Annotated in this window: 47 protein-coding genes, 2 tRNA genes, 1 pseudogene and 1 riboswitch (1 of these 51 running past the window's edge); of the genes and pseudogenes, 14 read left to right on the forward strand and 36 right to left on the reverse strand. The window is 58.9% G+C overall.

Annotation, left to right across the window (positions count from 1 at the left end; translation table 11 throughout):
- From sdaAA to QZL71_RS06025, 3 genes and pseudogenes are all read right to left on the reverse strand, one after another.
- A partial coding sequence (gene sdaAA / locus QZL71_RS06015) for an L-serine ammonia-lyase, iron-sulfur-dependent, subunit alpha (protein WP_294648302.1) occupies positions 1-860 on the reverse strand: 860 nt, incomplete at its 3' end.
- Between the two features lie 19 nt (positions 861-879).
- Positions 880-1549 (reverse strand): annotated as a pseudogene (gene sdaAB, locus QZL71_RS06020) (L-serine ammonia-lyase, iron-sulfur-dependent subunit beta).
- A gap of 39 nt (positions 1550-1588) precedes the next feature.
- Positions 1589-2809: a dicarboxylate/amino acid:cation symporter gene (locus tag QZL71_RS06025; RefSeq protein ID WP_097780990.1), complete on the reverse strand. Its 1221-nt coding sequence runs from the start codon at positions 2807-2809 to the stop codon at positions 1589-1591.
- A gap of 209 nt (positions 2810-3018) precedes the next feature.
- Between QZL71_RS06025 and QZL71_RS06030 the strand changes: the two genes are divergently transcribed.
- Positions 3019-3912, forward strand: a complete 894-nt coding sequence (locus QZL71_RS06030; RefSeq protein ID WP_118528432.1) for a LysR family transcriptional regulator — start codon at positions 3019-3021, stop codon at positions 3910-3912.
- A 141-nt stretch (positions 3913-4053) separates the two neighbouring features.
- Here the strand turns inward: QZL71_RS06030 and QZL71_RS06035 are convergent, their stop codons facing one another.
- The 5 genes from QZL71_RS06035 to QZL71_RS06055 all read right to left on the reverse strand — a co-directional run bounded on the left by QZL71_RS06035 (position 4054) and on the right by QZL71_RS06055 (position 10651).
- Positions 4054-5409, reverse strand: a complete 1356-nt coding sequence (locus QZL71_RS06035) for a GntP family permease (protein ID WP_097777045.1) — start codon at positions 5407-5409, stop codon at positions 4054-4056.
- A gap of 209 nt (positions 5410-5618) precedes the next feature.
- The gene (gene ilvD, locus QZL71_RS06040) at positions 5619-7406 is read right to left on the reverse strand and encodes a dihydroxy-acid dehydratase (protein WP_005939089.1); all 1788 of its coding nucleotides are present in this window, start codon (positions 7404-7406) and stop codon (positions 5619-5621) included.
- 306 nt (positions 7407-7712) lie between these two features.
- The gene (locus QZL71_RS06045) at positions 7713-8420 is read right to left on the reverse strand and encodes a FadR/GntR family transcriptional regulator (RefSeq protein WP_005939096.1); all 708 of its coding nucleotides are present in this window, start codon (positions 8418-8420) and stop codon (positions 7713-7715) included.
- 99 nt (positions 8421-8519) lie between these two features.
- On the reverse strand, positions 8520-10037 hold the full coding sequence (locus tag QZL71_RS06050; RefSeq protein ID WP_044953366.1) for an alanine/glycine:cation symporter family protein: 1518 nt from the start codon (positions 10035-10037) through the stop codon (positions 8520-8522).
- A gap of 131 nt (positions 10038-10168) precedes the next feature.
- Positions 10169-10270: riboswitch (glycine riboswitch) on the reverse strand.
- A 198-nt stretch (positions 10271-10468) separates the two neighbouring features.
- Positions 10469-10651, reverse strand: coding sequence for a hypothetical protein (locus tag QZL71_RS06055; RefSeq protein WP_044953367.1), 183 nt, complete (start codon positions 10649-10651; stop codon positions 10469-10471).
- A gap of 76 nt (positions 10652-10727) precedes the next feature.
- On the opposite strand from QZL71_RS06055, the gene QZL71_RS06060 reads away from it, so the two are divergent.
- The gene (locus tag QZL71_RS06060; protein ID WP_097774157.1) at positions 10728-11642 is read left to right on the forward strand and encodes a hypothetical protein; all 915 of its coding nucleotides are present in this window, start codon (positions 10728-10730) and stop codon (positions 11640-11642) included.
- Here QZL71_RS06060 and QZL71_RS06065 read toward each other — a convergent pair.
- Positions 11549-12985, reverse strand: coding sequence for a MocR-like pyridoxine biosynthesis transcription factor PdxR (locus QZL71_RS06065; RefSeq protein ID WP_294648284.1), 1437 nt, complete (start codon positions 12983-12985; stop codon positions 11549-11551). The two genes, QZL71_RS06060 and QZL71_RS06065, sit on opposite strands and share 94 nt — an antisense overlap.
- Before the next feature lie 214 nt (positions 12986-13199).
- On the opposite strand from QZL71_RS06065, the gene QZL71_RS06070 reads away from it, so the two are divergent.
- Entirely contained in the window at positions 13200-13853 is a 654-nt protein-coding gene (locus tag QZL71_RS06070) for an ECF transporter S component (protein WP_242960012.1), read from the forward strand.
- Between the two features lie 318 nt (positions 13854-14171).
- Here the strand turns inward: QZL71_RS06070 and QZL71_RS06075 are convergent, their stop codons facing one another.
- The 11 genes from QZL71_RS06075 to QZL71_RS06125 form a co-directional block, all read right to left on the reverse strand.
- Complete coding sequence (locus tag QZL71_RS06075) at positions 14172-15020, reverse strand: putative RNA methyltransferase (protein WP_005938310.1); 849 nt, start codon at positions 15018-15020, stop codon at positions 14172-14174.
- A complete protein-coding gene (locus QZL71_RS06080) occupies positions 15017-16933 on the reverse strand; it encodes a DEAD/DEAH box helicase (protein ID WP_097774160.1) in 1917 nt (638 codons plus the stop codon). The genes QZL71_RS06075 and QZL71_RS06080 overlap by 4 nt, the downstream gene beginning before the upstream one ends.
- Positions 16934-16946: 13 nt before the next feature.
- Positions 16947-18239 carry a DUF1015 domain-containing protein gene (locus tag QZL71_RS06085; RefSeq protein ID WP_294648285.1) on the reverse strand — a complete coding sequence of 431 codons (1293 nt, stop codon included), beginning with the start codon at positions 18237-18239 and terminating at the stop codon, positions 16947-16949.
- Between the two features lie 33 nt (positions 18240-18272).
- Complete coding sequence (locus QZL71_RS06090) at positions 18273-19352, reverse strand: putative glycoside hydrolase (protein ID WP_294648286.1); 1080 nt, start codon at positions 19350-19352, stop codon at positions 18273-18275.
- Between the two features lie 24 nt (positions 19353-19376).
- Entirely contained in the window at positions 19377-19988 is a 612-nt protein-coding gene (locus QZL71_RS06095; protein WP_005938298.1) for an Rnf-Nqr domain containing protein, read from the reverse strand.
- The gene (locus tag QZL71_RS06100; protein ID WP_120081332.1) at positions 19985-20707 is read right to left on the reverse strand and encodes an Rnf-Nqr domain containing protein; all 723 of its coding nucleotides are present in this window, start codon (positions 20705-20707) and stop codon (positions 19985-19987) included. Before QZL71_RS06100 ends, QZL71_RS06095 begins: the two co-directional genes overlap by 4 nt.
- The gene (locus QZL71_RS06105; protein WP_154256412.1) at positions 20704-21723 is read right to left on the reverse strand and encodes an RnfABCDGE type electron transport complex subunit D; all 1020 of its coding nucleotides are present in this window, start codon (positions 21721-21723) and stop codon (positions 20704-20706) included. The genes QZL71_RS06100 and QZL71_RS06105 overlap by 4 nt, the downstream gene beginning before the upstream one ends.
- A gap of 14 nt (positions 21724-21737) precedes the next feature.
- Positions 21738-22388 carry a ribulose-phosphate 3-epimerase gene (rpe, locus tag QZL71_RS06110; RefSeq protein ID WP_097774165.1) on the reverse strand — a complete coding sequence of 217 codons (651 nt, stop codon included), beginning with the start codon at positions 22386-22388 and terminating at the stop codon, positions 21738-21740.
- Between the two features lie 428 nt (positions 22389-22816).
- Positions 22817-24337, reverse strand: a complete 1521-nt coding sequence (locus tag QZL71_RS06115; protein WP_294648287.1) for a sensor histidine kinase — start codon at positions 24335-24337, stop codon at positions 22817-22819.
- Positions 24337-25035, reverse strand: a complete 699-nt coding sequence (locus QZL71_RS06120; RefSeq protein ID WP_005938284.1) for a response regulator transcription factor — start codon at positions 25033-25035, stop codon at positions 24337-24339. The genes QZL71_RS06115 and QZL71_RS06120 overlap by 1 nt, the downstream gene beginning before the upstream one ends.
- A 134-nt stretch (positions 25036-25169) precedes the next feature.
- Positions 25170-26450, reverse strand: coding sequence for an L-cysteine desulfidase family protein (locus tag QZL71_RS06125; RefSeq protein ID WP_294648288.1), 1281 nt, complete (start codon positions 26448-26450; stop codon positions 25170-25172).
- 175 nt (positions 26451-26625) lie between these two features.
- Here QZL71_RS06125 and QZL71_RS06130 point away from each other — a divergent pair, with 175 nt between their 5' ends.
- The 3 genes from QZL71_RS06130 (at position 26626) to QZL71_RS06140 (ending at position 30221) form a co-directional block, all read left to right on the forward strand.
- Positions 26626-27942: a M18 family aminopeptidase gene (locus QZL71_RS06130; protein ID WP_294648289.1), complete on the forward strand. Its 1317-nt coding sequence runs from the start codon at positions 26626-26628 to the stop codon at positions 27940-27942.
- Between the two features lie 181 nt (positions 27943-28123).
- Positions 28124-29257: a redox-regulated ATPase YchF gene (gene ychF, locus QZL71_RS06135; protein ID WP_097777075.1), complete on the forward strand. Its 1134-nt coding sequence runs from the start codon at positions 28124-28126 to the stop codon at positions 29255-29257.
- A gap of 280 nt (positions 29258-29537) precedes the next feature.
- A complete protein-coding gene (locus tag QZL71_RS06140; protein WP_097774171.1) occupies positions 29538-30221 on the forward strand; it encodes a 5'-methylthioadenosine/adenosylhomocysteine nucleosidase in 684 nt (227 codons plus the stop codon).
- Positions 30222-30365: 144 nt separating this feature from the next.
- Here QZL71_RS06140 and QZL71_RS06145 read toward each other — a convergent pair whose 3' ends face one another.
- The 3 genes from QZL71_RS06145 to malQ all read right to left on the reverse strand — a co-directional run bounded on the left by QZL71_RS06145 (position 30366) and on the right by malQ (position 33475).
- Positions 30366-30806: a hypothetical protein gene (locus QZL71_RS06145; RefSeq protein ID WP_044953312.1), complete on the reverse strand. Its 441-nt coding sequence runs from the start codon at positions 30804-30806 to the stop codon at positions 30366-30368.
- 59 nt (positions 30807-30865) lie between these two features.
- On the reverse strand, positions 30866-31654 hold the full coding sequence (locus tag QZL71_RS06150; RefSeq protein ID WP_294648290.1) for a GGDEF domain-containing protein: 789 nt from the start codon (positions 31652-31654) through the stop codon (positions 30866-30868).
- A 279-nt stretch (positions 31655-31933) separates the two neighbouring features.
- The gene (gene malQ / locus QZL71_RS06155) at positions 31934-33475 is read right to left on the reverse strand and encodes a 4-alpha-glucanotransferase (protein WP_005938260.1); all 1542 of its coding nucleotides are present in this window, start codon (positions 33473-33475) and stop codon (positions 31934-31936) included.
- A gap of 284 nt (positions 33476-33759) precedes the next feature.
- On the opposite strand from malQ, the gene QZL71_RS06160 reads away from it, so the two are divergent.
- The 5 genes from QZL71_RS06160 to QZL71_RS06180 all read left to right on the forward strand — a co-directional run bounded on the left by QZL71_RS06160 (position 33760) and on the right by QZL71_RS06180 (position 39715).
- Positions 33760-34947: an alanyl-tRNA editing protein gene (locus QZL71_RS06160; protein ID WP_294648291.1), complete on the forward strand. Its 1188-nt coding sequence runs from the start codon at positions 33760-33762 to the stop codon at positions 34945-34947.
- 169 nt (positions 34948-35116) lie between these two features.
- On the forward strand, positions 35117-35887 hold the full coding sequence (gene trmB, locus QZL71_RS06165) for a tRNA (guanosine(46)-N7)-methyltransferase TrmB (RefSeq protein WP_294648292.1): 771 nt from the start codon (positions 35117-35119) through the stop codon (positions 35885-35887).
- Positions 35880-36059: a DUF6472 family protein gene (locus tag QZL71_RS06170; RefSeq protein ID WP_005938246.1), complete on the forward strand. Its 180-nt coding sequence runs from the start codon at positions 35880-35882 to the stop codon at positions 36057-36059. The genes trmB and QZL71_RS06170 overlap by 8 nt, the downstream gene beginning before the upstream one ends.
- A 36-nt stretch (positions 36060-36095) precedes the next feature.
- Positions 36096-37199, forward strand: coding sequence for a putative ABC transporter permease (locus QZL71_RS06175; protein ID WP_294648293.1), 1104 nt, complete (start codon positions 36096-36098; stop codon positions 37197-37199).
- Between the two features lie 200 nt (positions 37200-37399).
- The gene (locus QZL71_RS06180) at positions 37400-39715 is read left to right on the forward strand and encodes a GGDEF domain-containing protein (protein WP_294648294.1); all 2316 of its coding nucleotides are present in this window, start codon (positions 37400-37402) and stop codon (positions 39713-39715) included.
- A gap of 109 nt (positions 39716-39824) precedes the next feature.
- Here the strand turns inward: QZL71_RS06180 and QZL71_RS06185 are convergent, their stop codons facing one another.
- A complete protein-coding gene (locus QZL71_RS06185; protein ID WP_005938365.1) occupies positions 39825-40745 on the reverse strand; it encodes a nucleotidyltransferase family protein in 921 nt (306 codons plus the stop codon).
- A gap of 560 nt (positions 40746-41305) precedes the next feature.
- Here QZL71_RS06185 and QZL71_RS06190 point away from each other — a divergent pair.
- The gene (locus QZL71_RS06190) at positions 41306-41827 is read left to right on the forward strand and encodes a hypothetical protein (protein WP_120081319.1); all 522 of its coding nucleotides are present in this window, start codon (positions 41306-41308) and stop codon (positions 41825-41827) included.
- A gap of 507 nt (positions 41828-42334) precedes the next feature.
- Here QZL71_RS06190 and thrS read toward each other — a convergent pair.
- The 12 genes from thrS to QZL71_RS06250 form a co-directional block, all read right to left on the reverse strand.
- A complete protein-coding gene (thrS, locus tag QZL71_RS06195; protein WP_005938348.1) occupies positions 42335-44119 on the reverse strand; it encodes a threonine--tRNA ligase in 1785 nt (594 codons plus the stop codon).
- Between the two features lie 367 nt (positions 44120-44486).
- A complete protein-coding gene (locus tag QZL71_RS06200) occupies positions 44487-45755 on the reverse strand; it encodes a chloride channel protein (protein ID WP_294648295.1) in 1269 nt (422 codons plus the stop codon).
- Between the two features lie 387 nt (positions 45756-46142).
- Positions 46143-47888, reverse strand: a complete 1746-nt coding sequence (locus QZL71_RS06205; protein ID WP_294648296.1) for an ammonium transporter — start codon at positions 47886-47888, stop codon at positions 46143-46145.
- A gap of 321 nt (positions 47889-48209) precedes the next feature.
- Positions 48210-48617, reverse strand: coding sequence for a DUF1622 domain-containing protein (locus tag QZL71_RS06210; RefSeq protein WP_005938341.1), 408 nt, complete (start codon positions 48615-48617; stop codon positions 48210-48212).
- A gap of 12 nt (positions 48618-48629) precedes the next feature.
- The gene (locus tag QZL71_RS06215; RefSeq protein ID WP_097781014.1) at positions 48630-49265 is read right to left on the reverse strand and encodes an RpiB/LacA/LacB family sugar-phosphate isomerase; all 636 of its coding nucleotides are present in this window, start codon (positions 49263-49265) and stop codon (positions 48630-48632) included.
- 45 nt (positions 49266-49310) lie between these two features.
- Entirely contained in the window at positions 49311-49655 is a 345-nt protein-coding gene (locus tag QZL71_RS06220; protein WP_294648297.1) for a cupin domain-containing protein, read from the reverse strand.
- Between the two features lie 103 nt (positions 49656-49758).
- Entirely contained in the window at positions 49759-50568 is an 810-nt protein-coding gene (locus QZL71_RS06225; RefSeq protein WP_005938335.1) for a gluconate 5-dehydrogenase, read from the reverse strand.
- Positions 50569-50885: 317 nt separating this feature from the next.
- Entirely contained in the window at positions 50886-51647 is a 762-nt protein-coding gene (locus QZL71_RS06230) for an SDR family NAD(P)-dependent oxidoreductase (protein WP_097774184.1), read from the reverse strand.
- A 156-nt stretch (positions 51648-51803) separates the two neighbouring features.
- Positions 51804-52865 (reverse strand): tryptophan--tRNA ligase, encoded by a 1062-nt coding sequence (trpS, locus tag QZL71_RS06235; RefSeq protein WP_097781017.1) that lies wholly within the window; start codon positions 52863-52865, stop codon positions 51804-51806.
- A gap of 319 nt (positions 52866-53184) precedes the next feature.
- A tRNA-Asn gene (locus tag QZL71_RS06240) sits at positions 53185-53261 on the reverse strand.
- A 41-nt stretch (positions 53262-53302) separates the two neighbouring features.
- Positions 53303-53377 (reverse strand) — tRNA-Glu (locus QZL71_RS06245).
- An 88-nt stretch (positions 53378-53465) separates the two neighbouring features.
- Positions 53466-54098, reverse strand: a complete 633-nt coding sequence (locus QZL71_RS06250; protein ID WP_097781018.1) for a hypothetical protein — start codon at positions 54096-54098, stop codon at positions 53466-53468.
- Positions 54099-54609: 511 nt separating this feature from the next.
- On the opposite strand from QZL71_RS06250, the gene pckA reads away from it, so the two are divergent.
- Positions 54610-56214, forward strand: coding sequence for a phosphoenolpyruvate carboxykinase (ATP) (gene pckA / locus QZL71_RS06255; protein WP_097774186.1), 1605 nt, complete (start codon positions 54610-54612; stop codon positions 56212-56214).
- A 148-nt stretch (positions 56215-56362) separates the two neighbouring features.
- Positions 56363-57014, forward strand: partial view of a helix-turn-helix domain-containing protein gene (locus tag QZL71_RS06260; protein WP_294648298.1) — the 5' portion only. Its footprint extends 11 nt past the window's final position; the window shows 652 of its 663 coding nt (coding positions 1-652); its start codon is at positions 56363-56365; the stop codon falls past the right edge of the window.

Raw genomic sequence — 57014 nt, forward strand, 5'->3', positions numbered from 1 at the left:
AGGCCGCAGGCGGCACAGGCGGCGGGGGTGGCGGCACAGCCGCCAAGGGCGGTCTCGCGCAGCTCGGCAGGCAGGCGCTTGCCCACGGCGTACATGGCGTCCAGCATCTGGTCGAAGGGGATCAGCTGGCGGATGCCGCTCAGGGACAGTTCTGCTGCAATGAGGGCGTTGGCCACACCGGCAGCGTTGCGGTTCTGGCAGGGGTACTCCACCAGCCCGCCTACGGGGTCGCACACAAGGCCCAGCATGTTCATCAGCACGGTGGAAGCTGCATCCAGACACTGCTGCGGGTTGCCGCCCATCAGCTCCACGGCGGCAGAAGCAGCCATGGCAGACGCAATGCCCACCTCGGCCTGACAGCCGCCCACGGCACCGGCCACGGTGGCGTTGCGCATGGCAAGATAGCCCACGGCACCGGCGTTGAACAGGGCATCCACGATGCGCTGGTCGGAGATGCGGTAGCACTCCTGCAGGGCCAGCATCATGCCCGGCACCACGCCTGCAGAGCCTGCGGTGGGTGCAGCCACGATCAGGCCCATGGAAGCGTTCACTTCCAGCACGGCCATGGCGTAGGTCATGGCCTTCTGCAGCACGTCGCCGCAGATGTTTTTCTTCTTATTATAATGTGTTTCCAGCTTTTTGGCCTCGCCGCCGATCAGGCCGCCCATGGATTTGATGGGTTTTTTCAGCGGCTGGGTGGCAGAAGCGTGCATGATCTCCCATGCCTTTTCCATGCGGTGATCCACAGCATCCCGGGGTACTTCGCCCAGAATGCATTCCCGCTGGCGCATCACTTCCGAAATGGGCAGTTGGTTTTCCTCACACAGGTCCAGCAGCTCCTTGGCGGACTTGAAATCCATGTTCATCGCTTGTCCCTCCTTACGGCTGCACGACCATTACATCGTTGATGTTCGGGTTTGCCAGCAGCAGCTGATCCACACCCTCGGGCAGGCGCTCATCCGACTCCACGATGGTGTAAGCCGTGTGCCCCTTTTCCTCGCGGAACAGACGCATGAACGCGATGTTCACGCTGCGGTCGCTGAGGATCTTGGTGATGTGGGCCACCACGCCGGGCTTGTCCTTCTGCACCACAATGAGGGCGTTGTACTCGCCGGTAAAGTCCACCTCCACGCCGTTGATCCGCACGATGCGCACCTTGCCGCCGCCCAGCGATTCACCGCGCACGGTCATCACCTGACCGGCCGCATTCTCCATGCGGATATCCACCGTGTTGGGGTGGATGTCGGTCTCCACCTCATTGGGGGTGAAGCTGTAGCCAAGGCCGCGGTCGGTGGCAATGGCAAAGGAATCCCGGATGCGGGTATCATCGGCCGAAAAGCCCATGATGCCGCCCAGCAGGGCGCGGTCGGTACCGTGGCCGTGGTAGGTCTTGGCAAAGGAGCCGTAGAGGGTAAAGTCCGCCCGCTTCAGCGGCGGGGCGATCATCTTCTGTGCCAGAAAGGCGATGATCTCCGCGCCTGCGGTGTGGGAGCTGGAAGGGGCCGATCATGTTCGGGCCCAGAACATCAAAAACACTGATAAATGCCATGGGGTGTCACTCCTGTCAGGTCAAAAACCGCGCCGCGCATCAGACGCTTGCGCTGCTCTTGTTGATGAACTTCTGGTAGATGGTCTCCACGATCACGCCGATGGCGTTGTCGCCGGAGACGTTGCAGGCAGTGCCGAAGGAATCCTGAGTGATGTACAGAGCCACCATGATGGCGCAGATGGGGCCATTGGGGTCACCGGCCTCAGCGCCAAAGATCATGTACAGGAAGGGCAGAGCGGTCATGATGGAGCCGCCGGGAGCACCGGGAGAAGCCACCATGGCAACGCCCAGCGTCATGATGAAGGGCACCACGGTAGCAAGGCTGATGGGCAGCTGGTTCATCAGGCAGACGGCAGTTGCGCAGGCGGTAATGGTGATCATGGAGCCTGCCATGTGGATGTTTGCGCACAGAGGCACCACGAAGTTGCGGATCTGCTCGCTCACGCCATCAGCCGCAGCGCACTGCAGGTTGACCGGGATGGTGGCTGCAGAGGACTGAGTGCCCAGAGCGGTGGTGTAGCCGGGGATCTGGTTGCGGATCATCTTGAAGGGGCTCTTGTGGCTCACAGCGCCTGCAACGCAGAACTGCAGGAAGATGCAGACCAGATGCATGATGATGACCACCAGGAACACCTTCCACAGGATGCCCAGAATGGCGTAGGTCTTGCCGGACTTGGTCATGTCGATGAAGGTACCGCAGACGTACAGGGGCAGCAGCGGGATGATGACGCTGTGCAGCACCTGATCGATGATGCCGGAGAAGTCCTTCATGCCATTATAAAGTGTATCACCGATGGTCTTGCCGCGCAAGGTGGACAGGCACAGGCCCAGCACGAAGGCCAGCACCACGGCAGACAGGGTGTCCAGCAGCGGAGGGATGGAGATGGAGATGTAGCTGACCAGAGAGTTGTCAGCCGTGGCGGCGATCTGTTCCAGAGCGCCTTCGCTCATGAAGCTGGGGAACAGGCTTGCAGACACCAGATAGGATGCCGAGCCTGCGATCAGGGTGGAGCCGTAGGCCAGAGCCACCGTGATGAGCAGCAGCTTGCCTGCGCCGCTCTTCAGGTCGGCAATGCCCATGGTGACGTAGGCCACGATCATCAGCGGGATGATGAACTTCAGGAACGAGCTGAAGATGCTGGATGCCGTGACGACGACCCGGCAGAACCACACCGGGAAGAACTGGCCGATGATGATGCCCAGCACGATGGCGATGAGCAGCTTCGGCAGCAGTCCGAGCTTGAATTTTTTCTTTTCCATAAGAATAAAATCCTCCTTTTCCTATCCTGACCTTTGTGCAGCACCTGACAGCGCTCTCTCCGCCGCAGCCCGCACGGCCAGCCTTTCACGAAACGTCAAATTTTCACTTGACGTGTTGACACATTTAGTTTAACATAGACATATGCATGATTCAAATTCATAAAAATAAAGTTATGGTTTAAAAATCTTAATAGCAAAGGAGCTTCGCCATGGAAGTGCGCCAGCTGAACACCCTGATCCGTGCCGCCCAGTTCCAGAGCTTTTCCAAGGCAGCGGAAAGTCTGGGCTATTCCCAGTCTGCCGTTACCGTGCAGATCAAAGCGCTGGAAGAAGAGCTGGGTGTGCGCCTGTTCGACCGCATGGGCAAGCGGGTGATCCTGACCGCACAGGGTCAGTGCTTTCTGGAATACGCCAACAGCATTCTGGATACCATCCACAACGCCCGCCGCGCCCTGAGCGAGGATGCCGAGCTGGAGGGCTGCCTGCACATCGGCACGCTGGAATCCCTCTGCTTTTTCCGTCTGCCCGGCCTGATGCATCAGTTCCGGGTGGAACACCCCAAAGTCAGCCTTCGGGTCACTACCGGCTCCCCGGAAGAGCTGATCGAAAAGATGGAGCGCGGCGAGGTGGACCTCATCTGCATTCTGGACGAGCCGCGCTACTCCAACAGCTGGCACAAGTGCAACGAGGTGCCGGAAGAGGTGGTGTTCGTGGCCTCCCCGGACATCGACCTCGGCCACCCCGGCCCGTACCGGGTGGCAGAGCTTCTGGACAAGCCCTTCTTCCTCACCGAACGCAACGCCAACTACCGCCGCACCTTTGACCGGTTTTTGGCTTCCCGCCAGATCGAGCTGACCCCCAGCCTTGAGATCAGCGATACCTCCTTTATCATCAAGATGCTGGAGCGCTCCTCCGGCATTTCCCTGCTGCCGCGCTTCGCTGTGGCCGAGCCTGCGTCCAGAGGAGATCTGCGCATTCTGGAGGTGTCAGACTTCCGGCTGACCATGTACCGCCAGATGTTCTACCACAAGGATAAATGCTGCACCCGGGAAATGGACGCCTTCATCCAGCTGGCCTCCGGGCCGGACCTGCCTCTTTTATAATACAGAAAGCTTTTATAATACAGAAAGCAGCAGACCCCCGGACGGTAAACCGCCCGGGGGTCTGCTGTGCTGAGGAGTTTTCAGGAATTTGCAAAGCATTGCGCAGACTGTGTGCAGGCACAGCCCCGCAGATGAGGATGATTAAGCAAAGAAGGAGATGATGAGTGCTACCAGGAAGCCCACACCGCCAACCAGAGTTTCCATGATGGTCCAGGTCTTGAGGGTGGTCTTTTCGTCCATGCCCACAAGGCTCTTCACCAGCCAGAAGCCAGAGTCGTTGAAGTGAGAGCACACGGTGGAGCCGCCGGCGATGGCAGCGGTGACGCAGGCCAGATACAGCGGGCTCAGTTCGCTGATGCCGGGCATGGCGGAGATGATGCCTGCTGCCATGGTCATAGCCACGGTAGAGGAACCAACGGAGATGCGCACCAGAGCAGCCACGATGAAGGCCACCAGAACCAGCGGCAGGCTGGCGTTTGCCACGGCGTTGCCGATGACATCGCCCAGACCGGAGTTCTGCAGCATGTAGCGCAGCACGCCGCCGCAGGCAGTGACCAGCAGGATCATGCCGGTGGGCTCAAGGGACTTGGTCATGATCTTTTCCAGCTGGGCATTGTTATAGCCGTGACGGGTGCCCAGCAGATACATAGCAGCGATGGTAGCCAGCAGCAGAGCCATGAAGGGCTCACCGAGGAAGGCCAGAACGGGCTGGATGCCAGCCAGAGCGGGCACCACTTTTGCCACAGAGTTTGCAATGATGAGGACCAGCGGGATCAGGATGATGCCCACGATGGTGCCGAACTTGGGCAGCTTGCTCTCGTCGATGTCTGCCTGCTGTGCAACGTGCTCGGGCACCTCGATCATATACTTCTTGCCGCAGATGGAGCCCCAGATGGGACCGGCAGCGATCATGGCGAAGATGCCGCAGAAGATGCCAATGAGGATGACCCAGCCCAGATCAACGCCCAGCATGCTGGCCACCAGAACGGGGCCCGGCGTGGGAGGGATGAAGGCGTGGCCGACAGCCAGACCGGCCAGCAGAGGGATGACATAGTACAGGACCGAGCGCTTGGTGCGCTTTGCCAGAGAGAAGGCCAGCGGGATCAGGATGATCAGACCGGCATCAAAGAACACCGGCATGGCCACCACCAGACCTGTGATACCCAGCGCCCATGCGGCTTTTTCGTCGCCGAACTTGCGCACCATGGTCACGGCCAGCGTCTGTGCGCCGCCGGATTCTTCCAGAATGGCACCGAACATGGAGCCAAGGCCCACCAGAAGAGCGATGCCCTTTAAGGTGTTGCCGATACCTTCGTTGACCGAGCCGATGATGTCAGACAGGGGCATACCGGCCATCAGGCCGATGCCCACCGCACCGATCAGGATGGAGATCATGGCGTGGACTTTAAACTTGATGATAAGGATGAGCAAAAGGATCAGGCCCGCCACCGCGGCGAACACGAGCCGCGCGGCGTCCGGGGTTGCAACAGCTGTCATAAACGTTTCCTCCATTTTTTGATATTTTGTGTGCTTTGGGTCTTATTTCAGCGCCGTCCCCGCAGACGGACACCGGATCTCGATGGTTTTTATAGACGAAGCAATATCCGCTTTTTTGTTTTTGGCGTAACTTTATCCAGACCGTCCAGCAAAACAACGCTGAACAGTTGATTTTTTGTTTTTTGGTTTTTATCGCAAACGAAGCGTTTTTACTCCATATATGCACCCTTCATGGGGCTGACGGCGTGCTGAGAGTAGAGCTTCAGCAGGCCCTTGGTGTACTTGGGAGCCTTGGGCTTCCAGTTGGCACGGCGCTGGGCAAGGATAGCCTCCATCTCTTCGGGGGTCTTTTCCTCACCGTTCACGCCCACGATGGCAAGCTGACGGTTCGGCACATCGATGCGGATGAGATCGCCCTCTTCCACCAGAGCGATGGGGCCGCCCACAGCGGCCTCCGGGCTGACATGGCCGATGACCGGGCCGCGGCTTGCGCCGGAGAAGCGGCCGTCGGTGATGAGCGCCACGCTGGAAGCCAGCTTCGGGTCGGCGCAGATGGCCTCGCCGGTGTAGAACATCTCGGGCATGCCGCTGCCGCGGGGGCCTTCGTAACGGATGAAGATGGCATCTCCGGGCTGGACCTGCTTGTTCAGAACGGCACTGATGCACTCTTCCTCGCTGTCAAAGGGCTTTGCGCGCAGGGTGGCGTGGAACATGTTCTTGGGGCAGGCGGTGTGCTTGATGACACTGCCCTCCGGGGCCAGATTGCCCTTCAGGATAGCAATGCTGCCGTCGGTGCCCTTGGCGTTGTCAAAGCTGTGGATGATGTCCTCGCGGGTGACTTTGATGCCCAGACCCTTGGTCTTTTCCTGCAGGATCTCGTCGCAGTGCTCGTAGAAGCCGTTCTTCTTCAGGTCTTCCAGGTTTTCGCCCAGCGTCTTGCCGGTGACAGTCATCACGTCCAGATGCAGCATGGACTTGATCTCTTCCATCACGCGGGGCACGCCGCCTGCATAGTAGAAGTACTGTGCGGGCCAGTCGCCGGAAGGACGGATGTTCAGCAGATAGTGTGCGCCGCGGTGCATCCGGTCAAAGGTGTCGGCATCGATCTCAAAGCCGAACTCGTGGGCAATGGCGGGCAGATGCATGGTGGCATTGGTGGAGCCGGAGATGGCGGCGTGCACCATGATGGCGTTTTCAAAGCTCTTCATGGTGACGATGTCCTTGGCCTTGATGCCCTCGGCCACCAGCTTCATCACCTGAACGCCGGCATCATAGGCAGCCTGCTTCAGCTCCGGGGCGGTGGCAGGCATCAGGGCGGTGCCCGGCAGCATCAGGCCCAGTGCCTCGGCCATGATCTGCATGGTAGAAGCGGTTCCCATGAAGGAGCAGGCACCGCAGCTGGGGCAGGCGTTGTGCTTGTAGTAGTCCAGCTGCTCGTTGGGGATCACGCCCGTCTTTTCCCATGCGTCGAACTTGCCGATCTGTTCCAGCGTCAGCAGGTCGTTGATGGCGCAGGCGGGGTCGTTGACCACGTACTTCTTGGGCAGGGTGTGGGCTTCCATCACGCCGCCGGTGACCACGATGGCGCTCATATCCTTCAGGCGGCCAATGCTCATCAGCATGGCGGGCATGGACTTGTCGCAGCTGGCGATGAATACGCCTCCGTCGTACACGGTGGCGTTGGCCTGAGCTTCCACCAGATTCACGATGGCGTCACGGTGGGGCAGCGAGTAGTTGATGCCGTCGTGGCCCTGTGCGATGCCGTCGCACATATCGGTTGCAAAATAGCGTGCAGCCTTGCCGCCGTGGGTGTTGACTGCCTGTACAGCCTCCTTCACGAACTGATCCAGATGGGCGCTGCCGGGGTGGCTGTCGCCAAAGGTGCTCTCCACCATGATCTGGGGCTTTGCAAGGTCGTCCACCTTCCAGCCCATGCCGATCTTCAGCGGATCGTTTTCCGGTGCCAGTTTACGCACTGCCTGAGAACGCAGTTCCATGATCGTACCTCCAAAATACTCTTTTTTCTGCTTTGCAAATCGTCCTTTTGACTGTCGGACATCTTACATATTCATTTTAATCGAATCCCGCCTCGTTTGCAAGTTGTCGCAGTCAGAACCCACTTTATAACAATAACCAACCTAGTTTTTCGTGCACATTGCTCTGAAATCTTGGATACATCATATAATCTAACCAGTTTTTCAACTTTTCTGTATCATTCGTCTAAAAAAGTCATCAGACAACTTCAAACGTAAAAAGTCCCCGCACAGACCTTGCACTGTGCGGGGACGTAAAATGCAGCGGCGTCAGGTTTCCCATTCGCCGTCGTAAAGCTTTCGGATGCAGTTGCGGTTGAAGTTCAGGTGCATCACCATGGCAGACCGGGCGCCAATGGAGTCATGCCGGGCAATGGCTTCGGTGATCATGCGGTGGGTCAGGATGGTCTCCTCCGTCAGCTTTTTGTGGGTAACATTCACGAACATCATGACCGCCGTATCGATAATGGGGATGAGCTGCTCCACCACCATGTTCTTGCTGCTCTCTGCGATGCAGGTATGGAATGCGATGTCGTCCTCAATGTACAGATCACCGCTGTGGATCTTGCTCTCCACCCGGTCGCACAGGCGCTGGATGCGCTCGATGTCCTCGTCGGAAGCGTTCAGCGCTGCCATCTCGGCCATGCCCGGTTCCAGCAGCAGGCGCACGTTCACCAGATCCAGTGCCAGCGCGTTCTTGTCCTGCACGCTGCGCAGGTTCAGCGGGTCCGAAAGGCCCTTGGCGGTCGTGACCACATAGGTGCCGGAGCCTCGCCGCGCCTCCACGATGCCCTTGCTGGAAAGCAGCTTCACGGCTTCGCGCACCGTGCTGCGGCCCACGCCGAACTTTTCACCCAGCTCAAATTCATTGGGCAGCTTGGCTCCCGGCTCCAGCGGGGTATCCAGAATATAGTGGTAAATTTCGTCCTCCACCTGTTCGGCAAGGAGTTTGTTTTTCAGATGGGAAAATTCGCTCATGGGTGTTCCCTCCCCTGTTTTTTAAGTTATTATAAGGCAGGGCAGCAGACAAAAGCAAGGGCTGTCCTCATTCACAGACAGCCCTTGCTTTTGGGTATTTTATTCGTTTGCGGCCTTTTCCAGCTCCGCTTCCTCTGCGGCGGCTTCGGCCTCCTCCTGCTTCTGGTACTCCAGGAAAGCCGACCACATGGGTTCAATGTCCCTGCCCTTCACCCGGCGGTCGAAGTAGTTGCGAGTGATGTCCACCACAGTGCCGGACAGCACCAGCACACCGATCAGGTTCGGGATCATCATCAAGCCGTTGAAAGTGTCGGAAAGATCCCACGCAAGGCCCAGCTTCATGGTGGCACCCACCACGGTCATGCATACAAAGACCACCTTGTAGATGCGGCTGCCGGTGGTGCCGAAGAGATACTCCACGGCCTTGGTGCCGTAGTGGCTCCAGCCCAGCGTAGTGGAGTAGGCAAACAACAGAATGGAAACAGCAATGAACTTGGGGCCAAAGCTGCCAAATGCGGCGGTGAAGGCCTGACCCACCAATGCGTTGTCCTGCACACCGGCCAGTACAGCGCCGCTCTGCAGGTCCACCACGCCGGTGGTCAGGATGACCAGAGCAGTGAGCGTGCAGACCACGATGGTATCGGCAAACACCTCAAACACGCCCCACATGCCCTGATGCACCGGCTCCTTGACGTTGGAAGCGGAGTTGACCATGACGGCAGAGCCGAGACCGGCTTCGTTGGAGAAGGCACCGCGCTTGAAGCCCCAGGTGATGGTCTGGCTGATGCCGTAGCCCAGCGCACCGCCGCCTGCCGCGTTCAGGTTGAACGCACCCTTGAAAATAGCCGCAAATGCCGCTGGGATGTTGCCCGCGTGCAGCACTACGATGATGAGCGCGCCTGCAATGTAGAACAGGGCCATGAGCGGCACCAGCTTTTCGGTAACAGCGGCAACGCGCTTCAAACCGCCAATGACGATAAGGGCCGTGACCACCATCAGGCACAGGCCGGTGACGAGGGTCGGTACGCCAAAAGCAGCGTTCATGTTGCCCGCGATGGAATTGATCTGGCTCATGTTGCCAATGCCGAAGGAAGCCAGAATGCAGAAACAGGCAAACAGCACTGCCAGCACCTTGCCCAGCTGTTTGCAGCCCTTCTTTGCGCCAAGACCATCGGTGAGGTAGTACATGGCACCGCCCGACCACTCGCCTTTTTCGTTTTTGCGGCGGTAGTACACGCCCAGCACATTCTCCGAAAAGCTGGTCATCATGCCAAGCAATGCCATGACCCACATCCAGAAGATGGCACCCGGCCCACCGGAAACGATGGCCGTTGCCACACCCACGATGTTGCCGGTGCCGATGGTGCCCGCCAGCGCCGTGCACATGCTCTGGAACTGGCTGATGGCCATATCCTCCTTGCTGGTGTGCGCGGTGATGTCCTTGTTGGTGAAGATCGCGCCGATGGTGTGCCGGAGCCAGTAGCCCATTTTGCGGAACTGGAAAAAGCCCGTGCGGGCGCTCATCCAGAAGCCGGTGCAGAACAGCAGTGCCAGACCAAATGGCCCCCACACCACGCCATTGATGGCATTGTTCACCTGCGTGATCATCTCGACCATTCTCTCTTTCCCCCTATACACAAAACAAAAGCGGACAGAACCCACCAAAGGCTCTGCCCGCAAAATTCGGAGCGCTCTCATTTTCCGCAGCCGGGGTGCGCCGCATTCCCGGCTGCGCCCCATTGCGCAAAGACGATGGCTCTGTCCTTTTGCCTGAGAGATACAGCCGCTTTCCCTGCGGCCTTACACCTTCGGCACCCACTTTACAAGCGGGCTTCTCCAGAGTGCACGGTCTTTCTCCGCCGTGCACGTCTTTTTCAGTTCTTCCGGCGCACAGTTGTGCGCGATAGAAAGACTATACCATATTCTGTCCTTGTGCGCAAGACATTTTGTATATCATACGCTGCTTTTTCATCTGTTATGCCGACAGATGAATTTTGTTTTGGTATTACTTTTATCCTTCCTTATCATAGCGCTGCCATAAATTTATTTTACTTTTCTTTTGGCTCCGCGCCTTCAAACCCCCGGGCTTTGCCATCCGGGCTGGCATCGCCGTTTTCTTTCGCGGTCTCATAAGAATCTGTGCCGTAATAGGCGCTGGCGGGGCCGATCTCCAGCCAGAAGTTCTCCCGTTCTTTCTCTGTGGTCGGTGCTGTCTCTTTTTTGTTTTTCATCTGCAAACGCCTCCTTTTCTGCATAAAGTCTTGCCTGCAGGCCAAAGCTTTATGCAAAGGAAAGGCGGTGTATCCCATGCGCAGTGGAGGTTGGAAGCCCTTTTGGGCAGCACTGTTTGCTTCGCTGCTGGTGCTGGTGCCGCTGGTGGGCGGCACGGTGCTGCTGTCCCGTCAGCAGCTGCGCACCCAGCTGCGGCAGGCTGCCCGCAGCGAGAGCGGTGTGCCCATCCAGCTGCCCAAGACCACCGACCAGCTCACTGTACTACTGTGCGTCTCCGGCGAACAGCCCGGCTTTGTGCTGGCCTACCTGAACGCCAGCCAGAACTGCGTGCATCTGCTCAGCGTGCCTGCCGTGCTCACCGTGCCTTTTGCAGAAGAAGAAACATCCCTTGCCCGCTGCTATGCCGCCGCTGGCCCGGCCCGCTGCCGCGAAGCGCTGGCACAGGTGCTGGCCCTGCCGGAGGGCACAAGGTATCTGGCCTTTTCTCCCGATGTGCTGGAGCGCATTGCCAGCCGGTACGGGCCGGTGCGGGTGGGCTTTACCGGCGCACTGACCGAGGAAGAGCTTGCCCGCTATGGCCGCAGCCGGGCCGTGCAGGGCATTTCCGCCGGGGACGCGCACGAATTCCTGTGCCAGTTGCAGGCCGACGAAGCTTTTTCACCAGTACGTACCGCAGCGGCCCGCGCTGCCGTGTGGGATGCGTTTCTCCGGCAGGATCTGGACCTGCTGCCCGCCACCCTGCCGGATGCCTTGCGTGCCAGCAGTTCGGCCCTGCTCACCGACCTGACCGCGCTGGACTATGACGCTTTGGAACGCACACTGGAATTTCTTGCCAACAACAGCGCCGCTGTGGCGGCGCAGGCCCTGCCCGGCCAGTGGAATGCCGCCAGCGGCACTTACACGGTCACGGATGCTTCCCGCGCTGCCATGCAGACCTTTTTCAATGTTTCGCCCACCGAGGCGCAGGCCTCGTCCTTCAGCGAGCCATAACCCAGCACCAGCGTGCCCGCCGCTGAGGGTGCTTCTCCGGTCAGGTCGTAATCGCTCAGCAGGCTCAGCTGCACGCCTTCGGCTTCCGCCGCGCAGCGCAGCGCAGCATCCGGCGGCGGGTCTTTGAGCTTTGCCAGCAGGTTCAGTCCGGTGTGCAGGCCCGCAAGGGTCAGCTCGCCGGGAGCAAAGGCAGCGTTCAATGCTGCCGCCAGCGCGTCCCGCCGGGCCTTGTAGGCCACCCGTTCCCGGGCCAGATGCCGGGTGAAGTAGCCCTCGGTGATAAAGCGGGCCAGCGTCTGCTGCTCAAACCGGCTCACCGTGCCGGAGTAAAGGCGGTATTTTTTCCGCCATGCAGGCAGAAGATGCTCCGGCAGCACCATATAGGCGATACGGATGCTGGGAGCCAGACTGCGGGAGCAGGTGGAAAGGTACACCACCGGGCCGTCTGCACCCGCCATGCCCTGCAGGCTGGGCAGAGGCCGGGTATCAAAACGGAACTCCGAATCGTAATCATCTTCTATAATATACCGCCCGCCCGGCCTGCGGGCTGCCCAGTGCAGAAGCTCGGCCCTGCGGCCCGCAGGCATGGTAACGCCTGTGGGGAACTGGTGGCTGGGCGTGACGTAGCACACCGCTGCATCCGACCGGTTCAGTGCTTCCACCGAAAGGCCGTCCTCGTCCACCGGCAGGCAGCAGCAGTGCACACCGTTGTTCTGCAGCACCTGCAAAGCACGGGGGTAGCCCGGCGTTTCCACCGCTGCAGGGCCGGGCAGCAGCGGTGCCAGCAGGCCCAGCAGATATTCCAATCCCGCGCCCACCACGATCTGATGCGGCCCGCACTGCACACCGCGGTATTCAGAGAGATATTCCGCCAGCGCCTGCCGCAGGGCCGGGTCGCCCTGCGCATCGCCGTGGGTGAGCAGCTGGGGCGAAGAATAGAGCAGCTCCTTTTGCAGCCGCGCCCATGTGCGGAACGGGAACAGCTCCGGGTCTACCCCGCGGGTGGAAAGGTCGTACCGCACCGGCAGCACAGGCGGTTCCGGTTTTGGCGGTGCGGGCTGTTCCGGCCCGCCGGCAGGCCGGGACGGCAGGGCCAGATATTCCTGTACATAAAAGCCGCTGCGCTCCCGCGGTTCCAGATACCCTTCCGCCGCCAGCATCTGATAGGCGGCATCCACCGTATTCACCGAGACGGACAGCTCTGCCGCCAGCCGCCGCTTGCCGGGCATCCGGGTGCCCGCCGCAAGGGTGCCGCTTCGCATCTCTCCGGCAAGGCTGCGGTACAGCTGTTCGTACAGCGGCACGCTGGAAGAAGCATCCAGCGCCGTGGTCAGATGGACCATAAATTATCCCTCCTGTCTGGGTATTGCATCAAACTGACCCCATTAAAAAACTTTATTCTGGGTATTTTCATGGTGTCAGTTCTGCGTATAATAGGAGCATACCCGCTGGACACCCAAATGTCAAGTAGGATTGTAGGTAAGTGGTTGCGAAGCAATCAAAGCCCCAGTGGGGCTTTGGCGCCGCGGGAACGGAAATTTGGAGGGAGAGTAAATCATGTCTACTACTGCAATGTGGCTGCTTCTGGCAGTCGTTGTCATCGTCATTCTGTTTGCAAGTGTGCTGTACAAGCGCACCTTCACCACCAAGGAGCTGGCCCTGACCGGTGTCATGGCCGCTTTAAGCCTTGTGGCCTATCTGTTCTTCCGTGTGCCGTTCTACGGCGGCTCTTCGTTCCATCTGGGCAACACCTTCACCGCCCTGACCGCCCTGCTGCTGGATGGTGTGTCCGGCGGTCTGGCCGGTGCCATTGGTCTGGCGCTGGCCGATATTCTGGCCGGTGACCCGGGCTACGCCGTCACCACCTTTGTACTCAAGTTCATCATCGGCATCACCTGCGGTGCCGTGGCGCACAAGGCATTCAAGCTGCGCGACCTCGACAAGCACAGCTCCGGCTATCTCGTCAAGGTGATCGTTTCTGCCGGTTCCGGCCTGCTGCTGAACGTGCTGACCGACCCGTTCCTTGGCTACTTCCGCAATGTGTACATCTTTGGTCAGGAATACACCGTGGCACAGGCGCTGACCAAAATTGCAGGCGGCGTCACCTTTGTAAACAGCGTGGCCTCCACCGTGTGTGCGGTCATCCTGTACCTCGCCCTGCGTCCGGCCCTGGAGCGTGCCGGTCTGCTGCCCAAGGGCGAAAAACACTAAGCGATCTCTCTATCCTGATACAGCACTGCTGCCCTCACCTGCCGGACTTCTCCTATCCTCCGGCGGTGGGGGCAGCAGTGTTTTTCGTGGGCGACCTATCACACGGAACTCCTCCAGTCTCGCATTCGCTCGACAGCCCCCTCGGGGACGGGGCTTTTGACAGAAACTGAAGCAAAAAAGCGCTCGTCACACAATTCTGCATGACGAGCGTTTCTGCTTTTTACCGCAATTTTCAAAAATAGTGCCTATTAAAACGGCATATTTGCGATATGCAGTTTGCGGATGTTGCTTGTGCATTAAAAACGCAAACTGCTATCATTACAGCTTTTCAAATACAAGGAACCGGAACGAGATATCGGTTTCCAGCTGGGACAGCGCAGCAAGGCGCTCCGCCCCGCCGCGCGGCGTTTTCCAGTAATAGGGTGTCATGGCGAACAGCGCTTCCAGCTGTTCGTGGGGCACCGTGACGCGGCCGGTCACTTCCCGTTCCCCAATGGCGGCAAAACCGTCATAGGCGATCTGCTGCACCGGGTTTTTATAGGGCTTTTCGTAGAGCACGGCCTTCATCTGGTACAGATGTTCGGCACCGGGCACCACATAGATCATCCGTCCGCCCGGGCGCAGCACCCGCAGGAATTCCTCCTGTGCAAAGGGCGAAAAGCAGTTCAGCAGCAGGTCGGCCCAGCCGGTGCGCACCGGCTGGCTGAAGCTGGATGCCACCGCATACTGTGCCGTGGGCAGGGCCTTGGCCGCAAGGCGCACCGCAGGCTTTGCGATATCAAAACCCGCCAGCTGCACCCGGCGGCCTTTTTCGGCAAGCGCCTGCGCGATGCAGCGGTCGTACCAGCCCTCGCCGCAGCCTGCATCCAGCAGATGCAGCGCCGCCTCCGGGCTGGCAGGCTGGCCGTACTCTGCGCACAGCTCACCCACCGCCTTGCCAAAGATGCCGTAGTATCCGGCATTCAGGAACGCGCGGCGGGCGGCCACCATCTCCTTGCTGTCGCCGGGGGCCTTGGTGCGCATGCTCTGCACCGGCAGCAGATGCCAGTAGCCCTCCTTGGCGCGGTCAAAGCAGTGGCCTTTTGTGCATTTCAGGGTGCTGTCGCCGGTCAGTTTCTCCCCGCACAGCGGGCACTGCCATGGGGCAAACGGTTCATTTTTGCTCATACTTCGTCGCTGTGGTCCTCAATGGGTGCAGTTGCACCGCCGTGGGCGTTCATATACTCCTCAAAGTTCGTGAACTTCTGCTGCGGCGGACGACGGCTGATGAGCATAAGGCCCGGGTCTTCGTCCCTTGCAGCAGCGGCACGGCCGCGGCGGCTGCTCTCCGCTCTGGGGGCACGGGCCGGTGCAGGCTGTGCATTGCGGGACGCATTCTGACGGCCGCGCTGGCCGTTGTTTGCACCGCGGCCCTGCTCTGCGCTCTGGCTCTGGGCGGCAGGCTGGCTGTTCTGGCGGGCCGGACGGTCGCTGCGGTCATTGCGACGGCTCTTCTGGCCTTGCATGCTGCTGTTCTGCTGAGCAGGCTGTGCAGCCGTACGGATGGCCGGGGCGGCGGGTGCAGCCGGAGTCTTTTTGGCCGGGCGCAGCGGAGTGGCCTCCGGGGCGCTCACAAAATGCGGGTCAAACTTGGGCTGCGCATTGCTGCCGCGGGCAGGAGCGTTCTGCTCCCGGCGCGGGCGGCTGTTATTATTGGAACGGCGGTCATTGCTGCGTCCGCCGGTAGTACGCTTGGTATCATCCATGAGTGGTTCCTCTTTTTCGGTTTTTGCGGGCTTTGCCTGCACCTTGGGTGCGGGTGCAGCTTTTTTTTCAGGTTTTGCGTTTTTTGCTTCGGCCTTTGCGGGCTTCGGCTGCTTTGCGGCAGGCTTTTCTGCCGGTTCAGCGGCGGCTGCCTTGGGCTTTTTGCCGCGCACCGGCGGCTCCGGGCGCACCGGCGCGGGCACGCCGTCCCACGGGTGGCCGCTCACCACGGGAATTTTGCGGCGGTTCAACTTTTCGATGCCTGCCAGATACTCCTGCTCCTCAGGTGCACAGAAGCTGACCGCCGTACCGTCGGCACCGGCGCGGGCCGTGCGGCCGATGCGGTGCACGTAAGTCTCCGGTACCTCGGGCAGGTCGTAGTTGAACACATGGGACAGCTCGCTGATATCGATGCCGCGGGCGGCGATATCGGTGGCTACCAGCACCTTGGTCTTACCGGCCTTGAAGTTTTCCAGCGCGGTCACGCGGGCGGTCTGGCTCTTGTTGCCATGGATGGCCGCCGCCGGGATGCCCTGCTTGGTGAGGTCTTTTGCAATTTTATCCGCGCCGTGCTTGGTGCGGCTGAACACAAGCGCGTTCACCACCGGGGGCTGCAGGTTCTTGATGAGCCACGGCAGCAGGAATTTCTTGTTGCCCTTTTCCACATGGTACAGGCTCTGCTGGATGCGGTCCACGGTGCTGGACACCGGGTCCACCTTGACGAAGGCGGGCTTGCGCAGGATGCCTGCGGCCAGCTGTTCGATCTCGGTGGGCATGGTGGCGCTGAACATCAGGTTCTGACGCTCCCCGGGCAGCTTTGCGATCACCTTCTTCACATCGTGCACAAAGCCCATATCCAGCATCCGGTCGGCTTCGTCCAGCACAAAGATCTCAAGGTTCGAGAGATCGATAAATCCCTGACCGATCAGGTCGTTGAGCCGTCCCGGGCAGGCGATCAGGATGTCCACGCCCTTTTTCAGCGCTTCCACCTGCGGTGCCTGGCCCACGCCGCCAAAAATGACGGTGCTGCGCAGCTTGAGATACTTTCCGTAGGCATCAAAGCTTTCGCCGATCTGCAAAGCAAGCTCACGGGTAGGGGTCAGGATCAGGGCGCGGATGGCACCCTTTCTGCGGGGCGCATTGGCCGTGAGTCGGTCCAGCATGGGCAGCGCAAAAGCAGCCGTCTTGCCGGTACCGGTCTGGGCGCAGCCCATCAGATCCCGGCCGGACAGCACCGGCGGGATCGCCGCCGCCTGAATGGGCGACGGGGTCTCATAGCCTGCCTCCTGCACAGCGCGCAGAAGCGGGGCGGACAGATTCAATTCTTTAAATGTCATGGTTCTCCAATAATTATTCCGTAATTTTCCGGCACTCCACATAGTACCGCTTTTCTTCTGCGTGGCCCATGCTGAAGGTCTTGCGCGGCAGCACGCCGCCCATCACAACGCCTTTGAACAGGTCACTCTTGGCAAACGGCGGCATCAGGAATGCCACAGCACCTTTTTTGCACAGGGCGCGCACAGCAGGCTCGTCGTGCACATAGTCCACGCGGGCTTCCTTGTGGTGCTCAAGATAGTATTCGATAAATTCGTCAATGGTGCCCACGGTCAGCGGTGCGGTTGGGTCCTCAAAGCTGAGCACGTTGGACATGTGCGGCCCGGCCAGCGTGAAGGGCTGCTGCTTGCTGCCGCCAAAGCTGCAGCCGGCCATATTGGAGTCGCTCCACGTGATCAGGCTCAGCAGCACCGCTGCGCAGTCCACATTGAACAGCACGCGGTGGATCGGCTCGATCTCGATCGCAGGCGAGTGCACATTGCACACCTCGGCCAGACACCAGCGGGCCGGATGGTTTGCTGCCTGCTCCGGTGTGAGTGTCTTTTTCAGCTCCTCCCAGCAGGCCTTTGCAGTGGCCAGCGAGTGGTTGCCGTCGCCCACGGCCAGCGTCAGCGGGTCGCGGCGGGTGGCATCCGGATACTTTTTGTCGAATTCTTCCTGACTGCCCAGCACAGCCAGCGCATCTTCGATCTGCGCAATGAGGGCAGGGTCTTCCACAGCCCAGCCCGCAATGTGGCCGCCGCCCAGCATCAGCTCGCCCTCGTATACCTTGGGCAGTTCGGCTTTATGCGCCGCCACCGGCTCAATGAGGGTGCAGCCGGGGTCGTCCGCCAGCATCATGATGTGGGGCGTTTCCAGCGCGGCACCGGTGCGCACCTTCATGCGGGGCGGGATGCGGCTTTCCACGGTGCTCTCGCTGGGGCGCACCGTGCATTTCTCGCCCCGGCGGTAGCTGTAGGCTTCCAGATCCACCATGCCCACAAGGCCCTGCCGCACCTTGCCGCTCTGCTCGGTGCGTTCCACGTAAACAAAGCCGTCCACCGCGCGGGTCAGCACGTTCCGGGCATAGTCATCCATGGTGGCATGGATCTTCTCAATGCGTGCATCGGCATCGCCGTCCTCCAGATAGACCTCCGGCAGGATCATGTTCAGGGTGCTGGGGCTGCCTGCCGCGGCAGCCTCGGCTTTCTGCCAGTAATCCCGGTCACTGGTGAACTGATCGCAGGCAATGCAGCCCCACTTTTCCAGTGGGATCTGCTCCGAAGGCAGAAGGATGTGGGCCGGTGCAAAGCAGGATTTGGTATTCATAGCAGATTCCTCCCTCTTATAAAACCAGAGACGTTACTGGAAAATGTCGGCGCTGTGCAGCACCAGATGCTGCACGCCCTGTCCGGCGGCAGACTGCTCCAGTGCGGTGCGGCTGTCGGCGTCCATCGCCTTGTCTGCCGTCACCAGCAGGTTGTCCATGCCCAGCGTCACAGCGGGCACATCCAGCGACACGCTGTTGGTATTGCACTGATCCAGCGTGTAGCTGAACCACAGGGTCATGCTGCCCGCAAAGCGGCTCTGCAGGGCGGCGATATCCGCCTTGAGCTGATCCGCGCGGGAAACGCCGCTGGTCTCGCCGTAGTCCTGTTTGCGGCTGAGCTTCGGGAACTGGACATTGGTCAGGACTACCTGCTCAAAGCCCATGCCCTGCACCTCGGCTACCAGATCGCCTACATATTCCACTGCCGCAGCGGAGTAGGGATTCAGCCATGCATTGCCGTCCTTCTGGGCGTCCAGCCACAGGCCGTCGCCGTAGTGGATGGCCATGCTGCGGTCGGTGCGGGAGGAGATGGGGTCCTTGAAGGCTGCAAGCTGGGCCACAGGGATCACGCCCTCTTCCCGGAAGATGGCCGCGATGCGGGCCGGGTCCACGGTGGTGTCGGCAATGCTCTGGGCGGCAGCCGGCACCTGCGAAGCGTAGCAGATGCTGCCATCCGGTGTTTTCAGGGTCACAAGGCCGTAATCCTCTCCCTGCGCCTTGAGCTGCTGCGCCGCTGCACGGATGGCCGCATCATCGGCAAGGGTGCTCACATCCACTGCGGCCCAGCTGCCGCCGGTAACGGCCTTGCCGTCCAGCTCCTTGGGCTGTTCCGGCTCCGGCTGGGACGAAGCCGCTTCCTGTACCGCCGAGGATGCAGCTGCTTCGGACGAGGCGGCTGCGCGGGATGCCGATTCAGCTTCCAGATCACGGTTCTTCACCACAGTATACCAGGTGTGGGTAGCCCAGTCCAGCACGTGGGGTGCTGCCAGCCAGGCTGCGCCCAGCACCGCCAGCACCAGCACCACGATGCCAATGCCTTTTTTGATGCGTGTACCGCGGCTGTAGAAGCTGCGGCGGTAGCGCTTGACCTTCTGACGTTTATACTTTGCCATTGTCGATTCTCCTCCCTGCCAATGTTACAGGATCACAGAATGTCCGGTGAAACCATAGATTGCCAGTGCCAGCACGCCGATATACACCAGCGTGATGGGCAGGCCGCGGAATGCTTCCGGGATGGCCTTGCTGCGCAGGCGGTGGCGGGCTTCCGTTACCAGCAGCACCGCCAGCACATAGCCAAGGCCGCTGCCAAGGCCAAAGCCAAGGCTCTGCCCCAGCGTAAAGCTCTGGGTGCGCTCCACCAGTACAGTGCCAAGCACACAGCTGTTCAGGCCCGCCAGCGGCACGATGCGCAGCAATGCGCTGCGGTGCGGCAGGCCCTTCGCCAGCCACAGCACGGCGTGCTCCAGAACGCACACCACGGCAATGCTGGCAATATACACCAGCGGGCGCAGCTGGGCACGGTTTGCCAGCGGCGCGATCCGGCTGCCGGCATACCACGCAAAGGGCGTTACCAGCACCTGCGTGATGCACAGCTGCATACCGAACAGCCAGCTGCTGGTGCGGTCATCGCCCACCAGCTGCACCAGACGCGAAACGCCCAGTGCACGGGTAAAGACGGCGTTCTGCGCGAACACCGCCAGCAGTGCATAGCTGAAGAACACTGCGCTTGTTGTTACAACATCTCTCATTGTTCGCGGTCCGCCTCCTTCTGGGAATGCACATCCACAAGGTTGCGTGCCTCTTTGGTGAGATATGCCTTGCGCTTTTGGGCCAGTGCACGCCATACGGCGCACAGCACGCCCAGCACGATAAAGCCGCCTGCCGGCATGCTTGCCATGGGCAGCACCGGGCGGCTGACAACCACACCGAACATGGTGCCTGCGGCCAGCCATTCACGGACGCAGCCCAGCAGCACCAGCAGCAAAGCATAGCCCACCGTGATGCGCAGGCCCTTGGAGACAGCCTTGCGCACCGTCTCCTGCACGCGGCCAAAGCGGTAGGTCAGCAGCGGCTCCACCGTGAGCATGGGCAGGTAGATGCCAAGGCTCAGCAGGCTGGTGCTGAACAGCATATTCAGGATGGGATACACCGCCAGATACACCACCGCCGTGCTGAAGCCGTACACCAGTGCACGGGGCAGCAGCTTTTTCTGCAGCGTTTCCGGGGCGGGATCCTCGTCGTGCAGGGGCACAAGGCGGCTCAGCAGACAGGCCAGCACGCGGGAGGGCACCAGCAGCAGCGCCACCGCCACCGCCAGCATCACCGCATTCTGGCCGCTGGTGGCAAGCACCACCAGCGGGGCAAGGCCCATGCCCTGCATGACCACCGGGTTATTCAGGAACACACGGTCGTGGTGGGCAAACTTGTTGGGATCTTTTACGATCAGTTCAGCCGTTGCGCGTCTCATTGTGCTGCCTCCTTTCCGGCATCTGCCTGCAGATGGGTCAGGTGATACAGCTTTGCCTCGGTGCGGTCGATCCATGCCGACACACTGTTGACCGCCAGCAGCGCAAAGCACACACCGGTCTCGTACACGCCATAGTAGCGGAAGCCCATGCTCACAACGCCCACCAGCACGCCGTACAGCACACGGCCCATGCGGTGGTGCACGCAGGTGTAAGGCTCGTTGATCAGAAACACCGCGCTGAACAGGATTGCGCCAGTCAGCAGCTCATCCCGCACACACTGCAGGCGGGGCAGGATATTTGACAGCACGGCACTGTCGGCAAGGCCCGCCTGCCGCGGGAAGAAGAACGCAATGACCGCACAGGTCACAAGAAAGCTGATCGATGCAGACATGTGGGCATCCTTCTGGGTCCACAAAAACAGGCCGCAGGCAAGGATCACCAGCGCAGCGCCGGTGCCCATGGGAGCCGCATATTCGCCCAGACCCAGCGCCAGCGAGCCGATGTTCAGCATGCCGCCGCTGCGCAGGGTGTCCTCAATGGCGCTGGAGACCGGCACCATGGAGGCGTCCCACAAAGGGATGTTCGTATAGGGCTGCGGATAGCGGAACACCTGTTCCGGCCATGACACTGCCGCCACCACATAGCCCACAGCAGCCGGGTTGAAGGGGTAGCTGCCGTAGCCGCCAAAGATCTCCTTGCCGATCAGCACACCGGCAAGCACTGCGGCGATCAGAACATAGATATCCACCGTCACCGGCATCAGCAGGGCAATGACGAGCGCAAAGCTCTCGTTGGAAAAGTCACTGCCCTGATACACGCGGCGGCGCAGCAGCGAAACGAGACGGTCGCACAGGTTGCCGGTAAGCACCGCAATGCCGCACAGCAGCAGCGGGCGCACACCGTACAGAAAACAGGCCATGCACAGCACCGGCACCGCCATAAAGCAGATATGCTTATAGTAGCGGCCGGTCTTCTGGAGCTGTGCCTCCTGCTCCCGGATCAAAGATTCATCCATAAATGGTTATCCTTTCAAAGGCTGGCGAGGTGCTGCACGGCTGCAGCAGGGTCTGCTGCGCCGAACACTGCACTGCCCGCCACCAGAATATCAGCGCCCGCTTCCACGCACTGGGGCGCGGTGGCATTGTCCACGCCGCCGTCCACTTCCAGCAGATAGTGTGCGCCGCGCGCTTCGCGCTCTGCCTTGAGCCAGCGCAGCTTGTCCAGCGCCGAGGGCATGAACTTCTGCCCGCCGAAGCCGGGCTCCACGCTCATCACCAGCACAAGATCCAGCTGGTCAAGATACGGTGCCAGCGCCTGCGGCTCGGTGCCGGGCTTGATGGTCAGCCCCACCTTGCAGCCCAGCGCCCGGACGGCATCGATGGTGGCCTGGATATCGTCCTCGCACTCAAGGTGGAAGTTGTACAGGGTGGCACCGGCTTTGATGAAGGCTTCCGCATACTGCAGCGGATGGCTGATCATCAGGTGCACATCATAAAAGGCATCCGGCAGATTTTTGTGCAGGCTCTTGAGCACCGGCACGCCAAAGCTGATGTTGGGCACAAAGTGGCCGTCCATCACGTCGTAATGCAGCATCTGTGCACCGGCATCCAGCACCATGCGGCAGTCTGCACCCAGTTTGCCAAAATCAGCGGAAAGGATCGAAGGACTTACGATTGCCATATTCTATCTTTACGCTCCGTTATTTTATAAGTTCTTATTCCCATTTGTCCCATTGCACTGGCGGTTTCAAACCGCAAAAACAGCATGGGCATGGTTATCTTTTAGTTTACATGAAAACGAGCAAAAAATCAAACCCGCCAATGGCTTTTTCACGGAAATGACGTATTTGGAAAGATCTGTCCATTTGCGAAGTAAACTCCCTCAGTCAAAGCCTGACGGCTTTGCCAGCTCCCTCGGAGAGGGAGCCTCTGGCACGCCCGGAAGATTTGCACTTTAACCGGAAGCTTTACCGCCATGCCAAGGGCCCCATCCCAGAGGGGGCTGGCATTGAGCGCAGCGAGATGACTGGGGGAGTTTCATCGGCGGCAAAGTTTCCCCACGCCAAAACAGCCAGACCGCCCCGGGTCCGGGGCCGTCTGGCTGGAAGTTCATTCTACGGGCTTCATGCTTGCAGGGTCTTCCACGGTGGGTTCACCGCCGGCTTCGTCCGGCAGGCGCTTCATGCCGCCGGGATTCGGGGCCACCGTGGGCAGGGTGAACACGAACCGGCACCACTCGCCCTGCTGGCTCTCCACCCGGATCTGCCCGCCGGAAAGGTTCACCAGCACCTTGCAGATGTTCAGGCCAAGGCCAGCGCCCCGGGCGTGCAGGCCGCGGGAGCGGTCCTCCTTGTAGAACCGCTGGAACACGTAGGGCAGCGCCTCCGGGCTGATGCCCTGACCGGAGTTCCAGATGGAGATCTCGGCCTCCGGGCCAAGCTTTTCCACCCCGAAGCGGATGGTGCCGCCCGCAGGCGTAAACTTGATGGCGTTGTCCAGCAGGTTATACACCACCTGATGGATCAGGTCGGGATCGGCGTAGACCAGCACCTTTTCGTCCATGGTCAGGCCGTCGATGTCGATCATGCCGTCGTTGATGCGCTGCTCTGCCGAGAGCGCCACGCCGGTGATGGTCTCCCAGATGTTGAACATCCGGGCATTCACCTGATATTCGCCGCTTTCCAGCTTGGAAAGATCCAGCATGTTCTGGATGAGCCGTGCCAGACGGCCCGTTTCCTCACTGACCAGCTGCAGGTAGTGGTTCTGCATATCCGGCGGGATGGTGCCGTCCAGAATGCCGTCCACAAAGCCCTTGATGGTGGTCATGGGGGTGCGCAGCTCGTGGGCGATGTTGCCCATGAACTGACCGCGGGAGTTGTCGTTCATCTGGATGTTGTCTGCCATGCGGTTGAAGGTGCGGGCAAGGTCGGCTGCCTCGCCTTCGCCTTCCACTCCCTCCACACGGACGGAAAGATCACCGCCGCCAAAGCGCTGGGCGGCATCCGTCACCTTCTGCAGCGGGTCGGTGAGCTGGCGCATCAGGATCTTGGTCAGGATGCTGGCACACAGCAGCATCACACAGGCCGACAGCAGGAAGTTGGACCAGAACTGCTGCTTGAACTGGGTCAGCTGCTCGCCGGAAGAGCACAGGAACAGGTAGCCGCTGGGCTGGCCGTTCTCATTGCGCATTTCGCTGACCGTGATGTAGCTTTTCCCGTCCAGCATGCCGCCCAGCGTGCCGAACACATGGTAGTAGTCCGCACCGGAAGCGTCGATCTTCTCCATCATTTCTTCCGGCACGGTCAGGCTCTCCAGCTTGTCCGGGCTGGAGGCGATCATCACCCGGCCGTCGTTGTCGGTAAAGAACAGATAGGCCTCTGCGCTCTCGCCGATGATCTCCAGCTTGGTGCTCAGTGCGTCCAGCTCATCGCCTTCCGGCAGCTCCGCCTGCTGGACCAGATACTGGGCCGTGCGCTGGGTGACGCCCACCACCTGATCCAGTGTTTCGTAGCGGTCCTTGGCGAAGTAGTTTTTGAACAGCACCCACTCCGAAGCGCCCATCAGCACGATGCCCAGCACCATCAGGGTGGACACCAGCGAGAAGAACGCCACCGAGATACTTTTGCGCATTACTGACGCACCTCGAACTTATAGCCCACGCCCCATACGGTCTTCAGCTCCCATTTGTCGGAAGCACCGGCCAGCTTCTCGCGCAGGCGCTTGACATGCACATCAATGGTGCGGCTGTCGCCGTAATACTCAAAGCCCCACACCTCGTCCAGCAGCTGGTCACGGGTGTAGACGCGGTTCGGATGGGAGGCCAGACAGTTCAGCAGTTCCAGCTCCTTGGGGGGAGCCTCCACCACCTTGCCCTTGACCCGCAGCTCATAGCTGTTCATGTCCAGACGCAGGTTGTCGAATTCGATCACGCCCTCGGTGCTCTCGGCAGCAGCCGTGGTGGTCTGGCAGCGGCGCAGCACCGCCTTGATACGGGCCACCACTTCCTTGGCATCAAAGGGCTTTACCATGTAATCGTCTGCACCCAGCTCCAAGCCCAGCACCTTATCAAAGGTCTCGCCCTTGGCCGTGAGCATCATCACCGGGGTGTTGCCCGCCTTGCGGATGCGGCGGCACACTTCCAGACCGTCCATCTTGGGCATCATCACGTCCAGCAGCACCATATCGGGCTTGACCTGATTGAACTTTTCCAGACCTTCTTCGCCATCGTTTGCCACCGTGACCTGATAGCCCTCCTTGGTCAGGTACAGCCGCAGCAGCTCGCAGATATTGGTATCGTCGTCCACAACGAGGATCTTTTCGTTGGCCATAATGATCTCCTCTCATTTTATCGGATGCCCGCCGGGCGGGCAGAGCAGCAAAGTATTCCACTTCTTATTATACGGAAGAGTTATGACAAAATAAAGAAGGATTTGTATGATTTTTTCACAATTCCGGCCCGGCCTTACTCGATCATCAGCCGGATGATCTCCTCATTGGTCTCCTTCATGCCGTCCTTGCCCAGACGGCCGATGCCCTTGATGGTGGTCTCGATGTCCTTCATCACGATGCCGTCGCCGCCCTTGAACTCCTGATGGCACTTGTACATGTTGTAGCCAAGCAAGGCCGCGTCCACCGAGGATGCGATCTTTGCCGCGCAGGAGGCCTTTGCGCCGTCGCACACGATGCCGGACACGATGGCCAGCGCATTGACCACCGTGTGGATGGCGGCCTGATAACCGTCGCCGCACAGATATACGATGCCCGCGCCAGCGCCCGCACCGGCGCTGACTGCGCCGCAGTAGGCGGACAGGGTGCCGATGCCGGTCTTTTCGTGGATGGCCACCAGATTGGAAATGATGAGGGCACGGTAAAGCTTTTCCTTGCCGCTGTGCAGCTCCTTGGCATATTCAATGAGCGGCACCGAGCAGGTGATGCCCTGATTGCCGCTGCCGGAGTTGATGATGACCGGCAGCTCACAGCCGTTCATGCGGGCATCCGAACCGGCGGCCGCCTTGGCCTTGGCCCGGATAGACACATCGTTGCCGTAGGTAGAAAGCAGCACCCGGCCGATGTTCGCGCCATAGTCGCCCAGAAGTCCCTCCTCTGCAATGGCGTTGTTGTAGCGGATCTGGCGTTCCAGCAGGTCCGCCACATCCTGCAGGTCGGCCGTCTCGGCAAAGTCCCAGATGTCCTTCATGTTCAGCAGGCTGCGGTCGGCCCGGCTGTCCCGCCGGGCCTCCTCGTTCAGCAGCGGCTTTTCGTAGAGCACCCGGCCATTCTTTTCGATCAGGCAGATGTTGGTGTGAAAATCCGCAATGCGCACCTTTGCGTAGGAATCCCCGCTGCGCTCGGTAACGATGATATCGAACACATGCCCCTGCTCGATGTGCTGGATGGAAATGGGCACCGTCTGCAGATAGTCCCGGATGGCAGCCTTCTTGTCCTCGCTGACCTCGGAGATGACTTCCAGCTCTCTGTCTGCCGAACCGGCAATGATGCCCGCTGCCACAGCGGCTTCCATGCCTTTCAGGTGGCCGGTGTTGGGCACGATGACGCTCTTCACATTCTTAATAATGCTGCCGCTCACCTGCAGCTGCACGCTTTCGGGCAGCATGCCCAGCACTTCGCGGGCTTTGGCTGCGGCATAAGCCAGCGCAATAGGCTCTGTGCAGCCCATTGCCGGGATGAGCTCCTCTTTTAATATTTCCACATACGCCTGATAGCGCGGATCGCTGCGTTCCATGACGGGTCCCTGCCTTTCCTGTCGATTCGATATTTACCAACAGGAATAGTATACTATAGAACCCGCGCAATGTAAAACAAATTCTTCCCCGCCCGCAGGGCCGGCTATTGCAAAGCGCAAACCGCAGAAGTAGAATAGGAGCATCCAAACCGATAAATCCATGGAGGGTCTTCCAATGATCGAAAAAGAAGTACAGGAGCTGCTGTCCTTCATTGACGGCAATCCTACCGCATACCACACCACTGCATCCGTCCGGAACATCCTGCTGAAGGAGGGCTTTTCCGAGCTGCTGGAGAGCCGCCGGTGGCAGCTGGAACCCGGCAGGAGCTATTTTGTCTGCCGCAACGGCTCCAGCATCCTTGCATTCCGCATGGGAGAACAGCTGGAAAACTACAGCTTCAACGTGGCCGCTGCCCACACGGATTCCCCCTGCTTCCGCATCAAGGAAAACGCCGAGATCCACATGGGCCGGAAGTACACCAAGCTGAACACCGAGGGCTACGGCGGCATGATCTGCTCCACATGGATGGACAGGCCGCTGTCGGTGGCAGGCCGCGTGCTGATAAAGGAAAACAATGCCATCACCTCCCGCCTGCTCACGCTGGACCGCGACCTGCTGATGATCCCCAGCGTGGCCATCCATATGAACCGCGAGGTCAACGACAAGGCTTCCTACAACAAGCAGGTGGATATGCTGCCCCTGCTGGGCGGTGCCGCCGAGGAAGGCGTGCTGAAAAAGCTGATCGCCGCCGAGCTGCAGGTCGCAGAAGACCAGATCCTTGGCAGCGACCTGTTCCTCTGCATCCGCGAAAAGGCCGCCGTCTGGGGCTGCAATGAGGAGTTCATCTCCTCCGGCCGTCTGGATGACCAGCAGTGCGTGTTCGGTATCCTGAAGGGTTTCCTGAAAGCACACAGCGCCCAGTCCATCAATGTTGCCGCCTTTTTCGACAACGAAGAAGTGGGTTCCGGCACCAAGCAGGGCGCGGCTTCCACCTTCCTGTACGACGTTCTGCACCGCATCGCGCAGAACGTCTGCCCCGGCGATGAGGACTTCCACCGTGCGGTGGCCTCCAGCTTCATGTTCAGCGCCGACAACGCCCACGCCGTGCACCCCAACCACCCGGAATATACCGATGTGAACAACTGCACCTACATGAACGAGGGCGTTGTGGTCAAGGTGCACGCCGGCCAGAAGTACACCAGCGACGGCATGAGCATGGCCGTTGCCAAAGAGCTTGCCGCCCGCGCCGGTGTCCCGCTGCAGTATTTTGCCAACCGTTCCGATAAGGTCGGCGGAAGCACTCTGGGCAACCTTGCCATGGCACAGGTATCCATGAACTGCGTGGACATCGGCCTGCCCCAGCTGGCCATGCACTCCTGCTACGAGACCGCCGGTGCCCGGGACATCGTTTCTCTCATCCGGCTGATGGAGGAATTCTACGCCAGCCACTTTGAAGAGACCGCATCCGGCACCCTTGCCATCTGCAAGTAAGACCCGTACAACCTGAATCATAAGGACTGCCCGTGGAAAAGCAGCACTGCTTTTCCACGGGCGGCTTTTCGTTTCCACTTAAGTGAGTATTGAGAAAAAACGTCCATTGTGCTACAATTATCCTGTTATAATATCGCTTTTTACCGCAGCGTAAAATCTTTTTCGCAAGGAGTATAATAAAATGAAATTAGGTATCGTCGGCCTGCCGAACGTCGGCAAGTCCACTCTGTTCAATGCCATCACCTCCACCAAGAACGCAGAAGCCGCAAACTATCCCTTCTGCACCATCGAGCCGAACAGCGGCATCGTAGCCGTGCCGGACAAGCGTCTGGACAAGCTGGCCGAGATCTGGCAGACCAATAAAAAGACCCCTGCCATCGTGGAGTTTGTGGATATCGCGGGTCTTGTGAAGGGCGCCAGCCAGGGTGCAGGCCTTGGCAACAAGTTCCTGGGCCACATCCGCGAGTGCGACGCCATTGTGCATGTGGTGCGCTGCTTTGACGATGACAACATCATCCATGTGGTGGAGGATGTTTCCAAGGCTGAGGCCGTGGACCCCATTGCCGACATCGACGCCATCGACTACGAGCTGATCCTGTCCGACCTTGAGGTGGTGCAGAACCGCGCAGGCCGCATGGCAAAGGCCGCCAAGAGCGGCAACAACAAGGGCGCTGCCGCCGAAGCCGCATGGCTGCAGCAGCTGGCCGACCACCTGAGCGCAGGCAAGCCTGCCCGCAGCTTCGATTTTGACGAGGGCGATGCCGAGCAGCAGACCGTGCTGCATGAAATGGGCCTGCTGAGCGCAAAGCCGGTGCTGTACGCCTGCAATGTGGGCGAGGACGACCTGATGGAGGGCATCGAAAACAACAAGTATGTCCCGCTGGTGGCCGCACGCGCCAAGGAAGAGGGCGCACGCTACATTCCCATCTGCGCCAAGACCGAGGAGGATATCGCCGACTACTCTCCCGAGGAAAAGAAGGCTTTTCTGGCTGAAATGGGCATTGAAGCCAGTGGTCTGGACAACCTCATCACTGCCAGCTATGATCTGCTGGGCCTGATCTCCTTCCTGACCGACGGCAAGAAGGAGTGCCGCGCATGGACCATCCGCAAGGGCACCAAAGCACCGCAGGCTGCCGGCAAGATCCACAGCGATTTCGAGCGCGGTTTCATCCGTGCCAGCGTCATTGGCTACAGCGATCTGGAAGCCAACAACTTCGATTACGCCGCCGTCAAGGCCAAGGGTCTGCAGCGCACCGAGGGCAAGGAATACGTTGTCAACGATGGCGATGTGATCGAGTTCCTGTTCAACGTTTAAAGGGAAACCCTCTCAGTCAAAACCCGACGGTTTTGACAGATTCCCCCTTTTGTCGCTGCGTGACATCTTCCCCCGGCCGGGGGAAGTCTTTCCTCTCAGGGGGAGCTCGATTGCAGCGAACCGGAAGAGCCATAAAAGCTCTCCCTTTGGGAGAGCTGGCATCGCGCAGCGATGACTGAGAGGGTTCGTTTCCCAGCCTTCCTGAATTAAAAAGAGTCATTCCCCTGAATATGGCCAGAGCGCACGCGTCGGCCATTTAAAATCGTAAAAGAGGTTTCCTATGATTTTCGGTATTATGGGCGCAATGCCCGATGAAGTCGATCAGCTGTGTGCAAAGCTGGAAAACGTCACCGTGGAGCCCTACGGCGGCGTGGATTACCACAAGGGCACGCTGGCCGGCAAACAGGTGGTGGTGTGCTGTGCCGGCATGGGCAAGGCCAATGCCGCCGCCACCACGCAGGTGCTCATCACAAAATTCGGCGCGGAGAAGATCATCTTTTCCGGCATCGCAGGCAATATGACCTCGAAGATCGGCATTGGTGATGTGGTCATCGGCAAGACCGTGCTGTACCACGACGCACAGCTGGACATGATCTGCCAGAACCCGCCGTTCCTCAAGGAATACACCGGCGACCCGGAGCTGATCGCTGCCGCCGAAAAAGCCTGCGCCGAAGCGGGTGTGAAGGCTCTGGTGGGCAAGATCGCCACCGGCGACCTGTTTGTAGGCGACAGCGAGACCAAGGCTGCCATTGAAGCCAAATGCGCCCCCGACTGCGTGGAGATGGAAGGTGCCGCTGTGAGCCAGATTGCCGCCAAGAACGGTGTGCCCTGCGTCATCCTGCGCGCCATGAGCGACAACGCTGACGAGGACGGCCACGAGGTGCTGGTGGTGAAAAAGTTCAGCATTGCGGAATATGTAGCCACCGCCACCAAGATCGTGGCAGCAATGGTGGAAGCACTGTAAAAAAGAACCCTCTCAGTCAATGCTTCGCATTGCCAGCTCCCCCGAAAGGGGGAGCTTTTGACATTCCGGAAACGTTTTCCGTTTTGCCAATGGCTCGCCCTTCGGGAGAGCTGGCGAACAAAGTGAGCCTGAGAGGGTTTTCTTTTATAAGAACTGTTCCAGCTTTACCCGGCTATCCTCCTGAAACTCCTGCAGTCTTTGGGCAAGGCGCTTTGCGCCGGGCGCGGCATTGGGGTAATCCTTCTGGGCCTTTACGCAGTCCACCACCCCCATGCCGCTGCCCTGTGTGAGCATCTCGGCCAGATTGCGGGTGGACTTGTCCGTGAGGGTCTTCATACTGATGCCCATTTTCGTGTTCAGCTTTGCCATGGCGCTCTGCCCCTGCGCGGTGCCGCCGCAGGCCTCGATGGCGGTGTGCGCTTCCTGATTGAGCTGGTGGTACACATTGCGCTGGCGCAGCAGCTCGGCCTTGAACTGCACATCGTCGGTCATCGGCACGATCTGTTCCAAGGTGTTCTTGCCCATCTCGGTATTCTGCACCACGGCTTCCAGCAGGTTCAGGTTGTCGTTCTTCTGGTTTTCCATACAAAAAATCCCCCTTCTGGCCTTAGTCTGCGCCAAAAGGGGGATTTTATACGCTGGTTTTATTCTGCACGCATCTGATCGCCGCCGGCGTTCTGTGCCTCCCGCAGGCGTGCGTCGCACAGCTCATACAATGCCTGCCAGTTCTTTGCAGGGACATCCTCAAGGCTCGCCACGCCGCAGCTCAGGGTAAAGGGCACCCGGCGCATCATGCCGGTGGTGGTGATGCATTCCCGGGGCATCTGCCGATACAGGTTCTGCATTTCCTCTGCCAGCTGCTTGCCGTCGGCATCCAGACAGCCCACCGCAAAGATGCTGCCGGTCAGGCGGCAGACCACGCGGACCGCAGGGGTATCAAAGCTCTTTTTCCACTGGTTGCCCACAAAGCAGTGCAGCTGGTCCATCACAGGCTGGCCGTAGGTATCCCGCAGCTTCTGGCCGTTGTCGATGCTCACCAGTGCCACAGCCGCTTTGCGGCCCTGCGCTGCACACTGTTCCAGCTTTTGGGCAAACACCGTTTCCAGATAGCGGCGGTTGTACACGCCGGTAAGGAAATCGTGGCTCATATCCTCGCGGCACAGTTCCCGCTCCCGGGGTGTCATGCGCTCTTCCGGCAGCACATTGCCTGCCAGCGGTGCGCACATTTCCAGCTCCCAGCATTTGCCGTCCGCTTCCACTCTGCGGTGCAGCACACAGTCCACACGGCCATTGCGCAGCTCGTAGTCCACCCGCAGGCCATCGTCCTGCCAGCCGTCACAAAGCGGTGCTTCGGTCAGGGTCACTGCCTCAAATACGGCCTGCGCTGAGCGCGCAAGTTCCCGCAGATCCTGCTCGGTACATTCTTTCTTCATGTAATTTTCCCCATCATCTGCGCACGCGGCGCTCCCGTATCCCGCGTGCAGTCACCTGTTCCCCATACGTTCAGGAACCATCTGCCGCATTATGCATCCCGCGCCCGCCCTGTTTCCGGAAATGCCGGGAACGCATCAGGCAAAGAAAAATGGCATAATGCCGCTTTAGCAACATTATACCATTCAGCTTCCGATTTTACCAGCAAAACGCACAATTTTCTGCCGGAGTTTTTACATTTTCGTCAAATTGCCAAGCTCCCGCCGCTCTGTGCCTTCTGTTTATACGCGGCAGTACACACTGCACTCGTCGTGGATGGTCTTGGCCAGTGCCTTGGCGGCAAAGCCGTCAGCGGCGCGCCATGCCCAGTTTCCGCCCAGCTTGCCGGGGGTATTCAGGTGTGCTTCCGCGCCCAGACCCAGCCAGTCGTACATGGGGATGATGGCCCGGTCAGCCACCGACCCCAGCGCTGCGCGCAGCAGAGCGATGCGGACATCATCGGTCCGGATGGCCGCCAGCTCCTTTGCGGTGGGCTTTACGCCGGTCAGGTGCAGGTAAGCGGCAGCGGCAGCCTTTTCCTTTTCGGAAGCGCCGTTCTCCCACCAGTCGGTCAGGGTGGTGTTATCGTGGGTGCCGGGATACACCACGCTGTTCTTGACGTGGTTGTGGGGCAGATACTCGCTGTCCCCGCCGCTGAAGGCGAACTGCAGCACCTTCATGCCCGGGAAGGTGCTGTCGGCCAGCAGCTTTCGCACGCTGGGGAACAGTTCACCCAGATCTTCGGCAATGATGGGCAGCTTGCCAAGGGCAGCTTCCAGCGCATCGAACAGCTCCATGCCGGGGCCGTTCTCCCACTTGCCGGTGCGGGCGGTGGTGCTGTCCGCCGGGATGGCCCAATAGGTATCGAAGCCGCGGAAGTGGTCGATGCGCAGCAGGTCGTAGATGCCCAGTGCGTGGCGCACCCGGCGCACCCACCACGCGTAGCCGGTCTTTTTGTGGTAGGCCCAGTTGTACAGCGGGTTGCCCCACAGCTGACCGTCGGCAGAGAAGTAATCCGGCGGGCAGCCCGCCACACGGGCAAAGCCGCCGTCGGCATCCAGCTCAAACAGCGCGCCGCCCACCCATGCATCCACCGAGTCGGCAGAGACATAGATGGGGATGTCGCCCAAAATCTGCACGTCCTTTTTGTTGGCGTAGGCCTTCACCGCCTGCCACTGGGCCGCAAACTTGTACTGCACGAACTTCCAGAAACCGATCTCCTCCTCGTTTTCGGCGGCAAAGGCAGCAAGGGCCTTCTTGTCGCGCAGGCGGTAGGGCTTGTCCCACTCCACCCAGTTCTTCATGCCGTTGGCCACTTTCAGGGCCATGTACAGGGCGTAGTCGTCCAGCCATTCCTCATTGGCGAGAGTAAAGGCATAATAATCATCCGGGAAGTAATAGCTGCAGCCGTGCAGCCCTGCGCACTGCTTGCGCCATGCGGCGTAGGCGGTGCGCAGGACTTTAAAGCGGCTCACATACAAAGTGCCGTAGTCCACCTCTTTGGGGTCTGTGCCCCATTTTTCGGCCTTGAGCTGGGCGGCGGTGAGCAGGCCTTCTTCCTTCAAAGCGTCGAGGTCGATAAAATAGGGGTTGCCCGCAAAGGCCGAGCAGCTCTGATAGGGGCTGTCACCGTAGCCGGTGGGACTGAGCGGCAGGATCTGCCAGATCTTCTGGCCCGCTTGTGCCAGAAAATCCACAAACTTGAATGCTTCCTTGCCAAAGCAGCCAATACCGTAAGGGCCGGGCAGGCTGGACACCGGCATCAGGATTCCACTTTCACGCATGCTATTACCTTCCTCATTTTTAACATTTTATGGGAATATCGTTGTTTCTTATCATAACATATCCGCAGACTATTTTCCACAGGCAAAAAACGTGGTATACTTATTTTTACGGGATAACCCTCTCAGGCGCTTCGCGCCAGCTCCCCCGAAGGGGGAGCTTCAGACGATGGCTTGGTGAGAGGCACCTTCAGCCCGGAAGTCTTATTTCCCCTCCAGAGAAAAAGCTCCCCTTTCGGGGGAGCTGGCATCGCGCAGCGATGACTGAGAGGGTTTTTGGAGGTACCATGCAGCGCACTGAAAAATACTTTGAACAGGACGCTTTCCGCACCCAGTGCGAGAGCATCATCCTTGCCGCAGAGCCGGACGAAAAGACCGGCGGCGGGCGCATTGCGCTGGACGGCACGGTGTTCTACCCGGAGGGCGGCGGTCAGCCTGCCGACCGGGGCACCCTGACCCTGCCGGACGGTGCCACGCTGAATGTGACCGATGTGCACGAGCGTGACGGCATCCTCTGGCACAGCGTGGACGCTCTGCCGGAAAGCGCTGTTCCCGGCACTGCCGTTTCCGGCTGCATCGACTGGGAATGGCGCTTTGACAAAATGCAGCAGCACACCGGTGAGCACATCCTTTCCGGCATCCTGCACCAGATGTTCGGGGCCGAGAACGTGGGCTTCCACATCGGTTCCGAGGCTGTGCGCATGGACACCAGCGTGCCCATTTCTGCCGAGGGCCTGCAGGCAGCCGAGCTTGCCGCCAACCGCATCGTGTGGCAGGATGTGCCGGTGCTGGTCAGCTACCCCACCCGGGAGGAGCTTGCCGCCCTTGTCTACCGCTCCAAAAAGGAGATCGAAGGGCAGGTGCGCATCGTGACCATTCCCGGTGCGGATGTCTGCGCCTGCTGCGGCACCCACACCCGCACCACCGGACAGGTGGGACAGATCAAAATTCTGGCCAGCGAGAACTACAAGGGCGGCGTGCGGCTGAGCGTGGTGTGCGGCCAGCGGGCATTGCTTGCTGCACAGGCTATGCGCCAGCGGCAGGCAGAGATCGGGGCACTGCTCTCGGCCAAAGCCGACCAGACCGCTGTGGCGGTGCATCGCGTCTACGATGAGTATACTGCGCTCAAGTTTACACACTTTGGTGTATGTTCTCAGCTGTTCGATGCACTTGCCCAGCTGGCAAACCCTGGTGAGGATGCCATCCGCACAGTGCCCGGCCTTGACCCGGACGGCCTGCACCGGCTGGCGGTGCGCCTGACCGAAGCCACCACCGGTCTCTGCGCCGCCCTGACCCCCACCGAAAAGGGCACCGGCTACTGCATCGCGCAGGCAGACGGCGATGTGCGCGCCCTGACCAAAGCCCTGAACGCCGCCCTGAACGGACGCGGCGGCGGCAAGCCCGGCATCTGTCAGGGCAGCTGCGCCGCTGCACCGGAACAGGTGGAGGAATTTTTGCGGGAGCAGAATTTGTAAGCATCCTCGCCCTCTCCGTCTTTGCTTCGCAAAGCCACCTCTCCCAAAGGGAGAGGCTTTGGCAGTACGGAAAGCCTTCCGGCTTTGCCAAGGGCTCCCCCTTTGGGGGAGCTGGCGCGTCAGCGCCTGAGAGGGCGAGCCACGTTAATTTTAAGGAGAACAACAAACTATGAGAATGCGTTTCAAACCCTATGCCCACGACGAGCTGATGGCAGCCGACTTCCATGTGCACGAGCCGCTGATCTGGGGCGGCAAGTGGCACGCCCAGTATGCCCGCCCGGAGCAGCCCTTTGTGCTGGAACTGGGCTGCGGCAAGGGCGGCTTCATCTCCCAGCTGGCCTGCGCCCACCCGGAAAACAACTATCTGGGCATCGATATCACCGATAAGGTGCTCATCCTCGCCAAGCGCAAGATCGAAGCCGCCTATCAGGCTGCGGGCCGCCCCATCGACAACGTGAAGATCATGAGCACCGACATCGAGCGCATCAAGGGGGTCATTACCGCCGAGGATACGGTCAGCCGCATCTACATCAACTTCTGCAATCCGTGGAGCAAGAACGGCTCTTCCCACAAGCACCGTCTCACCTACCCGCGCCAGCTCATCAACTACCGCGAGTTCCTCAAGGACGGCGGCGAGATCTACTTCAAGACCGACGACGATGATCTGTTCCGCGACAGTCTGGAATACTTCCCCGCTTCCGGCTACGACATCGAGTGGATGACCTTTGACCTCCATGAGAACGAGCCGGAGTGGAACATCCGCACCGAACACGAGGGCATGTTCACCGAAATGGGCATCAAGATCAAGGCCCTGATCGCCCGCAAGGACCCGGACCCTGCCAGCGTGACCTGGATCGAGCCGAAGATCCTCAAGCGTCAGGCCCGCGAAGCGGCCGAGGCTGCTGCCAAGGCTGCACAGGAAGGCGAAGGCAATGAATGACCCCTGCGAGATCTGCCTGAACAATGTGCAGGACGAGTACGGCAGCTGGTACTGTGCTCAGGGCAGCTGTCTGGACGAGGACGAGATGGCCCGCTATCTTTCCTGCAGCACGGCTGCCTGCCCGTTCTTTGAGCCGGGCGATGAATACAAGATCGTACAAAAACAGAACTGACCTGCACAGCAGCATGATTCTCACAGGAGGTGTTTTATGCTCAACTTTCTCACGACCACCACAGTATGCGGCTTTTCGCTGTATCATGTGCTGGCCTTCTTCCTCATTTATTCCTGCACCGGCTGGTGTCTGGAGGTCATCTTTGCCGCCGCCACCACCGGTCAGCTGGTGAACCGCGGCTTTCTCAACGGCCCGGTGTGCCCCATTTACGGCTTCGGCATGGTCATCGTGCTGTTCACCCTGACCCCTTTGCAGGACAGCGTCCTGCTGCTGTACATCGGCGGTGTCATCCTGCCCAGTGCGCTGGAACTGGTAGGCGGCTGGGCACTGTATAAGCTCTATCACACCCGCTGGTGGGACTACAGCGACTTTCCCTTCAACATCGGCGGCTACATCTGTCTGGAATTCAGCCTGCTGTGGGGCGTGGGCACGCTGGTGGTCATGCGCATCGTCCACCCGGTCGTCGCCGGTCTTGTGGATATGGTCCCGCCCTTTGTGGGCTTTGTCGTTATGTGTGTGCTCTATGCAGTCTACGCGGCAGACGTAGTCGTTACGGCCTTTGCCGCCTCCGGTCTGGCCAAGACGCTGGATGCCATGGAGCAGCTGGCTGACAGTATCCATGCCGTCAGCGATGCCATGACCCAGCTGCTGGGCACCACCACCCTGAACGCCGACCAGAAGCTGGACGAGCAGCGCCTGCAGCTCAAGCTTGCTGCCGCCGAGGCCCGCGAAGCCGCACCGGAAAAGCGCGCCCTTCGTGAAACGCTGGCCGCCGTCCGTGCCAAGGCCGAAGAGGCCCGCGAGGCCGCAAAGCGTGCTTCCGAGATCGCCAAGCTCAACACGGCCGAAGCCGCCAAGGCTGCACAGCTGGCCGCCAAGGGCACGATGGAGCGCGCTGCCGAGCTGCTGCGTCTGGAACAGCTGGCCGAGGAGCTGCAGGCCCGCAGCGATGAAATGCAGGCCCAGCTGCTGCGCACCCCCCGCATCGTTGGCCCGCGCCGCATGCTGCGCGCCTTCCCCGGCCTGAAGCATGGCGTAAAAAAGACCACCCTCAAGGCCCTGCGCCTTGGTCTTGCCCGCCGGGAAAGCCCCGAAGAAGAACCGAAGAAAAACGGCTCCGACACCCGCAAGGATGCCTGAGACCGCTGCCCAAAAGACCGCTGCACAGGAATGCAGCGGTCTTTTTATGCCCCGCCTTCCGGACCCGTCCGGCGTTCCGTTCTTTTTTGCCGCAATGTCGCAATGTTTTAAATATCTATTTTCAAAGGTTTAAAATCGTGCTATACTGTTTTATAAAATGCCATATTTTGTCGAAAACATCCAACAGCGAGGGATTTATCATGTCCGAAGAACTGAAGTTGAATGAAAATGTCGGCGCACCGCAACCCGATGCACTTGCACAGATCGCATCGGTAGACCCCAGCCCGGCCGTAGGCGGTATGCACCCCTTTACTCCGGCCATGCTCAGCCGTCTCAAGAAGCAGCGTCAGCTGCTGAGCGAGCTGGAGCACGCCCTGAAAAATCACGAGTTCTGCTTCTTTCTGCAGCCCAAGTGCAACAGCATGACCCGCGCCATCGTGGGCATGGAAGCACTGGTGCGCTGGAACCACCCCACCCGCGGCTGCGTGCCCCCGTCTGAGTTCATGCCCCTGCTGGAAAGCACCGGCCTTGTGACCCAGCTGGATCAGTACATCTGGGAGTCTGTCTGCAAGACCCTGCACAAGTGGCAGGAGAGCGGCAGCAATCTTGTGCCTGTATCTGTAAACGTTTCTGTGGTGGATATCGTCAATCTGGACGTGCCGCAGATCTTCTCCAACCTTGTGGAAAAGTATCAGCTGGAGCCCAAGCTCCTGCTGGCCGAGATCACCGAGACTATGCTGGCCGAAAACGCTTCTCTGGTGGAAAACACCATCCAGGGCCTGCACCGCAAAGGTTTCTCTGTGATGATGGACGACTTTGGCAGCGGCTATTCTTCGCTGAATATGCTCAAGGACACCAACGTGGATGCCATCAAGCTGGACATGAAGCTCATCGACATGAACCAGCAAAACCGCAGCAAGGGCGTGCAGATCGTGGAATCGGTGGTGGATATGGCCCACCGCCTGAATCTGCCCATCATCGCCGAGGGCGTGGAAACGCCGGAGCAGGTCTCCATGCTGCAGGCCGCCGACTGCCTGTATACGCAGGGCTATTATTTCTACAAGCCCATGCCGGTGGAGAATGCCGAGGCCCTGCTGGCCCAGCCCAACAGCGAGGATTACTGGGATATGCGCCGCGACCTGATGCGCCGCGACCTGATGCGCCATGACCGCCGGGTCCCCGTCTCCGACAGTGAGCAGACCGCACTGGCACTGCAGGCCTACCAGATCTTTGCGGATAATGTGCTGGAGCTTTCCCTGCTGAATCTTTCCACCGGCGAATACCGGGTCATCAAGCGGGATCCGCGCCTGCCCGGTGCGGGTTCGGACACTGAGGAGGACTTTGCCGCTTACTGTGAGCGCATGGTGACGAACAAGGTGATCCACCCGGACGACGCGGAGATGTTCACCGACCAGACCGATCTGGAGACCCTGCGCTCCGCTGTTTTCAGCACCCAGCAGCCGGAGGCCTACCGCTTCCGCAAAAACGTGTCCGGCCAGTTCGTGTGGATCACCATGGAGTTTCTGCCCTGCCGCAACTGCTGCGCCCAGAACCCATGGGCCACCGTGGTGGTGCGTGAGGATGCACAGGCCGACCATCTCAGCGAGGAGCTGGACTTCTCCTACAGCCACGACACCCTGACTGGCCTGCTGAACCGCAGCCTCTTCGAGACCGATCTGCGGACGCTGCAGTCCAGCGAATACGACTCCATGGTGTGCACCTACATCGATGTGGTGGGCCTGCACGAGATCAACAACCATCTGGGCCACCGCAGCGGCGATGCCATGCTCTGCTTCATTGCCAATGCGGCCCGCAAGTTCTTTGTTTCCAGCCGCATCTACCGCATCGGAGGTGACGAATTCGTGATCTTCACCCCGAACCAGCCGCCCTACAGCGTGTGGGTGGCTGTGGACAAGATGCGTGCTTTCCTGCGCGCGAAGGAATATGAGATCTCGGTGGGCATCCAGAGCACCAACAACCTGCACCGGCTGGACGATGCCATGAATCAGGCCGAAGCTGCCATGCGGCAGGACAAGCAGGCCTATTATGCCCGCAACGGCCAGGAGCGCCAGCTGCGCGGCCTGAACGAGAAGCTGGAGCGGACCCTGACCGAAAAGCGGGATGCCGAGCATTTCCTGCGGGTCCTTGCCCCCAAGTACAAGAGCGTGTTCGTTGTGGATCTGAAGACCGACCGTATGCGCGGCGTGATCGTCCCGGACTATTTCCAGAAAATTCTGGACACCTCCGGCGGCTCTTTCCTCGCCGTTCTGCAGCAGTACCGTGATACGCAGGTGCAGCCCGCCTACCGCGAGAGTCTGGCGGGCCTGCTGGACTACAACTATATCCGCAGCAAGGTCCTGACCGGCGACATCGTGGAGCACACCTATAAAAAGACCGACGACACCACCTTCCGCGTCAAGGTGACACCCTACTCCAGGAGTGGCTCTCATATCGATGAAACGCTCTGGATCTTCTCGGATGAAGGGGCATCCCTTACCCCTTCCCAGACAAAATAAGTGATTAAACGTTAAAAAAATCGGAAACGACTGCGGTCGTTTCCGATTTTTGTTTTTACAGAAAAGTTGTGCCGGGTGCCCAGAGCCAAGCGGAGGGCATTTTAAATGGTCAGGCCCACAGATTTTCCGGGTACTGGCCCTCTGCCGTTTTGCGGGCGATGGCTTCCACCACCAGCGGCTTGTCCTCACGGTAGGTAACGCCGTACCATTTATCCGTGCTGCGCAGCACCTGAATTTTTGCCTTGCCCTCTTCGATCAGCTCCGTGACCACCAGCGGCAGGAAATACTCACACTTGAGCGGGTTTTTAGGCAGATTTTCGGTCAGCCAGCCCGCAAAGCGCTGCTCGGCTTCGTCCAGAAAGCTTTTGCCAAAGCCCCACAGGTTCATGCTCACCGGGGTATCGCCGGGCAGATCGGTCCAGCTTGCGCCGCCGTCCTCGGTGAAGTGTACGCCGTTTTCGTACGTTTCAATGCGGGTGCGTTCGGTCACACTGTGCAGGGTGCCGTCGGGGTCGGTTACGCACACGCCGCGGGCCACGCTGCCGTTCTCGGAGACAGTGTTCCGGAGCAGATAGCTTACCATGCAGTAGTCGTAATAGCTGCCGTCCTCGTGGGTGGACAGGTAATCATACATCACCCGGAAGGCCTCCGGGCCGTAATAATCATCGGCATTGATGACCGCAAACGGGCCGTCGATGAGGTCCTTTGCCGCCAGAACGGCGTGGCAGGTGCCCCAGGGCTTGACACGGCCCTCCGGAACGGCAAAGCCTGCGGGCAGCTCATCCAGCTGCTGGAAGGCGTATTTCACGTTCATGGCCTTGGATACACGCTCGCCGATGGCTGCCTTGAAAGCATCCTCGATCTCATGCTTGATAACAAAGATCACCGTCTCAAAGCCTGCGCGGCGGGCATCGTAAAGGGAATAATCCACGATCACCTGACCGTTCGGCCCCACCGGGTCGATCTGCTTCATGCCGCCGTAACGGCTGCCCATGCCAGCCGCCATGACCACCAGTACCGGTTTGTTCATATAAGGTTCCTCCCGTATCTGAGCCGCAGCCGCGGCAGAATATTTATTGTCTCATTATACTCCATTTTGGACAGAAAAACAATTTGAAATGGCTCCGCCTCAGGGAAATCAATTTTTGCAGCTTGATCCGGATTAAAAGCGCCGTGCCAGCTCTCGGGTGACTGACCCTCTCAGTCATCTCGCTTTGCTCAATGCCAGCTCCCCCTTTCGGGGGAGCTGGCAAAACCGTCAGGTTTTGCCTGAGAGGGTTCCGCCAATCGCGGCTATCCGTTTGGGCCTCTGTGTGAAAATGAGTTTGTCGCGGCCCGCAGGCCGCGACAAACTCAAAAATATAAAATTCATTCCGCTGATAATGGCAGAGCGACGCGGAGCCATTTTTCAATCGCCCCTTCGTTCTGCAAGCTAAAATTTCCAAAATATGCAATTTATTCTTGCAAAAGTATTGTTTTTGCCATGTAAATATTGTATAATGGCGGCGTCAATGCAGGTTTTACCTGTCAAAAAGTGTCCTTTAGTGAAAGCAAAGCTTTCCAACACGATCAAGAAAGAGGTATTTTATCATGAATGAAGCCGTTACCAAGCGCTTTCTGCTGTATTTCCGCCTGATGCTGCTGGTGTGGATCCTGATCGCCAATGCCATCATCCATGTGACCGGCCTGGAGTACAGCTGGCTGATCTTTCTGAGCAATATCATGATGTTCACGCTGGAAGGCGATGTGAAGGATCGCTTCGTCACCGTTGAGCTGGGTGGTCTTGTGGGTCTGATCCTCACTGTGATCGCTCTGCTTTCCATCACGGCCCTGACCCCGGTGCTGGGCGGCTTCTTCGGCTTCCTCATCCCGCTGGCCGTGGTGCTGTTCATCCTCATCATCCTGCACCCCTACGCACCCAAGGTGCTGAACAACGTGGGCTTTGCCTACCTGACTGTGGCCTGCATCGACACCACCGCTCTGGCCACCCACCTGCCCCAGTTCTTCATCACCTTCATCGTGGGTTCGATCCTCTTCAACGGCGTGTGCGTGCTGCTGATGAAGCCCGCCAAGGCTCTAGCCGTCAAGAGCGTCCAGAAGGAAAACGTGTAACTCTCTTTACGGAGTATATAACATAAGCGAAGGCCCCGTTCCGATCGGAACAGGGCCTTCCCGTTTATGTGTTGTTATTTGCCGAAAATTGCACACTGTCGATTTTTGTGCTATACTGGTCGCGCTGCCCTTCCCATTCTGGCATCAGAAGGGGGTGAGGACCGATGAACTCAATTTTAGGCAACTTTCTCGTGGCTGTCGCAGCGCAGGTAACGGCAAACTATCTGTGCAAGTGGCTTGATAGTCACCGCAAGGGCAAGTAAGCACAAGAACCCCCTTGGAGCGGCAACTCCGAGGGGGTTCACTTTTGTGTGAGACCGATGTAATACTCAATCTCTATCAACTTTCTCTACCCTTATTATATGCATCCTTGCAAAAAAGTCAAGGCGGCGGTATTTTTTTCAGTTTGCGGCATCCATACGGATCCTTACATTCGTTGTTGCCATGCAAAAAAAGCGCCGCTCTCCCCTGCCGGGAAAGCGGCGCTTTGTGTTTTGCAGTGTCTGCTTACAGGCTGCGGTTGCGGATCTCGGCAGTCACCTTTGCGATGAACGCATCCAGCTCCATCGTGGTGGTCTCGCCCTTGCGGTCACGCACCGAGATGTTGCCTGCCTCGGCTTCCTTGGCACCCAGAACCAGCATATAGGGCACACGGTCCACCTGCTGTGCCTCGCGGATCTTGTAGCCGATCTTCTGGTTGTCGTCGTCCAGCACAACACGGACACCGGCTTCCACCAGCTTTTCGGTCACGCCCTCGGCGTAGTCCAGCGTCTTTTCGGAGACGGGCAGCACCTTGACCTGCGTGGGAGCCAGCCAGGTGGGGAACTTGCCCTTGGTCTCTTCGATCAGGTAAGCCATGAAGCGGTCCAGAGAGCCCAGGATGGCGCGGTGCAGCACCACGGGGGTCTTTTCGGTGCCGTCCTTGTCCACGTAGGTCAGGTGGAACTTTGCGGGCAGGCAGAAGTCCAGCTGGCAGGTGGACAGGGTGTACTCGGCACCCACGGCGGGCTTGACGTTCACGTCCAGCTTGGGACCGTAGAAGGCAGCCTCGCCGATCTCCTCGGTGAAGTGGATGCCCAGCTCGGTCAGCACTTCGCGCAGGGCCTGCTCTGCATGGTTCCACATGGCATCATCGTCGTGGTACTTCTTCTTATCGGCAGGATCACGCAGGCTCAGCACGCAGCGGTAATCGGTAATGTTGAAGTCCTTGTACACCTCAAAGATCAGGTCGCACACGTTTGCGACCTCGCTCTTGATCTGCTCCGGGGTGCAGAACAGGTGAGCATCGTTCTGGCAGAAGTGACGGCCGCGCTCGATGCCCTTCAGGGTGCCGGAGGACTCGTAACGGAAATCGTGGGCGATCTCACCGATGCGCATGGGCAGGTCACGGTAAGAATGGGGACGATTTGCGTAGATCATCATGTGGTGGGGGCAGTTCATCGGGCGCAGAACATAGCTCTCGCCCTCCATCTCCATGGCGGGGAACATGTTCTCACGGTAGTGATCCCAGTGACCGGAGGTCTTATACAGGTTCACAGTGCCGATGCAGGGAGTCATAACGTGCAGGTAGCCGCGTGCACGCTCCTTCTCCTTGATATAGTTCTCCAGCTCCTGCCAGACGGTGTAGCCTGCGGGCAGGAACATGGGCAGGCCGCGGCCAACCAGATCGTCGGTCATGAACAGGCCCATTTCCTTGCCGATCTTGCGGTGATCGCGCTCACGGGCCTCCTGCTGCTCCTTCTCCCAAGCATCCAGCTCTTCCTGATTGCGGAAGGCCACGCCATTGATGCGGGTGAGCATCTTGTTTTCCTTGTCGTTCTTCCAGTATGCGCCGGACTGCTGGGTGATCTTGAAGGCCTTCAGCGCCTTGGTGTAGGTCAGGTGGGGTCCGATGCACATATCCACGTACTCGCCCTGCTGGAAGAAGCTGAACTCGGTCTCATCGGCCAAATCAGCCATGTGCTCGATCTTGTAGTTCTCCTTGCGCTCTTCCATCAGCTTCACGGCTTCGGCGCGGGGCAGGATGAAGGGCTTGATGGGCAAATTCTCCTTGACGATCTTGCGCATCTCTTTTTCGATGTTTGCCAGATCCTCGTCGCTGAGCTTCTGGTCGCCCAGATCGACATCGTAGTAGAAGCCGTTCTCGGTAGCGGGGCCGAAGGCGAAATCAGCCTGCGGATACAGGCGCTTGATGGCCTGCGCCATGATGTGGGCTGCGGTGTGGCGGATAACGTGCAGTTCCTGATCCTGCGGGCACTCGTCCACATGGCCGTCCTTATAGATGATCTTCATAATGTTTGCTCCTTTGACAGATAAAGTAAAACAAAAAAGCGCTTCATCCCGCACACTTACTCACGGGATGAAGCGCCTGAAAAAATCAGAAACGTTCCACGGTTCCACCCGAATTGCGTGCTTTTCTGCGCGCCACTCGCTGTGCTGTAACGGGCGCACCCGGCAGAGGTTCTCCTCTGCGCTCTGCGGTGGTAGAGCTCCGGCACATGGCAGGCTGCTTGCAGCACCCTTGCGGGGCAGCCCTCTCTGGGTCATGGAGAAACGGGAACTCAGTTTGTCCGCATCATCGCTTTTACAGGATGAAACTACGCTGATTGTAGCACGTCCCGCCGAAAAAATCAAGAGACGCAGCCATGAAATTTTTTCTTCATTTTTCTTCCTTCGGCTGCAGGAATTCCGAAAAAAGCTTGCTGGTGCGGAATCCCTGACTGGAATACAGGCTGTGATAGCCGGAGAACATATAGCTCAGGCCGCAGGCCAGAGCCATCAGCTCAAACCCGGCCCCGCTGAACAGCTCAGCCGCCAGTACAATGGAAGCCACCAGCGTATTGGTCGCCCCGCAGAACACGCACACCAGACCCACTGCAGCAGAAAAGCCCGCCGGGAGCCCCAGCAGCGGCCCCACCACGCAGCCAAACGTTGCCCCGATGTAAAAGCTCGGCACCACTTCGCCGCCCTTGAAGCCCACGCTCAGGGTCAGCACCGTAAGCACCATTTTGCACACAAAGTCCCACGGCAGAGCCTGCTCCAGCTCAACGGCATCCATAATGACATCCATGCCGGCACCGTTATAGCGGCCCACCCCCATCAGGTAGGACAGCGCCACCACAGCCGCACCGCCTGCAGCAGCCCGCACCCACGGATTCGGCAGCAGTTTGGGGATCTCATGCTCAAAAAAGTGCAGCATCTGGCAGAAAATCACCGCCACCACCGCGCAGCACATGGCCAGCACGGCGGTGCGCACCACCGTCCGGGCATCCAGCGGCGGCGCTTCCATCACAAAACGTGTGGGCGCAACGCCGGCCTTCAGCGAGATGCTGTATGCAATGAGCGCCGCCAGAAAGCCCGGCACGAAGGCCACGGTCAGCATCAGACCCACATCCACCACCATCATCGCAAACAGGGTCGCGGTCAGCGGTGTACCGAACAGCGCCGAAAAAAATGCCGCCATGCCGCACACGGTAGCCGTGCGGCAGTCATGATTGTTGAAGTGCAGCACCCGGCCGATATTCCAGCCGATGCTGCCGCCCATCTGCAGCGCTGCGCCCTCGCGGCCGGCCGAGCCGCCGCACAGATGGGTGAGCACAGTGCCCAGAAAGATGGCCGGGACCAGCCACGGCGTCACCGAGCTGCCGTCCTGCACGGCCCGCAGCACATCGTTGGTGCCCTTGCCGACACAGCCCGTCACCTTATACAGAGCCGTGATGGCGATGCCCGCCGCAGGCAGGAGCCATAGCAGCCAGACCTGCTCCGTGCGCTGCTCGGTCACCCATTCCACTGCCAGATGGAACAGCGTTCCGATGCCGCCGCACAGCACGCCGGTGCACACAGCCAGAAGCGTCCACCGGAACAGCGCCAGCAGCGAGACCCGGATCGCTTCCTTATAATGCAGGAACCATTCCTTTATTTTCCACATGTTTCTTCCCCGCACCTCTCTTATTTTCGATCTGATTTTGTCTATATGCGCCAAAACATAACATGTTTTTCTATCAATGTCAACCAAAGAACGGCAAAGGATATTATACAACTTTTACATACCCGGTAAAACAAATGCCAAAAGCCCCGCTTCTTTGTGCGCAGAAGCGGGGCTTTTGAGTCGGATCAGAAAAAAGGAAAAAGGAGAACAACGGGCATTTGTCGGGGCGAGGCCCCTCCATCTGCTTTCGCAGACCATTTGGCCGCTCGAAAGCTCCACTGAAGCTTTCGTTGCTGACGCAAACGCAAATATCACACTGCTGCACAGGGCCGGTGTCGTGCCGGTGCGCCTGCACCGCAGCGGGACAGCTGTTAGAATTTTGGAGCTTTACTCCACATCCTGCAGGGCGGCAAAGTCCTCTTCGCCGGTGCGGATCTTGACCACGCGGGTCACGTTGTACACAAAGATCTTGCCGTCGCCGATGTGTCCGGTGTACAGTGCCTTCTTGGCGGCCTCCACCACAGCATCCACGCTGATCTTGGAGACGATCACCTCCACCTTGATCTTGGGCAGCAGGGTGGTATCCACAGGCACGCCGCGGTACTTTTCGGAAGTGCCCTTCTGGATGCCGCAGCCCATTACCTGCGTGACGGTCATGCCGGTAACGCCCAGATCGTTGAGGGCAGTCTTGAGCTGATCGAACTTGGAAAGCTTTGCAATGATGGACACCTTGTGCATGCCGGTGTCGTACACGCCATCGTGGATCACGGGCGAAGGCTCGCGCACCACAGGAACGGCAGCGCTGATCTGCTTGTCGGTGGCCTTGGTCACATCGTCCTCGCCGAGGTCGGTGTTCTCGTTGGGCACCATGGCAGCAGAGTTTGCATCGGAGATGGAGAAACCAGCGTAAGCGGATGCCAGACCATGCTCGTGGATATCCAGACCGTCGATCTCCACCTCTGCGGGAACGCGCAGGCCGATGAACTTATCGATGAGCTTGAAGATGACGAACATCACCACCACAACATAGATGTCAACGGTAACGAGGCCCAGCAGCTGGGTGCCCAGCTGTGCCAGACCGCCGCCGTAGAAGAGACCTGCGTGCTCGGTGTTGGCACCGGTGGAGAACAGGCCCACCGCAATGGTGCCCCACACGCCGTTTGCAAAGTGGACGGAAACTGCACCAACAGGGTCATCCACCTTGGCGATGTTATCGAAAAACTCAACGCTCAGAACAACGAGCAAGCCGGCCACAAAGCCGATGAAGAATGCGCCGAAGGGAGAAACGGTATCGCAGCCTGCAGTGATCGCCACCAGACCGGCCAGAGAACCGTTCAGGGTCATGGAGACATCGGGCTTTCCGTAGCGCAGCCAGGTGAAGATCATGGTCACACAGGTGGCAACGGCTGCAGCAAGGTTGGTATTGAAGCAGACCAGACCGGTCATGGTCATGGCCTCGTCGGTGGCAAGGCTCAGAGAAGAACCGCCGTTGAAGCCGAACCAGCAGAACCACAGGATGAACACGCCCAGAGCACCGGCGGTCAGGTTGTGGCCGGGAATGGCGTGAGGCTTGCCGTTCTTGTCGTACTTGCCGATGCGGGGACCCAGCATCCATGCGCCCAGCAGAGCGATGACGCCGCCCACGTTGTGGACTGCTGCGGAGCCTGCAAAGTCATGGAAGCCCATGCTCTGCAGCCAGCCGCCGCCCCACATCCAGTGGCCGCAGATGGGGTAGACCACCAGCGAGATCGCAGCAGAATAAACGCAGTAAGCCTTGAAGTTGGTGCGCTCGGCCATGGAGCCGGAAACGATGGTGGCAGCCGTTGCGCAGAACACGGTCTGGAACACGATGTAGACCCACAGCGGGATATCCAGACCCAGATGGCTGTAATCGCCCTGAATGAACGGGTCGAAGCCGCCGATCAGTGCGCCGGTGCCGCCGAACATCAGGCCAAAGCCGATGATCCAGTAGCACGGGGTGCCGATGCAGAAGTCCATCATATTCTTCATCAGAATATTACCGGTGTTCTTGGCACGGGTGAAACCGGCTTCGCACAAGGCGAAGCCCGCCTGCATGAAGTAGACAAGGAACGCTGCAACCAGCGTCCAACAGGTGTTGATGGAGCTGAACATAACTTTTCATACCTCCCACGAATGTGATGCCGCAAGGCCACCAGAACCTTTTGGCGTGTGCGGTGTTCCCCGTGCCGATCGCACGCAGGAACGCTTCATTTGCACTCAGGAGACCCTCTATCTTCCCCCGAGCGGCAATATCCCCGAAAACACAAAAGGCGCTGGCGGAATCAATTCCGTCAGCGCCTTTGCTTTCGATGGCAAGAGTATAGTCCCTTTGTGCAAAAGTGTCAAGGGCTCATGTCAAGGTTTTACGTTTTTCACAACGCAAAGAAAGTTATCACGGCAAAAGTTTGGCAAAACTCTGTTTTCAGCTGCGCACTAGTCATTCTTTTCCGTTTCTGTGTCGTTTTCTGCTTTTTTGCGGCCGGAGCGGTGTCCGCCCTGCATTTCCCAGTGCAGCATCAGGCTCATCATGGCGCGCAGCGCAAAGGTGGCAGCCAGCGGCACCACCGACTCCAGATTCTGCAAAAGGAAGGTCTTTGCGATCTCCGCCGACATCAGGAATTCCAGCGCCGTGGTCAGGCCGCTGCTCATCTCGTGGTGGAAATCATGGTGGTCATGGAAGAAGGTCGCCCGCACATAGTGGTAGGTGGCCTTGATAAGACTGGTGACGATGATAAACAGACCGATCACTTCGGCAAGGCCCGCGATCATGGGCACTGCGGTCTCCAGAAAGCCTTCCAGTCCATGGGTAATGCCTGCGTTCAGATGATAAAGCCAGCCCATAGCAGCATCCTCTTACAGCAGCGTCTTGACGTATGCTGCCAGCTCCTCGTCCTTGCAGGAAGCAAAGAACAGCTCGCTGAACTTTGCACCGGCCACAGCGCCCTTCAGCAGGTCCTGATCGATGCTCTTCAGGCACTCGATCAGCGGCTTGAAGGTAGCGGCACGCACACCGTCCAGAATTTTCTTGTTGCGCTGCTCAGGCTCCACGCGCTCCTTGGGGTAGCCCTGACCGTGGCCGAAGCCGAACAGTTTCTCGAAGCAGTACTCAAGGTTCAGCTCACCGCCCCAGCCGAAGCCCTTGGCAAACGGCATGGCAACGGCGTTGCCGTCGTTCACGTGGGCAAAGGTGTAGGCATCCACAGGGTCCTCCACATGTCCGCAGATCACGCCGGGGAAGCTGTTCAGGGCCAGCATGGCACCCTCGCCGGTGCCGCAGCCGGTGATGACGTAATCGGCTGCGCCGCTGTTCAGCAGGATGGCAGCCAGAATGCCGCACTGCACATAGGTCAGCTGGGCAGCATCGTCGGCAGCGTACATGCCGTAGTTGACCACCTCGTGGCCCATGGGCTCCACCACCTTTTTCAGGGCAGCTTCAATGATGCCATTCTTGGCGGCCTGACTGTTCTCGTTGATGAGTGCAATCTTCATAGTAGTTTCTTCTCCTTTTATGATCTTCTCCTGCAGATGCAGGTGTTATACAAAGTCCTCGCGCATGGGGGTAAAGAAGTCCAGCATCACGCCGCCTTCCAGACACACACAGCCGTGCATCACGCCGTCCTGCTTGAGCAGGGTGTCGCCGGGGCCCACCTCGCGGGTCTCGTCGCCGATGGTAAAGCGGTAGCGGCCGGAGACGATGTAGGTGACCTGCGTGTGCGGGTGGCAGTGCATGGCACCCACACCGCCGGTCTCAAAGGTATTTTCCACGCACATGGCATCCTTGCTGTAGGCCAGAATGCGGCGCTTTACGCCCTTGCCGCACACCTCCGGCTCGATTTCGGCATGGGGCACCCATACTACGTCTTTATGCTGTTTTTCCATTATAACACAACATCCTTTCCCATACAAACACAAAAAGCGGCAGCCAGCAGGCAAAGCCTGCCCGGCTGCCGCCGTGCTCAGTCCTTTGGGATATCCTCAGCCATTACTGGGGCTGCTTGCCGATGTAAGCCAGAATGCCGCCATCGACGTACAGGATCAGGCCATTGACAAAGTCAGAAGCCTCGGATGCCAGGAAGACAGCAGGTCCGCCCAGATCCTCTGCCTCGCCCCAGCGGCCTGCGGGGGTCTTGGCAACGATGAACTGGTCGAAGGGATGACGGCTGCCGTCGGGCTGGATCTCGCGCAGAGGTGCGGTCTGCGGGGTAGCGATGTAGCCGGGTCCAATGCCGTTGCACTGGATGTTGTATGCGCCGTACTCAGAAGCGATGTTCTTGGTGAGCATCTTCAGGCCGCCCTTGGCTGCAGCGTAGGCGGAGACGGTCTCACGGCCCAGCTCGCTCATCATGGAGCAGATGTTGATGATCTTGCCGCCGCCCTGTGCGATCATGTCGGGGATGATGGCCTTTGCCACGATGAAGGGAGCATTCAGGTCAACATCGATGACCTGACGGAACTGAGCAGCGCTCATTTCGGTCATGGGGATGCGCTTGATGATACCGGCGTTGTTGACCAGAATGTTGATGTGGCCAACTTCCTCGGTGATCTTTGCCACCATGGCGTTGACGGCATCCTCATCGGTCACGTCGCAGACGTAGCCGTGAGCCTTGATGCCTGCTTCTGTGTAAGCAGCGATGCCCTTATCCACCAGCTCCTGCTTGATGTCGTTGAACACGATGGTAGCGCCATTGGCTGCCATTGCCTTTGCAATCGCCATGCCGATGCCATAAGATGCGCCGGTGATCAGCGCGACCTTGCCGGTCAGATCAAAAGATTTGGGAGTGCACTGTGCCATAATAGAGTCCTCCAATCAAATTGTTCCTTTGCGGGGAAACCCCGTTCTTGCCTTGCAGGATGCCCAAAGCTGAACTCTCGGTTTTAGCATCCTTCTTGTATACAGGGTAACATTCTTTTTGGGCTCTGTCAAGGCATTTTCTTCTGCATTTTTGCTGTATTTTTAATTTTCCGGGAAATTTTTTCGTGAAAAGTCGTGCAAAGCTGCAAAAAACCGGTTTTTTCTTGTATACACGGTTTCAGCCATTAGCGGTGCGCACAATTTCGGCAGAAAAATTTGGGCTTGTTGACAAGAGCCATCTTAAGCCATCCAGAATATCATCCCAGCTTCTTTTTCTGCTGCCGTGCCACAATGGGCATCAGCAGGGAGGCAGGCAGCAGCTTCTGCGCCGTGGTGCATGCCCGCATAAAGGCTGAGGGCACGATGATGGTCCTGCGGTGCATCATGCCGTGCATGGCTTCCTGTACGCAGAACTCCGGCGTAATGCCCTTGAGGGCAAACACCACCCCCGCCCGGTCGTTGAACTCGGTATCCACCGGCCCCGGGCAGAGCGCACACACGTAGACCGGGCTGTGCAGCTCCTGCAGCTCCCGGGCAACGCCCCGGGTCAGGCTGACCACATAGGCCTTGCTGGCATAGTAGCCCGCCATATAAGGCCCGCCGGGCAGCAGCCCCGCCGAGGACGCCACGTTCAGGATGGTGCCGCCGCCTGCCGCGTGCATCCTGCGCACCGCAAAGCGGAACAGCCGCGCCATGGCTTCCACATTCACCCGGATCATTTCCTCTTCCCGGGCGTCGTCGGTCTCCAGATAGCTGCCGCACACGCCAAAGCCCGCGTTGTTGATAAAGATATCAATGGTCTCCCCCTCCAGCTCCTTGAAAAGGCGCTGGCAGTCCTCTTCCTTTGCAAGATCGGCAGGCAGGATGCGGCAGGGCGTGCCCAGTTTTGCGGCCAGCGCTTCCAGCCGGTCGGTGCGGCGGGCGGTCAGGATGAGCCGGCAGCCCAGCTTTGCATAGCGGCGTGCAAACTCCTGCCCGATGCCGGAGCTTGCGCCAGTGATCCAGATGGTCTTTTGCATGGTGATTTTCCTTTTTCCTCTCGCCCCCAGAGCGGGGGCTTTTTGTACTTATTGCCCCTATTTTAACACAGTTTGACCGCATTTTCTATGCAATTTTCGTAAACTATAAAAAGAGTGTCCGGAACACCTGCGGCATCCCGGACACTCTCATAGATTTTATTTCAACAGGTTGTCGTTGTCGAAGTAATCGATCCGCATGGACTTGCGCACCTCGGCCAGCGTGGCGGCGGCAGTCTTTTCGGCATAAGCGCTGCCCTCCTTCAGGATCTCCACCACCTCGGGCAGGCGCTGTTCCCACTCCTTGCGGCGGGTGCGGATGGGCTCCAGTTCGGCCTGCATGACGCTGTTCAGGAACTTTTTCACCTTCACATCGCCCAGACCGCCGCGCTGGTAGTGCGCCTTCACCTCGTCGAGGTTCTGGTATTCCGGCCAGAACTCGGCAAAGTGCTCCGGGCGGCAGAAGGCGTCCAGATAGATGAACACCGGGTTGCCCTCCACCTTGCCGGGGTCCTGCACCCGCAGGTGATTGGGGTCGGTGTACATGGACATGACCTTCTTTTTGATGTCCTCCGGTTCCTCGGACAGGTAGATGCAGTTGCCGAGGCTCTTGCTCATCTTGGCCTTGCCGTCGGTGCCGGGCAGGCGCAGGCAGGCGGCGTTCTGGGGCAGCACGATCTCCGGCTCAGTCAGGGTATCGCCGTAAACAGCGTTGAATTTGCGCACGATCTCGCAGCACTGCTCGATCATGGGCTTCTGGTCCTCACCGGCAGGCACGGTGGTGGCGTGGAAGGCGGTGATGTCCGCAGCCTGACTGATGGGGTAGCAGAAGAAGCCCACCGGGATGCTGGTCTCAAAGTTGCGCATATGGATCTCGCTCTTGACGGTGGGGTTGCGCTGCAGGCGGCTCACGGTGACGAGGTTCATATAGTAGAAGCTCAGCTCAGTCAATTCCGGCACCATGGACTGGATGAAAATATGGGTCTTGGCGGGGTCGATGCCGCAGGCCAGATAATCCAGCGCCACCTGCAGGATGTTCTGGCGCACCTTTTCCGGGTTGTCGGCGTTATCGGTCAGGGCCTGTGCATCGGCGATCATAACGTAAATCTCATCGTACTCGCCGGAGTTCTGCAGGCGCACCCGCTCCTTCAGGGAACCGACATAGTGGCCCACATGCAGGCGGCCGGTGGGGCGGTCGCCGGTCAGAATGATCTTTTTCATGATGTTCTCCTTTTTCAAAGGGCAAACTCCCCCAGTCACGGCTTACGCCGTTCCAGCCCCCTCTGAGATGGGGCCTTTGGCGGTGCGGCAAAGTTTCCGGTTTTGCCAAAGCCTCCCTCAATGAGAAAGACTTCCCCCGGCCGGGGGAAGATGTCACGCAAGTGACAAAAAGGGGAGCAGTGGCATTGCCGCAGGCAATGACGGAAGGCGTTTCCTCTTGTTTCGCTTATTATTTTAAGTATATCCCGCCTCGCATTTTCTGTCAACAAAAGCGGCCGGAGAAAAAGAAAAAAGCGATGGAAAACTTCCATCGCTTTGCTGGCGCCTCTTGCCTGACTCGAACAGGCGACACCCTGATTAACAGTCAGGTGCTCTAACCGACTGAGCTAAAGAGGCATCTATATAAAACGGCACATGACCGTTTTACTACTATAAAATGGTGACCCGTACCGGAATCGAACCGATGTTAAAGGCGTGAGAGGCCTCTGTCTTAACCGCTTGACCAACGGGCCATACGTCCATTTTGCATCGGGTGTTCGCTCCCGACTTGGCTATTTTAGCATAGCACGCCTGCTTTGTCAACACAAAAATTCAATTTTTTCAAAAAATCTTCCGCACCCGGGCTGCGCCGGTGTGGAACAGGCCCAGCGCCAGCCCCAGATATACGCTGATCACCGTATCGTTCTGGTCAAATTCCATCTGCTGGCGCTGCGGCAGGCCGGCCAGTGTACCCTTGTATACGCACCGCAGCTCTTCCAGCCGGGTGTAGTCGTTCGGGTGCATCAGGGTGCTGTGCTTGGGCAGCTCCATGGCACCGCTCTTTTCCAGCACCTCGCTGACGAACTGGGAGCAGAAATAGTGCCGGCGGCGCTTCCAACGGATATGCATCCCGCAGAGCGCAAGACCGATAACGTTGAACTGGTAAAGGCTGCCGTGGGCCATCATGTGCTCGGCACGGCGGCGGGCACGGGTGTAGGCTTCATCGCTCACATCCAGCGCATACAGTGCGCAGGGCACGTTCTCCCGCAGACGGAACACACCCCGGTTCAGGTATTCCCTGCTGGGCCCTGCCGGGAACATGGTATAGCCGTTTTTGCGGGTAGAGCTGTACAGGCAGCTCAGGTCTTCGTCAAAAGCCAGCGAAGCGTGGGTATAATTTGCACCGGTAACAGCGTAAACAAGGTTTGAAAGCAGGGTACCCGACCGGGTGAGCAGGATGTAGATGGTCTTCATGATCTTTTTCCTTTTTATATGTAGCACACAGAAAAAGCGGGGCTGTCCTTTTGTCAGATACAGTATACCACAGGCAAAGCTTCTTTGTCATAAAAATCGTCAAAATCTCGTAAATTTTGCACAAATCGGGCTGTGGATCCTGTTCCGTTCTTCCCTGCCGCGCCGTTTTGCGGGAAGGGCCGTTTTTGTGCTCGGTTTTTCATGCATCCCAGCTCGTCAAAATTTTATCAAAAAATTGTTTTTCTGCCTTTCCACCTTATTTTTTCAGGTTTCGCCCCCTGCTTTTGTTTCCTGAAATTGTTTCAGGCAGTTAAATTTCTTAATGAAATTTGTTTCTTTTCTGCAAATAGCACGATTCGTTTATTGATTTCGGGATACTTTTATGTATAATGGTATACAGGAGAATTTGCATTTACAAACTGCAAGCCTTCTGCGCAGCGCCCGGCCCGCCGGGAAATGCTGTGCCCTATACAGGACGTATGGATCAAACGAAAGTAGAGGTATAGCGAATATGGCAAAGTTGGATCTTACCAAGTATGGCATTACCGGCACGACTGAGATCGTGTACAACCCCTCCTACGAGCAGCTGTTCGAGGAAGAGACCAAGCCCGGTCTGGAAGGCTACGAAAAGGGCCAGGTCAGCGAGCTGGGTGCTGTGAACGTTATGACCGGCATCTACACCGGCCGTTCTCCCAAGGACAAGTTCATCGTTATGGACGAGAACTCCAAGGACACCGTGTGGTGGACTTCCGACGAGTACAAGAACGACAACCACCCCGCTTCTCAGGAAGCATGGGCTGCTGTGAAGGCTATTGCTCAGAAGGAGCTGTCCAACAAGCGCCTGTACGTGGTGGATGCATTCTGCGGTGCCAACAAGGATACCCGCATGGCCATCCGCTTTGTCATGGAAGTTGCATGGCAGGCACACTTCGTCACCAACATGTTCATCAAGCCCACCGCTGAGGAGCTGGAGAACTTTGAGCCCGATTTCGTTGTCTACAACGCATCTAAGGCCAAGGTTGAGAACTACAAGGAGCTGGGCCTGAACTCTGAGACTGCTGTTGTGTTCAACATCACCAGCAAGGAGCAGGTCATCGTGAACACCTGGTACGGCGGCGAGATGAAGAAGGGCATGTTCTCCATGATGAACTACTTCCTGCCGCTGAAGGGCATGGCTTCCATGCACTGCTCTGCCAACACCGACCTGAACGGCGAGAACACCGCCATCTTCTTCGGTCTGTCCGGCACCGGCAAGACCACCCTGTCCACCGATCCCAAGCGTCTGCTGATCGGCGATGACGAGCACGGCTGGGACGACAACGGCGTGTTCAACTTCGAGGGCGGCTGCTACGCAAAGGTCATCAACCTGGATAAGGACTCCGAGCCCGATATCTACAACGCCATCAAGCGCAACGCTCTGCTGGAGAACGTCACTCTGGATGCTGAGGGCCACATCGATTTCGCTGATAAGAGCGTTACCGAGAACACCCGTGTGTCCTACCCCATCAACCACATCAAGAACATCGTCCGCCCCATTTCTTCTGCACCCGCTGCAAAGAACGTCATCTTCCTGTCTGCTGACGCATTCGGCGTTCTGCCCCCGGTCTCCATCCTGAGCCCCGAGCAGACCCAGTACTACTTCCTGTCCGGCTTCACTGCAAAGCTGGCAGGCACCGAGCGCGGCATCACCGAGCCCACCCCCACCTTCTCTGCATGCTTCGGCCAGGCCTTCCTGGAGCTGCACCCCACCAAGTATGCTGAGGAGCTGGTCAAGAAGATGCAGAAGAGCGGCGCCAAGGCTTATCTGGTCAACACCGGCTGGAACGGCACCGGCAAGCGCATCTCCATCAAGGATACCCGCGGCATCATCGACGCCATCCTGAACGGCGACATCAACAATGTGCCCACCAAGAAGATCCCCTACTTCGACTTCGAGGTTCCCACCGTGCTGAACGGCGTGGACACCGGCATTCTGGATCCTCGCGACACCTATGCTGACGCTTCCCAGTGGGAAGAGAAGGCCAAGGATCTGGCAAGCCGCTTCATCAAGAACTTCAAGAAGTACGAGGGCAACGAGCACGGCAAGGCTCTGGTCTCTGCCGGCCCCCAGCTGTAAGCTGATCTCCGCCTGATACTGAAGCGATAAAAGGACGTGTTCCCGCAAGGGAGCACGTCCTTTTTGTTTTGCAGACTGGCAGGTAAACGCTCCGTCGGTTGTGTTTTCCACATTTCTGTGTTATCCTGTGGAAAAGGATGTGAGCAGAATGGATGCAAAAGAATTTGGTGCATTCCTTGCACAAGTGCGCCGGGAGCGGAACATGACGCAGGCCGAACTGGCTCAGCAGCTTCACGTTACGGATAAAGCCGTCAGCCGCTGGGAACGCGGCATCGGGCTGCCAGACATCAACACGCTGGAGCCGCTGGCCGATGTGCTGGGCCTGACCCTCGCTGACCTGATGCACTGTCATGACTCCCGTCAAAAAGATGCCACTCCTCCCGTTCCTCTGGAAGATTTTTTCACCATGCTGCGCCGCCAGCACACTGTAGACTGGCGTTCTGTGCGTACTGCTCTTCTTGCATTAAGCATTGCACTTGCCCTGTGGGGAATTTTTGCCTGTCCAGGCAGATTAGCTGTGCACTGGCGGACTCTCAGCGATGGTTCGCTTCAGGCCGACGGCTGGATGTCCTCCCTGGTCATTTTTCCATTGTTTGCCGGATTTGAATTTCTATCTCTTGAGCTCTGGAACAATTTTGAGCAAACCGGTTACTACCGGCGCTGGGGTGAGGTGAATCTTTTTATCATTCACGCCATGTCTTTCGGCACGCCGCTTACCCGTCTGATGCGGCTCGTGCTGGATCTTCTGTTCTTTTTCTGTTTTGGATTTCTGCTTCCATGCTGCGAAGCATGGCTGATTC

The sequence above is a fragment of the uncultured Faecalibacterium sp. genome (genome assembly GCF_900066275.1).
Lineage (GTDB): Bacteria > Bacillota > Clostridia > Oscillospirales > Ruminococcaceae > Faecalibacterium > Faecalibacterium taiwanense.

What these genes read in the sequence shown, in the direction of transcription:
- rpe (WP_097774165.1), bottom strand. Translation starts at nt 22,388, where the DNA reads ATGGCAATCGTAAGTCCTTCGATCCTTTCCGCTGATTTTGGCAAACTG.
- trpS (WP_097781017.1), bottom strand. Translation starts at nt 52,865, where the DNA reads ATGAAAAAGATCATTCTGACCGGCGACCGCCCCACCGGCCGCCTGCAT.
- QZL71_RS06080 (WP_097774160.1), bottom strand. Translation starts at nt 16,933, where the DNA reads ATGACATTTAAAGAATTGAATCTGTCCGCCCCGCTTCTGCGCGCTGTG.
- QZL71_RS06115 (WP_294648287.1), bottom strand. Translation starts at nt 24,337, where the DNA reads ATGCGCAAAAGTATCTCGGTGGCGTTCTTCTCGCTGGTGTCCACCCTG.
- QZL71_RS06180 (WP_294648294.1), top strand. Translation starts at nt 37,400, where the DNA reads ATGTCCGAAGAACTGAAGTTGAATGAAAATGTCGGCGCACCGCAACCC.
- QZL71_RS06250 (WP_097781018.1), bottom strand. Translation starts at nt 54,098, where the DNA reads ATGAAGACCATCTACATCCTGCTCACCCGGTCGGGTACCCTGCTTTCA.
- QZL71_RS06045 (WP_005939096.1), bottom strand. Translation starts at nt 8,420, where the DNA reads ATGAGCGAATTTTCCCATCTGAAAAACAAACTCCTTGCCGAACAGGTG.
- QZL71_RS06220 (WP_294648297.1), bottom strand. Translation starts at nt 49,655, where the DNA reads ATGGAAAAACAGCATAAAGACGTAGTATGGGTGCCCCATGCCGAAATC.
- QZL71_RS06030 (WP_118528432.1), top strand. Translation starts at nt 3,019, where the DNA reads ATGGAAGTGCGCCAGCTGAACACCCTGATCCGTGCCGCCCAGTTCCAG.
- QZL71_RS06145 (WP_044953312.1), bottom strand. Translation starts at nt 30,806, where the DNA reads ATGGAAAACCAGAAGAACGACAACCTGAACCTGCTGGAAGCCGTGGTG.
- QZL71_RS06130 (WP_294648289.1), top strand. Translation starts at nt 26,626, where the DNA reads ATGATCGAAAAAGAAGTACAGGAGCTGCTGTCCTTCATTGACGGCAAT.
- ychF (WP_097777075.1), top strand. Translation starts at nt 28,124, where the DNA reads ATGAAATTAGGTATCGTCGGCCTGCCGAACGTCGGCAAGTCCACTCTG.
- QZL71_RS06175 (WP_294648293.1), top strand. Translation starts at nt 36,096, where the DNA reads ATGCTCAACTTTCTCACGACCACCACAGTATGCGGCTTTTCGCTGTAT.
- QZL71_RS06125 (WP_294648288.1), bottom strand. Translation starts at nt 26,450, where the DNA reads ATGGAACGCAGCGATCCGCGCTATCAGGCGTATGTGGAAATATTAAAA.
- QZL71_RS06205 (WP_294648296.1), bottom strand. Translation starts at nt 47,888, where the DNA reads ATGTTCAGCTCCATCAACACCTGTTGGACGCTGGTTGCAGCGTTCCTT.
- thrS (WP_005938348.1), bottom strand. Translation starts at nt 44,119, where the DNA reads ATGAAGATCATCTATAAGGACGGCCATGTGGACGAGTGCCCGCAGGAT.
- QZL71_RS06090 (WP_294648286.1), bottom strand. Translation starts at nt 19,352, where the DNA reads ATGGCAAAGTATAAACGTCAGAAGGTCAAGCGCTACCGCCGCAGCTTC.
- malQ (WP_005938260.1), bottom strand. Translation starts at nt 33,475, where the DNA reads ATGCGTGAAAGTGGAATCCTGATGCCGGTGTCCAGCCTGCCCGGCCCT.
- QZL71_RS06075 (WP_005938310.1), bottom strand. Translation starts at nt 15,020, where the DNA reads ATGAGCAAAAATGAACCGTTTGCCCCATGGCAGTGCCCGCTGTGCGGG.
- QZL71_RS06085 (WP_294648285.1), bottom strand. Translation starts at nt 18,239, where the DNA reads ATGAATACCAAATCCTGCTTTGCACCGGCCCACATCCTTCTGCCTTCG.
- QZL71_RS06055 (WP_044953367.1), bottom strand. Translation starts at nt 10,651, where the DNA reads ATGAAAAACAAAAAAGAGACAGCACCGACCACAGAGAAAGAACGGGAG.
- QZL71_RS06225 (WP_005938335.1), bottom strand. Translation starts at nt 50,568, where the DNA reads ATGGCACAGTGCACTCCCAAATCTTTTGATCTGACCGGCAAGGTCGCG.
- QZL71_RS06120 (WP_005938284.1), bottom strand. Translation starts at nt 25,035, where the DNA reads ATGGCCAACGAAAAGATCCTCGTTGTGGACGACGATACCAATATCTGC.
- QZL71_RS06230 (WP_097774184.1), bottom strand. Translation starts at nt 51,647, where the DNA reads ATGCAAAAGACCATCTGGATCACTGGCGCAAGCTCCGGCATCGGGCAG.
- QZL71_RS06150 (WP_294648290.1), bottom strand. Translation starts at nt 31,654, where the DNA reads ATGAAGAAAGAATGTACCGAGCAGGATCTGCGGGAACTTGCGCGCTCA.
- QZL71_RS06070 (WP_242960012.1), top strand. Translation starts at nt 13,200, where the DNA reads ATGTCTACTACTGCAATGTGGCTGCTTCTGGCAGTCGTTGTCATCGTC.
- QZL71_RS06060 (WP_097774157.1), top strand. Translation starts at nt 10,728, where the DNA reads ATGCGCAGTGGAGGTTGGAAGCCCTTTTGGGCAGCACTGTTTGCTTCG.
- QZL71_RS06050 (WP_044953366.1), bottom strand. Translation starts at nt 10,037, where the DNA reads ATGGTCGAGATGATCACGCAGGTGAACAATGCCATCAATGGCGTGGTG.
- QZL71_RS06065 (WP_294648284.1), bottom strand. Translation starts at nt 12,985, where the DNA reads ATGGTCCATCTGACCACGGCGCTGGATGCTTCTTCCAGCGTGCCGCTG.
- QZL71_RS06185 (WP_005938365.1), bottom strand. Translation starts at nt 40,745, where the DNA reads ATGAACAAACCGGTACTGGTGGTCATGGCGGCTGGCATGGGCAGCCGT.
- pckA (WP_097774186.1), top strand. Translation starts at nt 54,610, where the DNA reads ATGGCAAAGTTGGATCTTACCAAGTATGGCATTACCGGCACGACTGAG.
- QZL71_RS06190 (WP_120081319.1), top strand. Translation starts at nt 41,306, where the DNA reads ATGAATGAAGCCGTTACCAAGCGCTTTCTGCTGTATTTCCGCCTGATG.
- QZL71_RS06025 (WP_097780990.1), bottom strand. Translation starts at nt 2,809, where the DNA reads ATGGAAAAGAAAAAATTCAAGCTCGGACTGCTGCCGAAGCTGCTCATC.
- QZL71_RS06100 (WP_120081332.1), bottom strand. Translation starts at nt 20,707, where the DNA reads ATGAGACGCGCAACGGCTGAACTGATCGTAAAAGATCCCAACAAGTTT.
- QZL71_RS06200 (WP_294648295.1), bottom strand. Translation starts at nt 45,755, where the DNA reads ATGTGGAAAATAAAGGAATGGTTCCTGCATTATAAGGAAGCGATCCGG.
- QZL71_RS06095 (WP_005938298.1), bottom strand. Translation starts at nt 19,988, where the DNA reads ATGAGAGATGTTGTAACAACAAGCGCAGTGTTCTTCAGCTATGCACTG.
- QZL71_RS06160 (WP_294648291.1), top strand. Translation starts at nt 33,760, where the DNA reads ATGCAGCGCACTGAAAAATACTTTGAACAGGACGCTTTCCGCACCCAG.
- ilvD (WP_005939089.1), bottom strand. Translation starts at nt 7,406, where the DNA reads ATGGAACTGCGTTCTCAGGCAGTGCGTAAACTGGCACCGGAAAACGAT.
- QZL71_RS06105 (WP_154256412.1), bottom strand. Translation starts at nt 21,723, where the DNA reads ATGGATGAATCTTTGATCCGGGAGCAGGAGGCACAGCTCCAGAAGACC.
- QZL71_RS06170 (WP_005938246.1), top strand. Translation starts at nt 35,880, where the DNA reads ATGAATGACCCCTGCGAGATCTGCCTGAACAATGTGCAGGACGAGTAC.
- QZL71_RS06140 (WP_097774171.1), top strand. Translation starts at nt 29,538, where the DNA reads ATGATTTTCGGTATTATGGGCGCAATGCCCGATGAAGTCGATCAGCTG.
- QZL71_RS06035 (WP_097777045.1), bottom strand. Translation starts at nt 5,409, where the DNA reads ATGACAGCTGTTGCAACCCCGGACGCCGCGCGGCTCGTGTTCGCCGCG.
- QZL71_RS06215 (WP_097781014.1), bottom strand. Translation starts at nt 49,265, where the DNA reads ATGAAGATTGCACTCATCAACGAGAACAGTCAGGCCGCCAAGAATGGC.
- QZL71_RS06210 (WP_005938341.1), bottom strand. Translation starts at nt 48,617, where the DNA reads ATGGGCTGGCTTTATCATCTGAACGCAGGCATTACCCATGGACTGGAA.
- trmB (WP_294648292.1), top strand. Translation starts at nt 35,117, where the DNA reads ATGAGAATGCGTTTCAAACCCTATGCCCACGACGAGCTGATGGCAGCC.